56 protein-coding genes (1 of these 56 running past the window's edge) are annotated in these 57,671 nt (G+C 33.0%); 19 read left to right on the top strand and 37 right to left on the bottom strand.

From position 1 onward, the window contains the following. The 18 genes from HOG88_RS11545 to HOG88_RS11460 form a co-directional block, all read right to left on the bottom strand. A protein-coding gene (locus HOG88_RS11545) for a helix-turn-helix domain-containing protein (protein ID WP_367235201.1) crosses the window boundary here: on the bottom strand, window positions 1–483 show its 5' portion. 1,227 nt of this gene lie to the left of the window's left edge; only the first 483 of its 1,710 coding nucleotides appear in the window; its start codon is at window positions 481–483; the stop codon falls past the left edge of the window. A gap of 183 nt (window positions 484–666) precedes the next feature. Beyond that, window positions 667–798 carry a hypothetical protein gene (locus tag HOG88_RS11540; protein WP_295006308.1) on the bottom strand — a complete coding sequence of 44 codons (132 nt, stop codon included), beginning with the start codon at window positions 796–798 and terminating at the stop codon, window positions 667–669. A gap of 65 nt (window positions 799–863) precedes the next feature. Next, entirely contained in the window at window positions 864–2,114 is a 1,251-nt protein-coding gene (locus HOG88_RS11535) for a hypothetical protein (RefSeq protein ID WP_295006306.1), read from the bottom strand. Window positions 2,115–2,156: 42 nt separating this feature from the next. After that, on the bottom strand, window positions 2,157–2,789 hold the full coding sequence (locus HOG88_RS11530; protein ID WP_295006304.1) for an HAD family hydrolase: 633 nt from the start codon (window positions 2,787–2,789) through the stop codon (window positions 2,157–2,159). Continuing rightward, window positions 2,789–3,742, bottom strand: coding sequence for a ferrochelatase (gene hemH, locus HOG88_RS11525; protein ID WP_295006302.1), 954 nt, complete (start codon window positions 3,740–3,742; stop codon window positions 2,789–2,791). The genes HOG88_RS11530 and hemH overlap by 1 nt, the downstream gene beginning before the upstream one ends. A 3-nt stretch (window positions 3,743–3,745) precedes the next feature. Further along, on the bottom strand, window positions 3,746–4,450 hold the full coding sequence (locus HOG88_RS11520; protein WP_295006300.1) for a DUF2461 domain-containing protein: 705 nt from the start codon (window positions 4,448–4,450) through the stop codon (window positions 3,746–3,748). A gap of 8 nt (window positions 4,451–4,458) precedes the next feature. Further along, window positions 4,459–7,578, bottom strand: a complete 3,120-nt coding sequence (ccsA, locus tag HOG88_RS11515) for a cytochrome c biogenesis protein (RefSeq protein WP_295006298.1) — start codon at window positions 7,576–7,578, stop codon at window positions 4,459–4,461. A gap of 78 nt (window positions 7,579–7,656) precedes the next feature. Next, window positions 7,657–8,331 (bottom strand): toxin-antitoxin system YwqK family antitoxin, encoded by a 675-nt coding sequence (locus HOG88_RS11510; protein WP_295006296.1) that lies wholly within the window; start codon window positions 8,329–8,331, stop codon window positions 7,657–7,659. A 72-nt stretch (window positions 8,332–8,403) separates the two neighbouring features. Continuing rightward, window positions 8,404–10,785, bottom strand: a complete 2,382-nt coding sequence (locus tag HOG88_RS11505) for a hypothetical protein (RefSeq protein WP_295006294.1) — start codon at window positions 10,783–10,785, stop codon at window positions 8,404–8,406. A gap of 114 nt (window positions 10,786–10,899) precedes the next feature. Then, a complete protein-coding gene (locus tag HOG88_RS11500; RefSeq protein ID WP_295006292.1) occupies window positions 10,900–11,220 on the bottom strand; it encodes a hypothetical protein in 321 nt (106 codons plus the stop codon). A 30-nt stretch (window positions 11,221–11,250) separates the two neighbouring features. After that, window positions 11,251–13,584, bottom strand: a complete 2,334-nt coding sequence (locus tag HOG88_RS11495) for an EAL domain-containing protein (protein ID WP_295006290.1) — start codon at window positions 13,582–13,584, stop codon at window positions 11,251–11,253. 10 nt (window positions 13,585–13,594) lie between these two features. Then, a complete protein-coding gene (locus tag HOG88_RS11490) occupies window positions 13,595–14,875 on the bottom strand; it encodes a hypothetical protein (RefSeq protein WP_295006288.1) in 1,281 nt (426 codons plus the stop codon). 8 nt (window positions 14,876–14,883) lie between these two features. Next, a complete protein-coding gene (locus HOG88_RS11485; RefSeq protein ID WP_295006287.1) occupies window positions 14,884–15,867 on the bottom strand; it encodes a PAS domain-containing sensor histidine kinase in 984 nt (327 codons plus the stop codon). Further along, the gene (locus HOG88_RS11480; protein ID WP_295006285.1) at window positions 15,867–17,129 is read right to left on the bottom strand and encodes a M18 family aminopeptidase; all 1,263 of its coding nucleotides are present in this window, start codon (window positions 17,127–17,129) and stop codon (window positions 15,867–15,869) included. Before HOG88_RS11480 ends, HOG88_RS11485 begins: the two co-directional genes overlap by 1 nt. Continuing rightward, complete coding sequence (dnaE, locus tag HOG88_RS11475) at window positions 17,130–20,741, bottom strand: DNA polymerase III subunit alpha (protein ID WP_295006283.1); 3,612 nt, start codon at window positions 20,739–20,741, stop codon at window positions 17,130–17,132. A 114-nt stretch (window positions 20,742–20,855) separates the two neighbouring features. Continuing rightward, entirely contained in the window at window positions 20,856–22,277 is a 1,422-nt protein-coding gene (locus tag HOG88_RS11470; RefSeq protein ID WP_295006281.1) for a helix-hairpin-helix domain-containing protein, read from the bottom strand. A 131-nt stretch (window positions 22,278–22,408) separates the two neighbouring features. After that, window positions 22,409–22,975, bottom strand: coding sequence for an elongation factor P (efp, locus tag HOG88_RS11465; RefSeq protein ID WP_295006279.1), 567 nt, complete (start codon window positions 22,973–22,975; stop codon window positions 22,409–22,411). Window positions 22,976–23,084: 109 nt separating this feature from the next. Further along, window positions 23,085–24,488 (bottom strand): GGDEF domain-containing protein, encoded by a 1,404-nt coding sequence (locus HOG88_RS11460; protein WP_295006277.1) that lies wholly within the window; start codon window positions 24,486–24,488, stop codon window positions 23,085–23,087. Between the two features lie 173 nt (window positions 24,489–24,661). On the opposite strand from HOG88_RS11460, the gene tgt reads away from it, so the two are divergent. Continuing rightward, window positions 24,662–25,780 (top strand): tRNA guanosine(34) transglycosylase Tgt, encoded by a 1,119-nt coding sequence (gene tgt, locus HOG88_RS11455; protein WP_295006274.1) that lies wholly within the window; start codon window positions 24,662–24,664, stop codon window positions 25,778–25,780. Between the two features lie 35 nt (window positions 25,781–25,815). Here the strand turns inward: tgt and HOG88_RS11450 are convergent, their stop codons facing one another. Continuing rightward, window positions 25,816–27,006 carry an amidohydrolase family protein gene (locus HOG88_RS11450; protein WP_295006272.1) on the bottom strand — a complete coding sequence of 397 codons (1,191 nt, stop codon included), beginning with the start codon at window positions 27,004–27,006 and terminating at the stop codon, window positions 25,816–25,818. A gap of 53 nt (window positions 27,007–27,059) precedes the next feature. Between HOG88_RS11450 and HOG88_RS11445 the strand changes: the two genes are divergently transcribed. Further along, a complete protein-coding gene (locus HOG88_RS11445; RefSeq protein WP_295006271.1) occupies window positions 27,060–27,422 on the top strand; it encodes a c-type cytochrome in 363 nt (120 codons plus the stop codon). Beyond that, complete coding sequence (gene lpxB / locus HOG88_RS11440) at window positions 27,419–28,465, top strand: lipid-A-disaccharide synthase (protein ID WP_295006270.1); 1,047 nt, start codon at window positions 27,419–27,421, stop codon at window positions 28,463–28,465. The genes HOG88_RS11445 and lpxB overlap by 4 nt, the downstream gene beginning before the upstream one ends. On the opposite strand, the gene HOG88_RS11435 is transcribed toward lpxB, so the two are convergent. Beyond that, the gene (locus HOG88_RS11435; protein ID WP_295006269.1) at window positions 28,462–29,226 is read right to left on the bottom strand and encodes a hypothetical protein; all 765 of its coding nucleotides are present in this window, start codon (window positions 29,224–29,226) and stop codon (window positions 28,462–28,464) included. The two genes, lpxB and HOG88_RS11435, sit on opposite strands and share 4 nt — an antisense overlap. Window positions 29,227–29,322: 96 nt before the next feature. Between HOG88_RS11435 and HOG88_RS11430 the strand changes: the two genes are divergently transcribed. Beyond that, on the top strand, window positions 29,323–30,582 hold the full coding sequence (locus tag HOG88_RS11430) for a DEAD/DEAH box helicase (protein WP_295006267.1): 1,260 nt from the start codon (window positions 29,323–29,325) through the stop codon (window positions 30,580–30,582). 30 nt (window positions 30,583–30,612) lie between these two features. On the opposite strand, the gene dsbD is transcribed toward HOG88_RS11430, so the two are convergent. Further along, window positions 30,613–32,349 (bottom strand): protein-disulfide reductase DsbD, encoded by a 1,737-nt coding sequence (gene dsbD, locus HOG88_RS11425; protein ID WP_295006265.1) that lies wholly within the window; start codon window positions 32,347–32,349, stop codon window positions 30,613–30,615. A 161-nt stretch (window positions 32,350–32,510) separates the two neighbouring features. Between dsbD and HOG88_RS11420 the strand changes: the two genes are divergently transcribed. Beyond that, the gene (locus HOG88_RS11420) at window positions 32,511–32,732 is read left to right on the top strand and encodes a (2Fe-2S)-binding protein (RefSeq protein ID WP_295006263.1); all 222 of its coding nucleotides are present in this window, start codon (window positions 32,511–32,513) and stop codon (window positions 32,730–32,732) included. A 67-nt stretch (window positions 32,733–32,799) separates the two neighbouring features. Here HOG88_RS11420 and HOG88_RS11415 read toward each other — a convergent pair whose 3' ends face one another. Then, the gene (locus HOG88_RS11415) at window positions 32,800–32,922 is read right to left on the bottom strand and encodes a hypothetical protein (protein ID WP_295006261.1); all 123 of its coding nucleotides are present in this window, start codon (window positions 32,920–32,922) and stop codon (window positions 32,800–32,802) included. Window positions 32,923–32,983: 61 nt separating this feature from the next. Here HOG88_RS11415 and HOG88_RS11410 point away from each other — a divergent pair, with 61 nt between their 5' ends. Together HOG88_RS11410 and HOG88_RS11405 are read left to right on the top strand one after the other, a co-directional pair. Further along, a complete protein-coding gene (locus HOG88_RS11410) occupies window positions 32,984–33,217 on the top strand; it encodes a hypothetical protein (protein WP_295006260.1) in 234 nt (77 codons plus the stop codon). A 352-nt stretch (window positions 33,218–33,569) separates the two neighbouring features. Next, complete coding sequence (locus tag HOG88_RS11405; RefSeq protein WP_295006258.1) at window positions 33,570–34,073, top strand: peptidylprolyl isomerase; 504 nt, start codon at window positions 33,570–33,572, stop codon at window positions 34,071–34,073. A gap of 13 nt (window positions 34,074–34,086) precedes the next feature. Here HOG88_RS11405 and HOG88_RS11400 read toward each other — a convergent pair whose 3' ends face one another. Beyond that, window positions 34,087–34,857, bottom strand: a complete 771-nt coding sequence (locus HOG88_RS11400) for a hypothetical protein (RefSeq protein WP_295006256.1) — start codon at window positions 34,855–34,857, stop codon at window positions 34,087–34,089. A 109-nt stretch (window positions 34,858–34,966) separates the two neighbouring features. Here HOG88_RS11400 and HOG88_RS11395 point away from each other — a divergent pair, with 109 nt between their 5' ends. From HOG88_RS11395 to HOG88_RS11340, 12 genes are all read left to right on the top strand, one after another. Continuing rightward, window positions 34,967–36,049 carry an epoxyqueuosine reductase QueH gene (locus HOG88_RS11395; RefSeq protein WP_295006347.1) on the top strand — a complete coding sequence of 361 codons (1,083 nt, stop codon included), beginning with the start codon at window positions 34,967–34,969 and terminating at the stop codon, window positions 36,047–36,049. A gap of 49 nt (window positions 36,050–36,098) precedes the next feature. After that, window positions 36,099–36,545, top strand: a complete 447-nt coding sequence (gene fabZ, locus HOG88_RS11390) for a 3-hydroxyacyl-ACP dehydratase FabZ (protein WP_295006254.1) — start codon at window positions 36,099–36,101, stop codon at window positions 36,543–36,545. Window positions 36,546–36,554: 9 nt separating this feature from the next. Continuing rightward, the gene (lpxA, locus tag HOG88_RS11385; RefSeq protein WP_295006252.1) at window positions 36,555–37,352 is read left to right on the top strand and encodes an acyl-ACP--UDP-N-acetylglucosamine O-acyltransferase; all 798 of its coding nucleotides are present in this window, start codon (window positions 36,555–36,557) and stop codon (window positions 37,350–37,352) included. Beyond that, complete coding sequence (gene clpX / locus HOG88_RS11380; protein WP_295006250.1) at window positions 37,342–38,583, top strand: ATP-dependent Clp protease ATP-binding subunit ClpX; 1,242 nt, start codon at window positions 37,342–37,344, stop codon at window positions 38,581–38,583. Before lpxA ends, clpX begins: the two co-directional genes overlap by 11 nt. A 9-nt stretch (window positions 38,584–38,592) precedes the next feature. Beyond that, complete coding sequence (locus HOG88_RS11375; protein ID WP_295006248.1) at window positions 38,593–39,630, top strand: rod shape-determining protein; 1,038 nt, start codon at window positions 38,593–38,595, stop codon at window positions 39,628–39,630. After that, complete coding sequence (gene mreC / locus HOG88_RS11370; protein ID WP_295006247.1) at window positions 39,623–40,384, top strand: rod shape-determining protein MreC; 762 nt, start codon at window positions 39,623–39,625, stop codon at window positions 40,382–40,384. Before HOG88_RS11375 ends, mreC begins: the two co-directional genes overlap by 8 nt. Continuing rightward, window positions 40,381–41,127, top strand: a complete 747-nt coding sequence (locus HOG88_RS11365; protein ID WP_295006245.1) for a MipA/OmpV family protein — start codon at window positions 40,381–40,383, stop codon at window positions 41,125–41,127. Before mreC ends, HOG88_RS11365 begins: the two co-directional genes overlap by 4 nt. A gap of 85 nt (window positions 41,128–41,212) precedes the next feature. After that, window positions 41,213–44,470, top strand: a complete 3,258-nt coding sequence (carB, locus tag HOG88_RS11360; RefSeq protein ID WP_295006243.1) for a carbamoyl-phosphate synthase large subunit — start codon at window positions 41,213–41,215, stop codon at window positions 44,468–44,470. After that, window positions 44,431–44,904 (top strand): hypothetical protein, encoded by a 474-nt coding sequence (locus tag HOG88_RS11355; protein ID WP_295006241.1) that lies wholly within the window; start codon window positions 44,431–44,433, stop codon window positions 44,902–44,904. The genes carB and HOG88_RS11355 overlap by 40 nt, the downstream gene beginning before the upstream one ends. Beyond that, window positions 44,901–45,347 (top strand): hypothetical protein, encoded by a 447-nt coding sequence (locus HOG88_RS11350; protein ID WP_295006239.1) that lies wholly within the window; start codon window positions 44,901–44,903, stop codon window positions 45,345–45,347. Before HOG88_RS11355 ends, HOG88_RS11350 begins: the two co-directional genes overlap by 4 nt. Next, a complete protein-coding gene (locus HOG88_RS11345; RefSeq protein ID WP_295006237.1) occupies window positions 45,348–45,902 on the top strand; it encodes a hypothetical protein in 555 nt (184 codons plus the stop codon). It abuts the gene before it with no gap. Beyond that, on the top strand, window positions 45,883–46,860 hold the full coding sequence (locus HOG88_RS11340) for a glutathionylspermidine synthase family protein (RefSeq protein WP_295006235.1): 978 nt from the start codon (window positions 45,883–45,885) through the stop codon (window positions 46,858–46,860). The genes HOG88_RS11345 and HOG88_RS11340 overlap by 20 nt, the downstream gene beginning before the upstream one ends. Here the strand turns inward: HOG88_RS11340 and HOG88_RS11335 are convergent. The 14 genes from HOG88_RS11335 to HOG88_RS11270 all read right to left on the bottom strand — a co-directional run bounded on the left by HOG88_RS11335 (window position 46,857) and on the right by HOG88_RS11270 (window position 57,607). Continuing rightward, on the bottom strand, window positions 46,857–48,149 hold the full coding sequence (locus HOG88_RS11335) for a type II toxin-antitoxin system HipA family toxin (RefSeq protein WP_295006233.1): 1,293 nt from the start codon (window positions 48,147–48,149) through the stop codon (window positions 46,857–46,859). The genes HOG88_RS11340 and HOG88_RS11335 overlap by 4 nt on opposite strands. Beyond that, on the bottom strand, window positions 48,146–48,454 hold the full coding sequence (locus HOG88_RS11330) for a hypothetical protein (protein ID WP_295006231.1): 309 nt from the start codon (window positions 48,452–48,454) through the stop codon (window positions 48,146–48,148). Before HOG88_RS11330 ends, HOG88_RS11335 begins: the two co-directional genes overlap by 4 nt. 135 nt (window positions 48,455–48,589) lie before the next feature. Next, a complete protein-coding gene (locus HOG88_RS11325; protein ID WP_295006230.1) occupies window positions 48,590–49,405 on the bottom strand; it encodes a DNA ligase in 816 nt (271 codons plus the stop codon). Window positions 49,406–49,410: 5 nt separating this feature from the next. Next, window positions 49,411–49,602, bottom strand: a complete 192-nt coding sequence (locus HOG88_RS11320) for a hypothetical protein (RefSeq protein WP_295006228.1) — start codon at window positions 49,600–49,602, stop codon at window positions 49,411–49,413. A 48-nt stretch (window positions 49,603–49,650) separates the two neighbouring features. Beyond that, entirely contained in the window at window positions 49,651–51,171 is a 1,521-nt protein-coding gene (locus tag HOG88_RS11315) for a UDP-N-acetylglucosamine 4,6-dehydratase family protein (protein ID WP_295006226.1), read from the bottom strand. Window positions 51,172–51,401: 230 nt separating this feature from the next. Beyond that, entirely contained in the window at window positions 51,402–52,364 is a 963-nt protein-coding gene (locus HOG88_RS11310) for a glycosyltransferase family 4 protein (protein ID WP_295006224.1), read from the bottom strand. Beyond that, window positions 52,364–52,648 carry a type II toxin-antitoxin system RelE/ParE family toxin gene (locus HOG88_RS11305; RefSeq protein WP_295006222.1) on the bottom strand — a complete coding sequence of 95 codons (285 nt, stop codon included), beginning with the start codon at window positions 52,646–52,648 and terminating at the stop codon, window positions 52,364–52,366. The genes HOG88_RS11310 and HOG88_RS11305 overlap by 1 nt, the downstream gene beginning before the upstream one ends. Continuing rightward, window positions 52,632–52,889 (bottom strand): type II toxin-antitoxin system Phd/YefM family antitoxin, encoded by a 258-nt coding sequence (locus tag HOG88_RS11300; RefSeq protein WP_295006221.1) that lies wholly within the window; start codon window positions 52,887–52,889, stop codon window positions 52,632–52,634. The genes HOG88_RS11305 and HOG88_RS11300 overlap by 17 nt, the downstream gene beginning before the upstream one ends. A 95-nt stretch (window positions 52,890–52,984) precedes the next feature. Continuing rightward, window positions 52,985–53,236, bottom strand: a complete 252-nt coding sequence (locus HOG88_RS11295) for a type II toxin-antitoxin system Phd/YefM family antitoxin (RefSeq protein WP_295006219.1) — start codon at window positions 53,234–53,236, stop codon at window positions 52,985–52,987. 196 nt (window positions 53,237–53,432) lie between these two features. After that, entirely contained in the window at window positions 53,433–54,614 is a 1,182-nt protein-coding gene (locus HOG88_RS11290; protein ID WP_295006217.1) for an AAA family ATPase, read from the bottom strand. Between the two features lie 58 nt (window positions 54,615–54,672). Continuing rightward, window positions 54,673–55,119 carry a hypothetical protein gene (locus HOG88_RS11285; RefSeq protein ID WP_295006215.1) on the bottom strand — a complete coding sequence of 149 codons (447 nt, stop codon included), beginning with the start codon at window positions 55,117–55,119 and terminating at the stop codon, window positions 54,673–54,675. After that, complete coding sequence (locus HOG88_RS11280) at window positions 55,116–55,352, bottom strand: nucleotidyltransferase domain-containing protein (RefSeq protein ID WP_295006345.1); 237 nt, start codon at window positions 55,350–55,352, stop codon at window positions 55,116–55,118. Before HOG88_RS11280 ends, HOG88_RS11285 begins: the two co-directional genes overlap by 4 nt. Before the next feature lie 245 nt (window positions 55,353–55,597). Next, window positions 55,598–56,464: an NAD-dependent epimerase/dehydratase family protein gene (locus HOG88_RS11275; protein WP_295006213.1), complete on the bottom strand. Its 867-nt coding sequence runs from the start codon at window positions 56,462–56,464 to the stop codon at window positions 55,598–55,600. Next, entirely contained in the window at window positions 56,465–57,607 is a 1,143-nt protein-coding gene (locus HOG88_RS11270) for a glycosyltransferase family 4 protein (RefSeq protein ID WP_295006211.1), read from the bottom strand. Window positions 57,608–57,671 lie beyond the last annotated feature (64 nt).

The raw sequence follows: 57,671 nt of genomic DNA, 5'->3' as shown, positions 1-57,671 counted from the left end.
TTTCCACGAGGGAGACTGCCAAGCAAAGCGTTTGTCTTTTGGAATTCTCGAGATTGGTGGAAGCTGGAAGAAATCCCCAGAGACTATTGTTTGAACACCACCAAATGGGATATTATTTTCTTTAAAAGCTCTGAGTATTCTATCCATTGCGGTAAACATCTCTGGAGATACCATAGAAATTTCATCAACTATTAGAACCTTTAGTTTAGCAAACCTTGTCTGTAAGTATTTCTTTTCTAGTAAAGAATCTATATAATCATCATCAATTGTATCGCGGATACCAAGACTAAAAAAGGAGTGTATAGTTTGACCTTGTAGATGTGATGCGGCTATACCTGTAGGTGCAACTATTGTGGGAATTATTTTTCTTGATTTGAGATAAAATGTATACTTATTTAATAGGTATGTTTTTCCAGTTCCCGCAGAACCTGTAATGAAAACATTATTTCCAGTTTTGAGTATATTTAATGCTATAGTTTGCATTAGTGTCCTTATTTTAATTAATGTGATTATAACAAGTTTAAAAACCGTGCTACTTTTAAGTGTCAAGAATGTGGTAGAAAGTTTACTTACAACATTTACTCTATAAAAAACAAGAAACGCTGTAAGTGGTATAAGTTTCACGATAGAGTATTTAAAAAGACTCCTAGAGATGATTAAAGAAGTTTAAGCATATTTAATAATATATATAAAACAAGCTGCTAAACTTACAGCCATTACTGAAAAGACTATTGTTGTTGCTTTTTTGTCTTTTAAATCTCGTTCTTCTTCTGCTATTTTATGTTCTTTGTTAGGCATATTTTCTCCAGTTTTGTTATATAAACTTATTGCACTCTTTTTATATAAACACTTAAGTACGTTCTTTACTTTTTATCTAACTCAGTATAGCCATTTTTCAGTTGGGCACGTTTTGCTAGCATTTGGACACTTTGACTTATCTCACCATCTGTTATATGAAAGTGTTCATGAAGTTTTTCTAAAGATTCGTCTATCTTATTTGAGAGTATATCGCTTAGGTCATCTATTCGTACTTTCATTATTGCCACTTGATCATCACGACTCTCTTCAAACTCTCGTGCAATAGTGCTGAGTTGTGCTTGTGACTTTACATAGTCAGACTTTATAGACTCAACATCTTTAATAAGAGCTTCGAGTGAGCCATAAACATCACTAAAACCACTATGTTGTTTAGAAAGGTCATCCATCTTATTTGATGAAAGTATCATCTGTTTCATAATGATTTCACTTTTATTTCGTATATTATCGAGTGTTGTTTCACCTTCTCTTAGTGAAGTCTCAATACCCTCTGTATGTGTTTTAACTAATACCATCTGAGATTCAAATGCTTTTGTGACACCGGAGAGTTTATCCATAGTCTTATGTACTATAGAATTTGCTATATCCTCTGAAACATTTTTTATACTATTAATATTATCCTTAAGGGATTCAATGTCTTCAGACATGTCTCCTCTACTCTTTACGGCTCTATCAAGAATAGATGTAAGTTTGTTATAGTGATCTTGTTCTGACACTCTGAGTATATCAATATGCTTGTGTACAACACTGTTGAGTTCTGGCAATTGTTCTTGGGTAAATGTATTGAGCCCACTTATAACTTGAGTATTAAAAGACTCCATATCATTGAATTTATCAAAAAATTTCGTTTGATTACCTTGAATGGTATCAAGTGTATGAATATCATCTTTAATCTTTGAGCGAATCTCTTCTTGCACAAGTATGTCTTCTTTGTGAGTGATACTCATTCGTGTCTCTAAATCAAGTATGAACTCTTTTAGTTGCGAAATTTCACTCACTAACACTCTAGTAAATTCATTTTGAGTTTTTGAATTTTCCGACTCTTGTGTTTGATGTAAAATATTCATCACAATATATAGTAAAAGAGCAACAAGAAGAGGAAAAAGAGACTCACGAAAAAGTAGTACAGCATTACTAACATCGGGGTGAGTAATAAAATGTACAACACTGCTAATAGCACCTATGCCAAGCATTAAAGGAGCATAATTTAACTTGTTTGGTTGTCTCAGTATTACAACTTGTCTTATGAATAAAACGGCCATAAATAAAAATGCGACTAATACATCATTCTGAAACATCTGCTTCTCCATATTTAACTTATTTTATTTTATCATAAAAAGTTATAAAACTACCTCTAGTATTTTTGTAGGATGATCTATCTCTTGTTCAAACTCACTTAAAGGAGAAAAACCCCATGTAGCAAAAAGTGAGTTTATCTCTGCGTTTTGAGCACTTAAAATATCTTTTGAGTTGTCGCCTACCATCCATGCGATATCGCAACTTTTATCATACTTGTAATGATCAAGTATGTTATGTATCATTTCAGGATTTGGTTTTGAAGAGCTGACTTTATCTGCACCGATAATCACATCAAACATATCAGCTATTCCCAATGAACTAAGCATTAGTTTTGCAAAAGGTGTTGGAGCATTTGTCGCAACAGAGAGTTTTACACCTGCATCGATAAGAGAGTTAAGTGTATGAGCTATACCATCATATAGATAAGGATTTTTAGTACACTGAACTTTATAATGCTCTTCAAAATACAATCTATCTTTTTCCATGTACTCATCAGTGTCATAAAAAAGCTTTGGTAGATTCCTAACTTCCATATTTATAGCTTGGACAACAAACTCTTCACTTAAAGGAGCGAGGCTATAGTGAGTACTACGTATATGGTTTATAGAAATTGTGATATCTTTTTTTGAGTCAATTAAAGTCCCGTCCATGTCAAAGATAACTATTTTTTTCATTATTTTATCTTCTCATATATCTCACAAAGAGCATCAACAAACAGCTCACTATCATTTGGACACTTACAAACTCTATAGTCTCTAAAACCAAGTTCTTCTGCAATTTCTCTGTATTCTATGTCAAGTTCATAGACTGTCTCAGAGTTATCTATCGTAAATGCGATAGGAACTATAATAATTCCTCTATTTCTCACTACTTCTAGCTTTTCCCCAAGAGATGGTTTCAACCAAGCCAGAGGCCCTACTTTTGATTGGTAAGCTAAATGGGACTCATGAAAGTTCATGCCCTCTGTATCTAACATCTTTTTAAGTATGTTGACATGTTTGTTTATATGCTTTTCATATACATCGCCTGCATCTACTATCTTTTGAGGTAAACCATGTGCTGAAAAAATAATGTCGAAGTCTCTATAATCAGAATCTCCAACACTATCTTTAATATTTTGGATAATCGACTTGTTATAAGACTCATTTTCAAAATAATGTTTTATTTCGACAACAAGAGCACTTCCCCAAGTTTCATGATAATACTCTTCAAAATCTTCCAAAGAAGATTTAGTGGTAGTTGTTGAATACTGAGGATACATAGGAATAAGAACTATTTTTTCAAGATCTTCAATCTTATTAAGTCTATCTATCACTTCATTTGCAAAAGGAGGTGTATATCTCATAGCAAAATCCACAATAACATTCTCTCCAAATCTTTTTTGGAGTTTTTTCACTAAACTTTTCGTATGACCAACTATAGGTGACTTACCACCAATTGTTCTATAAATCTCTTGGGAAGATTCTGTTCGAGAAAATGTTATCATACCACCTATAAAGCTTCTTAGAAGGTTACTTTTCATAGTTAAAATATTTTTATCACTAAACATGTTTGTTAAAAACATCTCAACTTCATTGAGATTATTTGGTCCACCCATATTGAGTAGTATTACTGCTTCTTTAGCCAATTTTCAATCCTCTCTTATTCTCAAACTAACTTCATACATAAATTTCTGCAAGGGAAGCATATCTTCATATATCTTATAGAGTGTATTAACTAGTGTCTGTCCATCATAAATTAAGCTTGGCTCAAGCATTTTAAATGTTGCCATGCCTTTATACAGACTCAAATCTGAATGCGTCATCTCTTTACTGAAACCTCTAGGGTAGCGTTTATAGCCTTTTTCCAGATGAGTATAACCTTTGTCTTTTGATTTAATATTCTCAAGTATAGCATAGAGTTCCCTGCGTTTAGTATCATCTTTTATATACTCTCTATAAGCATCAAGCATAGCCTTCTCAAACCATCGTACACCGACTGCCACGTAAAGCTCGTCAGGTGAAAAATGCATATAAAAAGATGAGCTTTGCATTCTCTTTGTATTTCCCTGCCAAAAAATAACACCGATTCTATGTTTTATAGGCTCTTTGTTAGCTCCCATTCTACGAGTGTCTCTATAGATTCGATAAAGAGACTTGTTTATCTTTGGAATGGCGTTTATAGTGGGTTCTAAGGCTTGGAGGTGTTCACCCATTTCAACAACGAATGAACGAGATGGATTAAGAATGAGTTTTTCATACTCTAGCTTGTGAGCTTCAAACCATTCTTTATTGTTGTTATTTTTTATAGAAGTTAAAAATTCTAACGTGCCTTTGCCAAAACCTTCAAATTCCATACTATTTTCTAGACTATCTTTCTGTTTCTAAACGCGAGTGCTATAACAACAAAGATTACAGCATAAGTTACCGGAACAAAATCCGGTATAGGTACCGGGTCACCTTTAGCATATGAGTGCATACCAGCTAGGTAGTAGTTCACACCAAAGTATGTCATTAGTACTGAAGAAAAAGACATAAGTGAAATAACACTGAAGTTAAACTCACTATATAAAGACTTTATAAATCTTAAGTGTATAACAACAGCATAAACTAAAATAGTCACAAGAGCCCAAGTTTCTTTAGGGTCCCAACCCCAGTATCTACCCCAAGACTCATTTGCCCAAACGCCACCTAAAAAGTTTCCAACAGTTAGTAAAACTAGACCAACTATTAGACTCATTTCATTGATGGCGTTTAGCTCTTTTATAGAGAGTGAAATCTGCTTCTCATTTTTATCTGTTTTTACTATAAATAGTAAAATAGTTATAAAACCAAGAAGTGCTCCAAGTGCTAAGAAGCCGTAACTAGCTGTAATCATACTCACATGAATACTCAACCAGTAAGAGTTTAAAACAGGTACAAGGTTTGTTATTTGAGGGTCCATCCAACTAAGGTGTGCTACAAATAAAATAAGACCAGCTAAAATAGAAGTTGCAGCTAAGGTAATAGGAGAATGCTTAGAGAAAATAAATCCTGCTAAAACTGTTGCCCAAGCTATATAAGTCATAGATTCAAAACCATTACTCCAAGGAGCATGACCAGAGATATACCATCTAAGAGCCAATCCTCCGGTATGTGCTAAAAAGAAAGCTACAAGTAAAATAAGTGATGACTTTGTAATTAAATTCATACCCATTTTAGGATATATTATTTTTGTAAAACTAAGTATTAGAAGTAAAAAACCCACTACAAAGTAAAGTGGCCACAACTCTTCAAATACATTTATTTTATTATAAAATACTTCTGCATCTATTTTGTTTTGACTTGGAAACACTTCTGAGCCATAAGCACTTTGATAGTGTGCTATATCTTCAAGTGCTTTATCACTAGCAGACCAATCACCACTACTTAGAGCTGTATCAACCGAAGTAAAGTATGCAACAGCTACATTTCGTACTTGCATGCTATTTTCAGGTGAAAAAGTTTTTAAAGCTTCTATAGTTGCAAACCACTTGTTATTAAGGTCATGTGGTTTTGCCCACATTTTTAAAAGAGAGCCCGTAAAAACCATATAACAAACATTAAGCTTTTCATCTATTTTAAGAACTGACTTATCAAGCTTATCTCTGTACTTTGGTTCTTTTCTTGTCGCGTTTTCAACAAGTTCAGAGAGTTTATATCCACTCATACCAACAGGATCCATAAAAAACTGAGAAAATGAAACATACTTTGCATCTGTAGATGCACCTAATGCCTTATTTATTGCCTCGTCTTTGGTACGTATCATTTTTACATCTCTATAAATATCTGGACGTATCATCATTCCAAGAACGACCTGTGTTGGGGTAAGAGTCTTATCTCCAACTTTGAGTGATGAGCCTCTATAAACCTTTGCAAGAATCTCTGTTGCAAGTGTATCCATAGGTTTCATTCTTCCTTGCGTATCTTGAATGATAAGCTGTCCAAAATCATGGGCATGTTCTTTATCAAACGCGAGGATTGTTTTTATAGAAGGGTCTATATCTGCATGAACTGCATTAGGATTTAAAAGTAAGCCTAATGCTAAAAGAGCTGGAACAACCTTCGCTGCACTAGATTTTTTAGCTTTTTCTGATAGTTTAGAAAATCTCCCTCTTCCACTAATTAGCGTCCAAAACATTCCAAGAGCTAAGAGAGCATAACCGATGTATGATGGAAGTGTTCCTGGGTCATTGTTTACAGAAAGAATAGTTCCACCCTCATCTCTATCATAAGAGGCTTGGAAGAATCTAAAATTCTGATAATCTAAAATATTATTCATATATATTCTAAATGGCATGTTTACTCCATTTTTTTTGTCTATAAGTTCTACTTCACTCGCATAAGAAGCAGGACTCATTGAACCAGGATAACGGTCGAGTTGAAAATCAAGTAGTTTTATACGAAATGGAATCTCTATATTTTTTGCTCCATAAGAAAGGTGAACATCTACACCATTGAGCATCAAGTGTTTTTCTTGTCCTATAACTTTGCTTCTACCAAAGACTAGACTCTCTGCACTCTCTCCATCAACACTCACGTTAAAACGCAGAGCATCAACACCCATAGAATTCATTTTTGATTCTGGGTTTGTAATGATTTTTTTGCTTGCAAGAGGCATGAATTCACGCAGAACAAAGCTTCCTAAATCAGTACTATAAAGAATTCTTGGATTAAATATTTCTTTGGTATTTGCAAGAAGTTCTCCTTTTTCACGGTCAGCCATTCTAAAGTACTCTAACTTCATTTCATGGTTCATGTAAAGTTTCTCATCTTCCATATACATTGAAATCACAGGCTTCTCAAATGTAAGACCAGATTTAAAATCTAAAATGAAATTTCCAGCATCAAAGTAGTTACCCATATCTAAAGCAACAGGTTTCCCTTTGCCACTTGTAGTAATCATAAGTTTTGCAATGGGATGTCCATTTGCATCTGCTTCTAAACTCTCAATAGCATCAGGAATATACTCTAGTAATTCTACATCTATCTTTTTTCCTTCTAGTTCTAATGAAGTACTAACATCATTTTTACTGCGTTTAGAAAGATAAATTACTTTATCATAGTTTACTGTTTTATCATTTATACTCGCATTGACACTATAGTATGCATCAGCAGAGACAATAGTTGAAGACGAAGAACCTTCACGGATATGCATAGAACCTTCATACCCAACATAACGGGTAACAGTTGCACCAAAAAGAATAACTAAAAAACCAATGTGAAAAATAAAAACAGGAGCTTTTTTAAGAGTATACATCTTGTAATGTACTATATTTAAAGATAAGTTGAAAGCTAAAAATCCAAGTAATGCTTCAAACCATAGTGCATTATATATCTCAGATTTGGCTGTCATTGTTCCATAGTCATTTTCAACTATAGTTGCATAACCAACTGAAAATGCAAAGATTAGTAGTAGCATTGCCATTGTTTTCATTGAACGAAGAATAGAAATAATTTGTTTCATAGAATATACCCTTTTTAATAAAGAGCAATTGTAGTTAATTTTAGATAATAAAGAGCATCAAATAGTGATTTTAATGTACTATTCGACGTTTTGTGGAGAGAAGTCTATGCTATCAACATAAATATTATATTCTTTTTGTTTTACTTGTACTTGTTTCATCACATTTATAGGTCTATCATTCTTATAAAGAAGTGTTTTTATTACTTTTCCATCTTTAGAAAACCACTTTTGCTCACCTTCTTTATAATTGTTTTTATAATTAACACTGCTAAAGAGTGTTCCATCTTCATTGTACTCTTTTTGAAATCCCTCTTTCTTGTTATTTTTGTATGTAACGACTAAAGCTACTATACCGTTGTTAAAATACTCTTTTTGAGCACCTTCTTTCTTATCGTTCACATAATTAACACTGTGTTTTAGCGAACCATCTATAAAATAAGAACTTTCCATTCCTTCGAGTTTTCCATTTTTATAAAAGACATCTGAGAGTTTATGCCCTTTTTTATCATGCCAAGTGAGTTTTCCATCGCGTTTATCATTTATATAGTTTACAGAATAAGCAATCCTACCCATCTCATAATAAACTGTTTGTAAACCATGCTTTGTACCCTCTAGAGAGTCTGTGTTTGTTCCATCAATATAATGTGTCTTGGCTTTAATCTCACCATGATCAAAGTATGTTATATAAAGCTCGGCTGACAATGATATACTCATAGCACAAACAAAAAAAGTAGATTTAATATATAGGTTCATAAAAATTCCTTGGAAATTTTAAATTATTGAAGAAGAATTATCCCTCATAAGAGGGATAAAAAGAAGGAAGTACTACTTCCAACCTTTTGTAACGATGTTTGCAGATTTAGAATATGGATACTTTTTAACTAGTTCTTTCGTACCAATTTTTTGATCTCCACTTCTCATAAAGTGTGCTAATGTTACTGAAGCCCAGTAATCATTTTCATACTCTGTACCTTCAAGTTGTAAAGGAACACCTTTATCATTTACTGTGTGACAAGCTGAACATGTTACAGGACCTGCATATTCACCATCTGGAGAATATTGAAGTGCTTGTTCATGTGTTGTTACATCAACTGAACGCTCTTTACCATCATACCTAGTAGAGTATAATCCGTGAGTAGACTCATGACAAGATTGACAAGCAATGTCTCCGTGAGCTTTTGAGTATCTGTATAGAGAGTACTTGTTTGGTAAATCTATAGGGAAATACTTTCCACCAGCTTCACTCTCAACAAATGGAGCTAAGTGACAATCCGCACAGTGAGGCTCAGAAGCTGATAACCACCAGTCATTACCACCAGATGCCGCTGCATATGGAACATCTCCACCAGTTGGGTGATTCCATGGCTTAAGATCTAACGCTCCATCTTTACCAGCATTTTTAACTAATGTTGCTGATTTGTGATCTGCATAGTAGCTAAGTACTTCATTATTTCCAGTAGTTTTAGGGTCTGCAATAGCTGCAAATGCCGCAGCATCTCCACCAGAGATTTCTTTTATCATCTCTTTAAGAGTTTTGTTTCTTAAAGTTTTACCCGTCTGTGTACTATCATGAGTAATATTGTCAAAGTTTTGCATAGCTTGAGCTACTTTAGTGTGACAGTTAGTACAGTATAAACCTCTTAACTCGCCAGCATCTTTTCCATGTTCATCTTTAAGTGCTACTTCATTAAGTTGCCATTTACCATAATCATTTAAGAAAAATGGTGGTTTAGCATCTGGGTTTGAGTGAGCATCACGTCTTACATAACAACCACCACCAGATTTTCTGATATCGCTTTTGCTAAATCTTCCTTCACCGTATCTATCTGTAACACGGAATGGATTTGAATCATCATTCATGTTAGAGTTTTGGAAGTGTGTTGGGTGACAAGACTGACAAGCTTGTGAACGTCCAGCACCATCAGGCATTGGAACCATTGCAAGGTGAAAGTTATGTATAGCTTCACTTAAAGGTTTTGCTTTAACAGCCTTATAACCAGTTGCGGTTGGACGAGGTGTCTGTAAGTTACCAGAAACATTATCACCATGACAATCAGAACAGTTAACTAAACCAGTTTTACCAAGTCTACCACCAGAAGCATTATCTTGATAATCACTTAAAAATGTAGTTCCATGGTGAGCATCATGAAGTGAAAGAATATTTATAGAAGACTCAGCAAGTCTAGCCATATACTCACTCTCATCAGGATAACCTTTCCAATACTTATACTCTCTATCAGAAAAATCAAGACCTTCCTCTCTAGCCATTTGTGCTGCTTTACCATTTCTCGAGTGACAAGAAAAACAGTTAGGAATATCTACAGGATTTGTACCAAAGTAAGATACTGCATGTCCCTTCTCATTTTTTATAGCCTTACCTGAACCATCATGCATCTCAACTGTAGAGTACTGAAAAGGTTGGAAGTCTTTTTCTGTTACGGAACGGATAGTACCTTTTCTTGTAGAATCATTAAATGCAGTTAAAGGAAGACCAAGTGCATCCCAAAGATGTGAGGCAGTTAAAACGAGTTTAACATTTTTAACAGGAGGAACGAGTGTGTCTGTCATAACTATGTTACCACCATGCTTTCCAGCATATTCTAGGTAACCACCAGAAAGAGGCATTCCAGAAGGACCACTATCTACACGAATAGGAAGATCTCTACCAATACGTAAACGATCTTTATCAGTAGCTCCTGCAGGTATAGTACCTTCTAAATCTTTATATATAAAAAGGTGATTCCATACATAGTTTGCAACATTGTCATTTGGAGAATCAAAGTGACCATCACCATCTGTATCTTTAGGTACAGACCAGTACTTCATTTTATTACCTTCACTATAAGAGTTATCTTTAGTGTAGTAGTAAAGCTTGATGTTATCATTTGGAGTTAAAAGTTTTGGTAACTTACCACTTTTTCCTCCAGAAATTGCTTGTGCTTGGATAGAATTATATGGTGGAATAACACAACAATAATCCATTGAAAAACCAACACAGTGCATACCTAGTTCGTAATTTATAAATACATTATAATCACTATTTGGTTCATACCCTGTTCTTTTCTTTCCATTCGCACTAACCTCAGTATACTTTTTCAGCTTATTGAGTTTAAACGGTGGGTTCTTGTCATATGCTAAAGCAGTAGTAGCAGTTACTGACATAAATGCAACTGATGCAGCTAATGTAACTAATAAATTCTTTTTCATAGTTAATCTCTCCCTATATTTAATATAAGTAGAGAGTATTACATCTTATTGATAAAATAAAGGTTAAACGAATAGTAAATAGATAACAAATGAATAGTAAATGAGAATAAATTACTAATTGTGAATAAGTATCTCTTTTTTTGCATCCCATACGAAATGTCGAGAAATCTTTTTAAAAGCTTTTAAAATAATAGTTTCCTGTGTACTACTACCATATATAGTAATAGGTGTATGGTAATATTTATTATAAGATTTTATTGGATGTAGCAAGACTTCTTTGTATGTAAACTCTAATTTACCTTCAAATGGTTCAAAGGGAACAGCTGAGACAACACTTTTATTTGTTTCATTACATTTAAAATGGCAGATGACACTATAACTATCTATTTTTACATAATCTAATAATAGTATTACATTTTCGTGTGTTATTAACATATTAATCCATAAAATCTATTTATTTTACTTTTATATCGACTGTTTTAAAAAAGATTCAAGTTTATCAAAAGGGATAGGCTTTGAATAATAATAACCTTGATGATTTGGACATCCCGCCTTCACTAGAAAATCTGCCTGTTCCTTTGTTTCAATTCCTTCTGCAATCAAGTCCATCTTAAGACTTTGTGCTAAAGCGATAATGGCTTTAATTATTGCCACATCATTTTTATCATCAGGTAAATCATCTACGAAACTACGATCAATCTTTAGTTTATCTATTGGTAATAACTTTAAGTATGATAAAGACGAGTATCCTGTTCCAAAATCATCAATAGATATAACAATTTTAAGCTCTCTAAACTTGTTTAAAACACTTATTACTTTTTCTTGGTTACCTATTAGAACAGTTTCTGGAATCTCAACCTCAATATCTTTAGGGTTTACTTGAAACTTTTTTAATAATAGTTGTAAATTTTCAAAGCAGTTTAAATCCTCTAAAAGTTGCATAGAAAAATTTAGTGATAGAACTCCTATCTCAAATCCATTCTTTTGCAATTTTGACATATCTGAAATTGTTTTTTTCATCATCCATAAATCTATTTTATTTATTAAACCTATCTCTTCTGCGACTGGAATGAATTTATCCGGTGTTATAAATCCGTATTCAGGATGCTCCCATCGTATTAGTGCTTCCATTCCAATGATTTTTGAAGTATTTGCATTTACTTTTGGTTGGTAATATGGTATAAATTCATCGTTTTCTAATGCTCTTTTTATCTCTAATGCCAGCTTTGACTTTTCTACAATTAATTCAGTCATTTTAAAGTTGTAAAACTGATATGTGTTTTTCCCTCTCTCTTTTGCTCTATACATAGCCGTATCTGCATTCCTCAACAATATATCATATGTTTCCCCATCCTCTGGAAACTTACTTATTCCAATACTAAAAGTAGTATAGATTTCTATCTCATTTATTAAAAATACCTTTGCCATCAAAGATACTATTTTATCCACTACTAACATTGTTTGTTTACTGCTTGAATCTACAAGTGATATAGTAAACTCATCCCCGCCAAGTCTAGAAATTGTATCAACTTCTCTCACTTGTGTACGTAACCTCGTTGCAACAGCTTGAAGAAGTTTGTCCCCAATATCATGTCCATATGTGTCGTTAACCTCTTTGAATCTATCTAAATCCAAAAATAGAACACACAGGCAGCCACCAGTTCGTTCAGCACTCTTAATACTTTGTTTCAATCTATCTATAAACAACATACGGTTAGGAAGTTTAGTTAAGGGATCATGGCTAGCAACATATTCAAGTTCGTCATTTTGTGATTGTATCTCTTTTGTTTTGTCTACAACCATATTCTCTAGTTCATCATTAAGTTTGTTTATAAAAGTCTCATAGTTTTTTAAATAAAAATAATAAAACAGAGCCAAAGAAATCATAAATGAAGCAATGAACAACAGGAAGAGTCTGAATTCATCTTTATTAACACTTTGCATCTCTGTATTGTTTAAATCATAAAACATTGTGAAATATCCCATTTTTTCACCATTAATATCCATTACAGGATACATACTAATAAGTTTCGAGAAATTATTATCGACGAGATAAGTATTTATATTTATAAATGCTTTAACTCCTTTTTTTTCAATATACTCCACTAACTCAGGCTTAGCATTTAAAGTCGCTACATAATAATCTTCAATAAAAGTTTTTGTAAATGCTTTTGTAAGCTGTCTTTTGTATTTTTTATCTACTAGTAATATAGAATCATAATCTTTATTAGACATCTTTGTCGCAATAGAGTTAAACTTTGCTATTACTTCTACAAATCCTATAAATTTTCCACTTTCATACAGTGGCACCATGGATTTAAAGGTCAAGTCAAATTTTCCAACACTTATAGTCGACCTAATTGTAGGATTTTGAATCATCTGTGTTACATCTATTCTAAATTTCTTTAGATCATCACCATTTTTTTTAGTCCAACTTCTATATAAACTAGTACCATCTTTATTTACAACTTGAATCCATATATCACTTAGGGATGTATTCTCTTGTAAAGATAAAGAAAATGCATTCAAATCTAGCTTCATTTTTTGTTTTTTAAGAATAGCTTCTTTTATTTGATTATTGTTTGATATTGACATAGCAATTATTAAAACAGTTTCAGCTTTCTCTTTTACTAAAGTTCTAATCTCTTTATGCATATTTTTCGTTATTTCAGTATATTTTTCTGTGGTTAATTGGCCAACTCTATATTTAGTAAAAAAGTATCCAATACTCATCCACATAATAAAAGCCAAGCTTATGTATAGTATTAAGGTTCTGTTTTTAATTACTTTTTTTATCAACTTTCTGCCTTTATTTTATAACCATTGTATATTGAATGCCAATTAAATCACCCATTGATTTTAATATGGAGTTTGCCGTAGAATTATACGGAGCTTTTCCTTCATTAAGTGCATAATTAACATCTAGTCTATCATAACCATTAAATATATAGGACAAACCCATAGTTAGTGTTTTAAATTCTCGATAATCAATATCTGAATTTTTCATACGTTTATATTCATCATATCTAGCTATTACTTCGAAATGGTTATAAAGCTCATATGAACTTAACAAGTAGTAACCATTTGCTACATTTTCAACTGGAGCCTTCATATTATATTGCCAAGTTTCTTCATTTTCATTAGTATTCACATCTTTGACTCCAGTCATTATCATTCCCTCACCTTTCATATACTCAGCTTCTAATCGTAACTTATCATGAAAGTATGTAACACCCATACCATATCTTATTCTATCGTATAGATGAGATTCTCCATCTGAATAAAGTTGTCGCTTACCAGTTTGATACCAAGAATACAGTTTAAGCGATTCCGTTCGATAGCCTTTACCTTCACCAAATAGATTTTCATAAGATGCAAATCCGTAATGAGTAAAGTGATTATTGTTCAAGTTTTCATTAGCGAGACCCGAACCGTTTCCAATCATATAAGATAAAGTTAGAGAAGACTTTTCGTTAATTTCTATTGCTTTAAAAAACTGAATTCCACTATCTCTGTATGCTCCGACTCCATGACTTGGCTCTGATGTGTAAGAGTCTCCAACCACGATGTCACTTTTTGATGTTTTGATAAAACGCTCCAACATCAAGTTATTTCCAACAGTGGAAAACATAATCAAAGGTGAAGCAAACCTTGCCATGTTTCCTTCTTCACTTCCAGAATATTTAAACCTACCTACTCTTATATAAATTGGTAGATACTTAAAAGTTAAAGAAGCATCCATAAGGTAGTTGTGAGTTTGATATCCCAAAGGGTTGTTTACTCCGTTTGGAGCGACTTCTCCAAGAGTGAAGTAGTTAATCTTGTTGTCATCAGTTAAAGAGCCTCGTATTCCTATTCTAGCTCTAGCAACTTGAAGTTCAGACTGATTTTCTAAAGTAGGTTTTATGTAGGCAAAAGGAGTTTTATTAAAGCCATTTTTTTTAATTATCTGGCTATCGTTATGTTGTGCACGAACTTGAAAGAATCCCCAGGGAATATGAGAAACTTTAGATTCTGTACCCTGAAGAGTCACCCAATCTGCAGCATTTAAACTAAAAATAAAAAAAATAAATAAACATACTAGTCTCATTCAGATACCTACCGTTCTATTTTAATCTCAAAACATTTTTTACTTCCATCCATTATATCAGAACTTCCGCCATGAACTTCAGCTATTTGACGTGAAAGTATCAAGCCCAATCCATTTCCCTTGACTTTCGTACTCTTAAAAGCTTCAAACAAAGACTTTTTATCTTCTATAGGAACTCCGGTATCGTAGATATAGAACTTATGATATTTTTTATCAGATTCATATGTGATTTCAATGAGGCCTGATTCTTCTTCATCTGCTTCTATTGCATCTATTGCATTTATAATAAAGTTTGAAAAAAGCATATCCAGTAAATCTATATCTGCGTTTAATTTAAAGTTATGCTCAGGAAATATAAACTTTATTTCTTTGGAGTAATCATAGTAGCCTATAGACATATCAATAAGCTCTTTTAACTTGTCCCACATAAATTCTGTTTTATTTGCTTCAACACCCTTACTAAACATAAGTGTAGCTTTTATAATTCTTTCTATCCTGGATACAGATTTTTGAATCTCTTCGACTATAGGAATGTTCTCATTGAGGACTCTTTTTTTTAGAGTTGAACTGAGTAATGATATAGCACCTATAGGATTTCTTATCTCATGAGAAAGATGTGCGGCCATTTGTCCCATAGTCGCAAGATTTTCCTTGCGTTTTTGCTCTGTTATATCTGTAGCACTGAGCATTGTTTTGTCTTTATAAGAGGAACTTTTTATCAGATATGATTTTAAGTTAAAATTTATCTCATAATCGTCATTTTTAAATTCTACAAGTTTTAAGAGTTCCCATAGTTCTCTTGCATGAGAGTTTTGTAAAAAGACACTGTTATCGCTATTTACTATCCAGATGGCGTTTGGTAAGAATTCAACAACTTTTTCGACCGTATCTTGCAGATGAGCATAAGATGACTTGAGCTCATTAAACTCATCCTCAACCTTGTAAGTTTGCTCTATAAGTAGATTAAGTTCTTCGGGTGTTACACTAGACATTAGTTTTTAAACGCGACCAAGATTTTATAAAGCGAGTGAGCATCATCACTTCCACACAGCTCACGAATAGAGTGCATTCCCAAAGTTGGAAGTCCTACATCGATAGTCTCTATTCCAAGTCTTGTCGCTGTTATCGGTCCTATTGTCGAACCACAACCCATATCACTACGAGTTACAAAGTTTTGTAAGGGTTCCTTTATGCTAGCTGCACTATCCATAAAACGCGAGATGGTTGTGGAGTTTGAAGCATACCTTTGGTTCGTGTTTACTTTTATAACTACACCCTTATTCATATGTGGTGCATGTTCTTTGTCGTGTTTAGATGGAAAGTTTGGATGAATGGCATGTGCGTTATCAGCACTAATCATCAATGAAGTTCGAGTCATATTCATGTACTCATCATAATCACTAAACATACGTTTGAGTGTGTTTTCTAAAAAACTTCCACTTGCTCCAGATGTAGACTCACTTCCAACCTCTTCATGGTCACTTGCACAGAAGAGCATAGGTTTTTCATTTGAAACGCTACATATACTCAACATTCCAATATAACACGAGAGAAGATTATCTAACCTTGCACTCGCTATAAAATCATCATGAAGACCTATAAATGCAGCCTTTTGAGTGTCATAAAAGCTAAGTTCGCTTGCATAAACTTCTTTAATATCTAAAATCTCATTTTTATTTAACTGCCATCTTAAAAAATCATCAAAATTAAAGTCATCATTAGTAGTTAACACAGGGCAAACGTCACTCTGTTTATTTACCGTTTTATCTTTGTTCGCTGTATCATCTAAATGAATGGCAAGAGAAGGTATCGTCGCTATACTTTTTTGCACATCTATCAGTGTACTTTGTATTTTTTCTTTCCCATCTAGGTAAGATACACGTCCAGCTATTGAAAGAGCTCTATCAAACCAAGGAGTGAGTAACAGACCACCATAAGACTCAACACCGAACTTTACAACTCCATGTTCTTTTATAACTGGATTTGGCTTTAACTTTAAGTTAGGCGAATCTGTATGAGCCCCAATCATTACATAGTTTTTTTCATGCTTAGGATAAGTAAACGCGATGATAGAAGAGTCATTACGAGTGACATAGTATTTACTACCTGCGTTTAACTCCCATTTATCAACTTCATCAAGTTTAATAAACCCTGCGTTTTCGAACATTGCAGACATATTTTGTGTCGCATGAAAAGGTGTCGGTGAAGCATCTAGGAAACCTAAAAGCCCTTCGTTAAAATCTTGTTTTTCCATTTAAAGTCCTAAAATATCAACGGCTTCGTTACCGTCAAGTGCTGAAATAATTTTTGTGTCCACACGTATTGCAGAGTCTATCACTACATTATGAAGTTTTGAGACGATGGTTATCGTTAATGGACGGTTTCCTGGGTTTTGACGGATGAGTGCATATAGTTTATCTAGAACTTCACTATCAGCATCCAGTTTTACCGCTAAACTTATAGGTTCAGGTGGTTTGTCTTGCACCTCTTTTTTGACTTTTTTTGTCTCTTTTTTCGCTTCTTTAAGAGTCATAATTTTACTAATGTTCATTCTGGGACCAAAATCGGTATGAGTTATTCGTCCTTTAAACGCGATAGGTTCTTCTTTGTTCATCTCTGCGAGTTTCTCTAACTTATCTGAGAAAAGCATTATTTCCATATTTCCATGAAAGTCCATCAAGTCTACTATTCCAAACTGGTGCCCTTTTTTAGATATTTTTTTAACTATCCCTTCAACTTTACCGATAAATATAGCCTGAGAACCATCTTTAACATTTTCTAACTCAGAAGACAGTGTATAGTTCAACTCACTCATTTCGGCGCGGTACTCATCCATTGGATGACCCGAGACATAAAAACCTAAGGTATCTTTTTCAAACTCTAAAATTTCTTTGAGTTCGTACTCTTCAGAATTTTTAAGTTCTAGTTTAACCGTTGTTATCTCAGCATCATCTCCAAAAAGTGAACCGATAGCATTTTTCTTAGCATCACTCGCTTTTTTTGCAGTTTCGACTATAAGTTCTATCTGATTTAAAAGTGCTTTACGGCTGTATCCAAACCTATCAAATCCACCTGACTTGATACTTGAATCAACAAAGCGTTTATTTACTTTTGATGGATCTATGCGGTTTACAAAATCTTCTATAGAAGTAAAATCACCATCTTCTTCTCGCGTTTGAATAATCGACTCAACAGCCGCACCACCAACACCTTTAATAGCCCCTAGACCAAAAAGAATAATATCTTTTCCATCTTTTGTTATTGCAGAAAACTCTAAATAGGAATCGTTAACATCAGGAGGAGAAAGTTCTATCCCCATACGTCTTACTTCATCAATGTAACGAACAACTTTTTCAGTGTTGTCCTTATCTGATGTGAGAAGTGCCGCCATAAATTCATTTGGATAGTAAGTCTTTAACCATGCAGTTTGAAATGTAACCATTGCATAAGCTGCTGAGTGAGATTTATTAAAACCGTACCCCGCAAACTTTTCAATTAGATCAAAAAGTTTTGAAGCTTCAGCCCTAGGATGACCTTGTTTAACTGCACCATCTGAGAATTCTGCATTAAAAGTTGCCATATCTTTTTTCTTACCCATAGCACGACGAATAATGTCTGAGTACCCAAGAGAGAATCCACCAACATTTTGAACAATTTGCATAACCTGTTCTTGATAAACAATGACCCCATAAGTGTTCTCTAAAATAGGTTTCATAATATCAAATGTGTACTCTATTTTTTCGCGACCATGCTTACGTTCAACAAAACTGTCAAGCATTCCAGACTCCATAGGTCCAGGGCGATAAAGTGCAAGAACGGCGATTAGATCCTCAAAACTATCTGGTTTTAAACGACGATTCAAGTCTTGCATACCAGAGGATTCTATCTGGAACATTCCTACAGTTTCACCTGTTCTTATAACCTCATATACTTTAGGATCGTTCTCATCTATCTTGTGCCATATTATATCTTCATCATAACGACGTTTAATGAGTTTAATAGCATTATGTATAACATCTAATGTTTTAAGACCAAGGAAGTCAAACTTGATAAGGTCTACATCTTCGAGGTAGTTAAGTGAGTACTGTGTTACAAATGTCGTCTCACTAGAAGGCTTATATATAGGTGTTTTATGCCAAAGTTCTTCATTACTTATAACGATACCGGCTGCGTGGATTCCGGAGTTACGTTTAAGGCCTTCTAACTTTTTAGCAAACTCCCAAACCCTGTTCGCGTTTGCATCTCCATCAATGAGTTCTGATATTTTTGGCTCTTTTTGAAAAGCTCCATCAATAAACTCACCTTTTTTCGTCTTACCATTAAGTGTGATTCCTAATTCATCAGGAATAAGTTTTGCCAGTTTATCCGCTTGACTTAGTGGCATTTCTAAAACACGTGCAACATCACGGATAACTCCCTTTGCGAGAAGGGAACCAAAAGTAATAATTTGGGCTACTTGGTTACGACCATATTTTTGGACTACATAATCAATAACCTCTCCACGACGAGCTTGCATAAAGTCCATATCGATATCGGGCATACTTACACGTTCAGGGTTTAAGAAACGCTCAAAGAGTAAGTCATACTTCATTGGATCAATGTCTGTTATGTCAAGCGAGTAAGCCACGAGACTTCCAGCAGCAGAACCACGCCCTGGTCCAACAGCAATGTCCATCTCTTTTGCAACTTTCACAAAGTCCCAAACGATGAGCATATAACCAGGAAACTTCATTGAGTTAATTATGTCTATCTCAAAGTCTAAACGGTCTCTATACTCTTGGTGTCTATCCTCTGGAACAATTTTTAAGCGATTTTCTAAACCAATTTTACATCTATATGTAAAATATTCAGCATCATTTTTATCTATGGCTGAAAACCATGTTTTTTTGTCTGCTTCACTCGCATTCTCTGCTAAAGGTGCATCATCTTGATGGTCTATTTCTAGTCCATCATTTTTTGAATACTCTGGAGTGAACTTAAAGTTAGGTGGAATTGGTTCTTTTACAGTCAGTGCAAAGTCTTCGACCTTGTTCACTATCTCTTGAGTATGTGCAATCGCTTCAGGAATGTCTGCAAAAATCTTTGCCATCTCTTCGGGAGATTTAAGATAGAACTCATGCACTGAGTGACGCATACGATTTGGATCATCATAAAGTTTATTCATCCCTATACACATAAAAGCTTCATGGTACTGAGCATCATTAGGAAAAGTGTAATGAGTGTCGTTTGTAGCAACAACTTTTATACCTGTCTCACGACTAATTTTTAGTATCTGTTCATCAATGAAGAGTTGATCGCCTATCCCGTGACGCATTAACTCTAAGTAAAAATCATCACCAAAAATATCTTGATATTCCCTAGCTACATCTAAAGCTCCCCCGTAACCTAGTGCTCCATTTTTAACATTTCTCTCATTTGCAAGATTAAGATGCCAGTTTACTTCTCCTTGAAGACAAGCAGAGGTACAGATAAGCCCTTCACTATGCTCTCTTAGCTCTTTTTTATTTATACGAGGAAAGTAATAAAAACCATCTATAAATGCCTTAGAAGAGAGGTACATAAGGTTTTGATACCCTTTTTTGTTTTTAGCATAAAGGCAGATGTGAAAACGTTGTTTTGTACTTTTATCGCCAAGAGTATCGCCATTATGAATATAGCCTTCCATACCTATGATAGGCTTGATTCCAGCAGCACTCATTTGCTGATAAAAATCAATAGCTCCAAACATATTTCCATGGTCTGTCATAGCAACAGAATTCATGCCTAACTCTTTTAAACGCGGAACAAGATTGACGAGTTTATTAGCTCCATCAAGAAGAGAATATTCAGTATGAAGATGTAAATGTGTAAAAGGTTGTGCACTCAAAATAATTACCTTATAGTTCTAATATTATTAGAAAGATTATAGTAAGTTTTTCTTAATATGAAATAATGATTTTACAGGAATTTTTATACACCATAAATGGGTGTATAAAGGAGACTATTTAAGTAATTTTTTCCAAGCTTTTTCTATCTTAGCAACAAGCTTTTTAGTAATACCTTTAACTTCTACAAGAATTGTTGGGTTCTGGTGCAAAACACCAATAACATCGTCAGCACTACCAATATGATCAATGATATTTTTAACTTTCTTCTTGCCGATTCCATTTATCGTTATTAAAAAATCATTTAACTCCTCTGTAGTGATTTGAGCTTCTTGGGCTGATTCACTGGATTCATCTTTTGTAGGATGAGGAGCTTTTGCTTTTGAAGCTTTTTTCTTCTTGTTGGAACTTGTATTTAAGTGTGCTAGGTTATCTTGAAAGTTCCATTTCTCACTTGGCCACTCTTCACTCCAACGGCGTTTAACGTCAAGAACTGGGTACTGCTCATCAAGTTTATGTAAGTAAACTTTTTTACCACCGTAAGATTTCTTCTTCTTACCAAAGTACTCACCATCAAATGAAGGAGAAAATTTACCAAAGTGAATATGTCTTAGAGTTCTAAGAATAGAAGGCTCTATCTTACTTAACTCTTCCCAGTTAAACATTGGCATATGAGGTTTTCTAAAAGTCCCATCAGAAAGACTCCACATGATGTACTGACCAATCCAATCTCTTATGTATGGAAATGCAGCAAATGCAGTAGCACACTCTAAAATGCGAGGAACACCATCTATACCATAAGCAACATCACAAGCCCAGTACTCAGCCTTTGCATCTTTACTTACTTGTACAGCAAGGTCAAGAACATTCTCAGGAACATCCATATAGTCCATACTTCCACCCTGGGAAGTGTTAGTTAACCACTCGCCTTTCGGAGCACGACGCCAAAACGCACAAACAGGTTTATGACCGATAAGCATTACACGAATATCAGCTTCCATAGGAACAAAATCTTGAAAGTACTGTGGGTGATATTTTTTATCATCATAAAGATTGCGAGCTTCTTTATAGGAGTCAACTTTATGTACAAAGTATCCACCATAGTTAGATGGACCATAAGATTTTTTAATGATTTTTGGGTATTCACATTTTTGCAAAAACTTATCTGCATTATCATGTTTGTAATAAATATAAGTTTTAGGAATTGGAAGATCGTATTTCCAAGCAAATCTAGTTACGTTTTCTTTAGATTTGTTAGAGAACTGAGTATCCATAGATGGGATAAAACGAACGTTAGGAAGCTCGCAAGCTATCTCACGAAAAGTCTCATAAGCAGTAGAGGGAATATTACCAATTAAAACGTCAATCTTTTTACGTTTAACTTCTCTAATAAATCTTGCTTTATCATTTTTCCAATGATATGTAACAGTCTCTATCTTGTTTGGCCATCCTTTAAAGTTAGAATGATCAAAAAATCTCATTACATAATCCATGTATACAAAACCTAATTTTGGTAGTTGCTTTTTCTTTAAACTCATGATTTTCCTATTTTTAGTTATTTTATTTTTAAGCATTATATCAATCATATTGTTTATTGTAAACAATATGATTGATATAATGCTTAAAAGCCTATTGTCAAATTTAGTATTTTTAATGGATAGTGGTGGTGTTACTTAACTTTTCCTAAAAATTCACAGTCAACAGTATTTACTTTTACTATGTCATCTACTAAAACATGGTAAGGTACTTGTACGACTGCACCAGTCTCAAGAGTAGCAGGTTTTTTACTGCCACTTGAAGTGTCACCTTTAAAGTTTGGAGGAGTGTCTGTTACTACAAGTTCCATAAATTCAGGAGCTTGTACTGAAATAGCCTTGTTTTTAAAGAAAATAATTTCAACATTAATACCATCTTTAAACCACTTAGAAGCATCATCACACTGTGCATATTCAAGGCCAAGTTGATCGTATGTTTCGTTATCCATAAATTGGTACATTTCGCCATCATCATAAAGGTACTGCATTGTTTTGTAATCAATAACTGGAACTTCAAACTTATCACCAGCATGAATAGTTCTCTCAACTACTCTTCCGTTTAAAAAACTTTTCATTTTCAAACGTACAAATGCAGCACCTTTACCAGGTTTAACATGTTGAAATTCAACTATTTTGTATGGTACTTCACCTACAATTAAACGAACACCTTTTTTTATATCACTCATTCCTACATTTGCCATTAACACACCTTTTTATAACTTAAAATTAATAATTTAAACTTTTTGAGTTTTGAAATTTTATAATACAACAAGTTTACATACAACTAGATAAAACTGAACAATCAGATGTTTAGTCTATTCTACTTACCTTATTTCTTCCATTTGACTTAGAACGGTATAAAGCTGTATCTGCTTCTTCAAAGTACTCATCTACATAGCTTAATGTAGAAAATTCAGAACTACTATAACCTGCACTCACCGTAACATAATCACATATGCTAGATTTAGCATGTTCTATTTTAGTGTCTTCCACAGTTTGAATAAGCTTGTTTAAACGCCTAGAAAACTCTTTACCACTATGCCCAATGCTAACTATCACAAACTCTTCCCCACCATATCTAGCACAAAATTCATTCGCTCTTCTAAAACTATCTTTCATTATTTTTGTTATAGACTGTATACATACATCACCTTTTTTATGTCCATAGTGGTCGTTATATTGTTTAAAAAAATCAATATCTATTACAGCTATATGGTAATTCACTTCTAGTCTTTTTGATTCGTTAAAATATTTTAAAGAGTTTTCTTCATAATATCTATAATTATACATACTTGTTAACAAATCTGTAATAGCCAACTTGTGAAGTTTATCATTCAAGGCTTCAATTGTTTCATTTTGAGTTAGAAGTTCATGTTGAAGATTCTCTTTTTTTCTGAAAGTCAGAATAATAAATATACCAACGAACAAATTTAAAAGTAAATATACAATAAGTTCAAAAACCTCTTCACTCAATAAATTATTTTTATATTCAGTCAATAAATTTTCATCAACAACATCAACAATAGACCAAAATGTTCCCTTTATCAACTGCTCAGACAATATATTTTTTATTTCACCCTTGTTTAAATGTATCCCTTCTCTTTTACCTAAGATATCTCTACTACCATTTGCCGTAACAGCTATTAGATAGTCTTTACTCTTGTTTATCATTACTAGTTCATGGTTTTCTCGAGTACTTATTTTAAGTAAGCTTGCAATTTCATCGACTTTAAATGCAACTATAAATACATATGTCTTAGATTTATACTTAAAGTCTATAAGAATATCATAATGGTATGAAACGGCATTTGGATGAATACGAATTTTTTGATTTGAATTTTTCAAAAATATTGCGACATCATTTCTACATATCCAACCCATTTTACCTTCAAATTCATCCACCACAAATTCTGTTTCGTCGTTTGTAATATTTAAAGAAAAGTAGTCTGTAAAGTACTTACCTAGCTTTTCATCTAGTCTCTCATATTCACTATAGTCGTTAGAATTTTCAATGAGATGGTTAACCATTTTTCTATTATCTTCAAAGAATGACTTAACTAATTGTTTTTTATCTCTTAAAATATTTTCTAATTCAAAACTAATATTTTTAGTTGAATTGGCTGCTATCGATACTTGCTCATTGTAAAAATCTTTTTCACGATCATCTAAGAATTTTACAAATACAAATATAAAGACGAATAATAAAGATATCATCAAGCATATTATCTTTATTTCTAATGTAAAAATTTTCTTAAAATGAATTTTATTCATCAATATCAAAGCCTTATATTTATGTAAATGAAATTTTATCTATATTCACTATACCTATAAGTTCCTTTTGTTATAATTAGGTGATTAAACAAATTACATACTGGACATAATTAAATATGAAATTCACTTTAGAAACGAAGTCAAAAAATGCTCGGGCAGCAACTATTACAACTGCTCATTCAACTATTAAAACACCTGTATTTATGCCTGTGGGGACTATTGGAAGTGTTAAAAGTCTTGATGCTAGTGATTTAGTTGACCTGCTTGGTGCTGAAATAATTTTAGCAAATACTTATCATATGTATCTTCGTCCTGGAGATAAAGTAGTAGCAAAAATGGGTAAACTACATAACTTTACAAAATTCCCAAAGAGTTTTTTAACAGACAGTGGTGGATTTCAAGCATTTTCACTCTCTGATATTTCTAAACCTATGACTAATGGTATAGAGTTTCGCTCACACATAGACGGTTCAAAACACTTTTTTACTCCAAAGGGTGTTATAGACATTCAAACTAACCTTGGTTCTGACATCATGATGGTACTTGATGATTTAGTAGCACTTCCCGCGACACAAGAACGTATAAAAGTCAGTATTGAGAGAACTACTTCTTGGGCTGGGGAGTCTATTGACTACTTTCGTTCTCAACAGAAAAAAGGAATATGTGTAGATCAAAATATATTTGCCATTATTCAAGGTGGAACAGATAGGGAATTTCGTACAAAAAGTGCCACAGAACTCTGTGCTATGGACTTTGATGGTTTTGCCATTGGTGGACTATCGGTTGGAGAGTTAAACAACGAGATGTATGACACAGTTGAGCATACGGTACAGTATATGCCAGAAGATAAGCCACGTTATTTGATGGGTGTAGGAACTCCTGAGGACCTCATCGAAAACATAGAGAGAGGCATAGACATGTTTGACTGTGTTATGCCTACAAGAAACGCGAGGAATGGAACTCTTTTTACTTCTTTTGGAAAGATCAATATCAAGGGTGCAAAGTTTAAAGAAGATCCAGCTCCCATAGACCCTGAATGTGAGTGTTTAACTTGTAAAACTTATTCTCGTGCTTATCTTTGTCATCTTTATCGCGCAAGAGAAATAACATACTTTAGACTTGCAACTATTCACAACTTACATTATTATTTAAATCTTATGAGAGAAGTTAGAGCGGCTATTTTAGAAGATAAATTTTCTGAGTATAAAGAGGAATTTTATAAGAAAAGAAGTTAGTTTCTAGCTTCTTTTCTTTTACACAATTTTTCTGTTCACAGAAACTTTACACTTCCATAAAGCTTTTCCCCATTATACAAAGAAGAAATATTTGAAACTGTTATATTATCTTTAGTATCTACTATTATAAATTCTATCGGCTTACCGACTTCTATAGCAGATGACTCTTTATTAATTACATTTAATGGATTAGTAGATGTCATTCGTACTAAGTCAGGCATTGATATAAGTCCACTTCGAACAAGTTTTGTATAATAAAGGGGAAATGCATCCGCTATAGCTTCACAACCATAAGAAGCATCAAAAAATGCCACTTCTTTGTTTACGGGGGATGAGGGTTGATGAAGTGTTGTTAAAAGATCAATATCTCCATTTTTTAAAGCCTTCTGTAGAAGGAGCATATCTTCACGAGAAGCCAAAGGTGGATTGAGTTTAGCTATGGTGTTAAAATCTTCACAAGCCTCATCACAGTTTACTAAATGATGTATAGATACCTCACAAGTAACTTCTACTCCATCTTTCTTTGCTTTTGCTATAAGTTCAACTGAACGCGGAGACGCTATAGCCTTAAACAGTATTTTTATTTTAAAGTGTTTTGCTATCTCTATCATACGAGAAACATGGAGTACTTCACTAAGGTTTGGTATGCCTGCTAACCCTAGTTTAGAACTTATGTCTCCATCTAGCATAACACCTGCATTCATTAGCGAGTTATCCTCTGCCTTACAAAAGAGTGTAACCTTATACATCTGAATGTACTCAGCTATCTTAATTGCAATGTCATTTTTTGCAATGGTACTCATGTATGGAGCAACAATACCTTTTTTCAAAAGTATAGCTATGTTTGAAAGAGACATATCTTCTTTTAGGGTATTTAGCATTAGGTCTACTTTGACATCTTCTATAGCATCAAGCCCATATTGTGCAAATTCTAATACTACTTCGTTATCTATAGCAGGGTTAGAGTCCGCGTTTAATACTATATGCCCTACTCCACCTTTTTTTGCTTGCTCAGTTACATGCTTTATGTTTTTTGCATTTAACGCGGAGTCAAGTAGTCTTACATTTGTATCTACTATAGATGGAATCAGGTAAGCTCCAGCAGCATCTAAAGATTCTTCACCATTAAGCTTACTTCCTATCTCTGTAATAATTCCATCTTCAATACGAACATCAGCTTCTCTCTCACCATTAACATCACAAATAATCACATTTGTTATAAGCATTTAGACCAACCTTAGATATAATACATGCATTATATAATAAATAAGGCTTAGAGTTGCGCTTACTATTACTTTTTTTACTAACATTTTCAAATATCTTTGCTACTTCTTCATATGAGAAAGGCAAAGACCTCTATATACAAAAAGCTTGTTACTCTTGTCATGGACATAAGATAGAAGGAATTAGTACCTTTCCTGCTCTTGCAAATCGTTCTAAAGGCTATATGACATACAAGCTAAAGCACTTTAGAGAGAGAAAAGCAGACACACAACGCCAAGAGATGATGATAGACTTTGCTGTAAACCTTAGTGATGAAGACATAGATAACTTGACTACATTCTTTGCCGACTATGTAGATGTTGAGAAGCAAGAAAAATATGATGACTCTTATGATAACTATGGGGATGGTGGCTCATGAAACTTCTAGTGAGCGCACTTGAACATTCCGCAAATGTTCACCTAAAATCTCTTCAAAAAGAACTCTCAGATGATGTAGAATTTATAGGGATATTTTCGAGCGAACTGGGTTCTCCAATTATTGATCTTAAAAGCTTAGCCATTATGGGTTTTGTGGATGCACTTAAAAAGTTACGATTCTTTTTTAAGCTCAATTCACAAATGGTTGAATTAGCTGCGGAAGCTGATAAAGTTCTTCTTATAGACTCTTCAGGCTTTAACCTTCCACTCGCAAAAAAGATAAAAAAAAAATACCCAGAGAAAGAAATCATCTATTATATATTACCTCAAGCATGGGCATGGAAGAAAAAGCGCATCCCTGTTTTAGCTCGTACTATTGACCATTTAGCTTCTATACTGCCATTTGAACCTAGTTACTATCCAGAGAATGCTCCAATAGAATACGTAGGACATCCCCTACTTGACCAAATAACAGAATTTAAGAAAGAACTTAGAACTGAGATAAAAGATGTTGCCTTTATGCCAGGAAGTAGAAAGGGTGAGATACAAAAACTTATGCCCATATTTCTCCAACTGACTAAGGAACTAAAGGTAAACACGACCATTATTATTCCTAAACACTTTACTAATGTTGAAATAAAAGAACTTTATGGAGACCTTACAAATATCCAAATATCCAATGAACCACATAAAACTCTTTTAAACTCAGACTTCGCATTTATATGCAGTGGAACGGCTACACTTGAAGCTGCACTTATTGGTGTGCCTTTTATACTTAGTTATATAGCAAAACCTCTAGACTACTTTATAGCCTCGTGTTTAGTAAAGATAGAGTACATAGGTCTAAGTAATATTATGTTTAAAAAATTCAAAGGAAAAACTTTACATCCAGAGTTTATTCAAGAAGAAGTAAGTGTCACTAATTTAAAAGAATCATTTAAAAGTTATAATAGAGAAGATTTTTTTGAGAACTCTCAAGAATTGAGAGCTTATTTAAAACATGGAAGTTCTAGAAGGGTTGCAGAAATTATAGAAGAGATTTAACTCTCTTCTTCTTTAGGTTTACGAGCTTTAATACTTATAGTCTTTCCTACTTTTTTAGGAGCATCAAATTTTTCTCGCTGTGATCCATCATGATGATGATTTCTATCTCCTGATTTTCCTGAAAATATTGCTTTTCCATTCTCATCTTTTCCAAGAAATTTATTTTCTGCTTTTTTCTTTTTATCCCACTTGTCTCCACCCTCGCGTTTAGGCTTATCAAACTTTGGTTTTTTGTATCCCTCATAGACAGGTTTTATCTCTGTCGCACTTTCATGACGTTGTTTAGCTATCTCTGTAATTTCATCTTTAGTGAGTTTTTTTCTTGCTTTTGGGTCAACTTCTTTCTTTTCTTTGACTGCATATTCAAAACCCTCAACTATTTCTTGTTTGATTGCACGGCCTAAAAGCATCTCTATTGGATAAAGTTCTTTTTGTTCGCTCTCATCTACTAAAATGATGGCTTGTTGCGTAGTCTTACTAACTCTTGCCATATAAACAATAGCTTTTATTGGAAGATCGTAACTTATAAGATATTGGCAAGTAAGTTCTTTATCTTTTACTAAATCTCTATCTTCCATTACCCTCGTACTTTTATCTTCTAGTTTTTCTAATAGTTCTTTAGCATCTCCAGCTGTCACTACTAGGATATCAAGCTTTTTATCTTGAGCAATAATGTCATTTAACAGTTCTATTTTTTTTTCATTTGGACATTTGAACACACGGTGATTGGTTGGTTTTATAGTGATTAAGTTAGAAGACATACTTATCCTAAAATATTAATTTTGTAATTATATCCTTAATTGTCATAATTTATGCTATTATGAATAAATATATATATTATAAAAATTAGGAATATTATGACATTTAATGATTTAGGACTTAATAAGTTACTACTAAAAGCGATTGCCGAGCAAGGTTATGAAAAACCAACTCCAATTCAAGAGCAAGCTATACCGGTTATCCTTCAACGTAAGGATGTATTAGCGGGAGCACAAACAGGAACAGGAAAAACAGCTGGATTTACTCTTCCAATGTTAGAGCTTCTTTTACGTTCAAAACAACAGGATAGTAAACATCATGTAAAAGCACTTGTACTTACACCTACACGTGAGCTTGCATCTCAAGTTCAAGACAACATTTATAATTATGCAAAACATACACCATATAAGTCAACAGTGATTTTTGGAGGAGTTAAAATAAACCCTCAAATAGTAGCACTTAGAAAAGGTATAGATATAGTTGTTGCGACACCTGGTCGTTTACTTGACCATATCTCTCAAAAAACAATTAACCTTTCAAAAGTAGACTTCCTTATTCTTGATGAGGCAGATAGAATGCTTGACATGGGATTTGTTAATGACATTAAGAAGATTATGGAAGTTCTTCCAAAAGAACGTCAAACACTTCTTTTTTCTGCTACTTATTCTGAAGATATTAAAAAACTTTCAAACAAGTTTTTAAAATCTCCTACCCTTATAGAGGTTGCTCGTGCAAACACTTCTAGTGAAACAGTAGCACAAGCAATTTACCATGTAGACAAGACTCGTAAACGCGAGCTTTTAACTCAACTTATAAATGAAGGTGAGTGGAAGATGGTTCTAGTCTTTACTCGTACTAAGCATGGAGCAAATCGTTTAAGTGAACAACTTGCTACTGATGGGATTACATCTGCTGCTATCCATGGAAACAAAAGCCAAAATGCAAGAACAAAAGCACTTGAAGATTTTAAGAAGGGAAAAGTTAGAGTACTTGTCGCTACAGACATTGCAGCACGTGGTATAGATATAGACCATCTTCCTCATGTTGTCAACTATGAGCTTCCTAATGTAAGTGAAGACTATGTTCATCGTATTGGACGGACTGGTCGTGCTGGAAATAAAGGTGAAGCTATAAGTCTTGTCTGTGTAGATGAAGATGATTTTTTAGCAAGCATAGAGAAACTTATCAAAAAAGACATACCAAAAGTATGGCTCAAAGGTTTTAAACCAGACCCAAGCATAAAAGCCGAACCTATTAATATGGGTGGAAACAGGGGTGCTAGAAATAAGCCTCGTGGTGGTCAAAGTCGTAATGGCGGTGGAGGAGCAAGAAGCTCTGCAGGAAGAGGAAGAAGATAGATTTTAATCTATCTTCCTTAAGTTTTTCATTTAAATACTGTTTAAATGTTCCAAGAACTCTTTAGGTTCTATAAATCCAATAACAGTTTTATCTTTCATAACCGCTGAGTTTTCATCAAAAAAGATGAGAGCTGGTGGACCAAAAACACCATACTTTTTACTCAGTTCTTTTTCATCACTACTATTTTCTGTTATGTCCGCACGCACTAAAATAAACTCCTTCATTTTAGCCATTACATCTGGATCTGTAAATGTCATCTCTTCTAGCTCTTTACATGAAGTACACCAAGCAGCTGAAAAGTCTAATAAGACTTTTTTACCATCGCTTGCTTTTAACACTTTGTCAAGCTCCGTGATTGAGTGTATAACTTCAAAACTAAGTTTTTCTTCTTTACTTAAAACACCACTTGAGTGTCCCATAGTATTTAAGAAACCAAGTGGTTTTGTCATGCTCGATGAACCAGCTAAAAAACCGATAAATAAAGAAACGGAATATATAAAAATAATCATCGCTACACTATGTTTAAAAAAATGCCCACCACTACGGAAAACACCAAGAAAAAGTGCAAAACCTATACCTAGTATACTATAAAGTATCATAACAATATCTGCACTTAGAATCTTCTCTAGCATCCAAATAGCAACAGCTAACATCAAAACACCAAAGACAGCATTGACCATTGTCATCCAAGCACCTGGTTTTGGCATAAACTTACCAGCACTTACTCCAACAACAATAAGAGGTATTCCCATACCTAGACTCATAAAGAACAGTGCCATTCCACCAAGAACTGCATCTCCAGTTTGACCTATATAAACTAATGCACCAGCTAAAGGAGCGGCTACACATGGCCCAACAATAAGAGCTGATAAAAAGCCCATAATCGCCACACCGATATAACCTGAATGATTACTTGATTTACTTACTCTGTTCACAATAGCATCAGGAAGTTTTAATTCATAAAAGCCAAACATACTAAAGGCAAGTGCAACAAAAATAAATGAAAAAGAATACACAACCCATGGCACCTGCAAAGCGGCTTGTAGATTAGCACCAAAGAGACCTGCTAAAACACCAGCTATAGTGTATGCTATAGCCATAGAAAGAACATAAACAAGCGAGAGTGCAAATGCTTTTTTCGTTGTTATCCCATCACCTTGAGATATAATAAGCCCTGAAATAATAGGAATCATAGGAAAAACACAAGGAGTCATTGCTAAAAGAAGACCAAAACCAAAAAATGTTGCTAGAACTATCATAACATCACCTGATCTAATTGTATCTGCAATCATATCAGTTGTAGATTTTTTCTCTTTTTTCACTGTGAGAGCTTTTGTGGAAGTAAGTTCTGAGTTTTGGATATTTACAGTGAATTCTTTTCTAAAAGGTTCATAACATAATCCCATTTCAGAACATCCTTGATAGGATAAAAGAAGAACTACCTCTTTTTGAGGAAGGACATCTTCTTTTTTTGAAAGAGTTAATATAAACTTAGGTGATCCTACATAAACAGTCTCTTCATTATGAACAGTAGCTTCTGGGTACTCTATATTTTCTATAGAGTATTTTTCTTTACTCTTCAAACTAAACTTCATTTCTTTTGAATAAATATAAATATTTTTACCGAGTACTACACCCGTCTCTATCTTTCCAGCTTCGTTCATTTTAGCATATGGTTTAAATGCTTCATCGGGCATTAAAAAGTCACCTGCGTTTAAACTATTTATAAATAGTAAAATCATTAAAATGTTTGCGATATATTTCATTTGTACATGTACCTCATATTTTTAAGTCTCTGATTATAACATTAAATTGTGTATACTGTGTGTATTAATCTACAGCATAATCAAAACAAATTTTATATTTTTAAAAAATATTAAAATTTATTCTGCTAAAATCGTGTTATATATATAATAAGGAGAATCGTTTGATAAGTAATGATATGGAAATATGTTCTTGTAACTCATTAAGTGTAGGAGAAATTGCACAATGTATCAAATCAAACCATATAACTACTCTTGATGAACTACTCGAAAATCAAGAGTGTCCAGTAGGAGATAAGTGTGAATCTTGTAGGGATGAGGGAATTAATAATGACGGAATAAACCTTCCTCTAGTCCTTGCTCTTGTTAAACGCAAAGAGCTTTAAAAAAGAATGCTTTATCTATGCGAACTTTCCATATATCATACTTTTGAACAACTTCCATCACGGGAAATTAATTTGCTTGACCCGTTCGTACAACTAAACGAATCAAGTCATTGTGTAAATCATTTCGAATATAATTAACTAAGTCAAGTGCTGCTTCTAGTGTTTCCGTAACAACATCGATAAGTGCCATTACTATAAGTAATAAGACAAAAATAACTTCAATATGGATTAATAATTGCTAGTAAATTTCCATGGAAATAAAAAAAGATATTTTAGAGAAACTAAAAGAGTTAAAAAACAGTCAATGTAAAAAAGAGCGAGTTCATTCTCATGCATTATTACTTTTAAATAGTGGAAGGGAAATAAAAGAAGTAGCAGAAATTTTTGATGTGACTGAGCGTTGGAAATCTACCAAAAACATGGAAAACTACGTTGAAAAAGTGATTAAGGGATATGGGATAGATTATGAAATTAATTTTGGGTAGTTACTTACCACTGTTGTTTTAATAAAAGTATTTTTGCATCTTTAGCACTTTATGCAGAAAGTATCTCAAGATCAAAATTAGAAAATTTCATTGAACCCAGATACATATTAGTAATTTCTTGAATAGAAGTTTTATCATAAACAGTAAGAATTTTATATTTTTCTATTTCTACCTTAGTAGTAGGAATAGTCTCTTTCGAAAACTTTAATTTTAGCCACAGTTTTACCGCCTCTAAATTTTATATATTTAAGATGAATTTTGACATAAAAAATTTAAGCAGATATGAATTAGTATGCAATATTTAAACAAATTTAACTATAATGCCACCAATTAAAAAATACAAAGGTATAAAATGTTTGGAAAAGAATTAAAAGATTATAAAATAAGTGCTGAAGAGTCTCTAAAGCAACAGTATGCAAAAGTATCAACGAGTAAAGGTGATATCTGGTTAAAAATATTTCCCGATGAAGCTCCAAATACAGTTGCAAACTTTGCATATTTATCAAACACTGGTTACTATGATAATTTAAATTTTCACCGTGTTATTCCAGGTTTTATGGCACAAGGTGGATGTCCTACTGGAACTGGTACTGGTGGACCAGGTTGGGCTATAGCATGTGAAACTGCAACTAACACTACTGTTCATAAACCAGGAACTCTTTCAATGGCTCATGCTGGACCAAATACTGGTGGAAGTCAATTCTTCATTACATTTGCAGACACACCACACCTTGATGGTGTTCATACTGTTTTTGGTGCGATTGATAGCGAAGACCGTGAGAGTTTTGATGTACTTGCACAAGTTCAAGGGCAAGATGCTATTCATTCAATAACTGTTGTTGAGAAAAGAGACTAAATAAAAAGAGGCTTTAATCTAGCCTCTTCAACAGTTTGTTAATACTTTCATCTTTCTTTTTAATTGCAAAATTCAGTTCAGGTTTATTTATATTATCTATAGAACCTAACTTCTTTAAAATCACATTTTGATTTGCTTCATTCTCAAGAAAGTGGACAAGTAAAAAAGAGTTTTCACCCCATCTAATAATCATATCATCTTCACGAATAATTTTCTTAATGCTACTTACAAAAGATTCTAAACTTTGACTTTTATCATCTTGAACAATTTTTATGATACCAATCATTTTTTCATTAAATCGTGCTGATTCCTCATAAAGTTCTGAAATATGAAGAAAATACTTTTTATCATATGCACCACTTTTTTTATCTAAACTTGCATCATTTTCTATTAAAATACTTTTTATAAGGGTTTTCGTAACATCTGTAAATTTAGCAACTGAATACTCATCATCAACATTACTTACTGAGACTGAAAATGCAAAAGGCTCATAACTTGGATTCATCATACTTACAACTCTAGATCTGACATCAAGTTTTACTATCGCACTTAACCAAGTTTCACCATCAGGAATTTTTTCTGTATTAAAATAAGATGGATGTGGCATAAAACACTCAGAAAATTTTCTAAATCCACCATTGAATTCTTCAATATTTTTGAATTTAAAAAACTGTAATAACTTATTATTTACCATAAAAAGTTTTGAATCTTTAAAAATTCCATACATCTCCTCTTGAGTGTCTATAATATTTTGAGTTAACTTAATCTCAAGTGTTTCTTGCATGATTTCTCACTTATAATTTATAATATCTGAAGTTATTCTATTTAATATAAACTTAATAAATACTTATAAATATTTTGCTATACTTCATAAAAAAATTAAAGGCTCTCTTATCTTAGTTCATATCTGTTGTAGTGTCGACTCACACTTTTTTTTACAAAAGTTACAAAAAGATTATCCAGAGGAGAAGCTTACTGGCTTCTTTTATGATCCTAACATTCATCCCTATTCAGAATATCAACTGCGTTTACTAGATGTACAACGTTCATGTAATAAACTTGGTATTGATCTTTTAGAGGGTGAGTATGATTATGAAAACTGGTTACAAGCAGTTAGAGGTTTAGAAAAAGAACCTGAAAAAGGGGCTCGTTGTGAAGTCTGTTTTGACAAGCGTTTTTCTACAAGTGCTGAGAAAGCCCTTTCTCTTGGTGAGAAAAAGATAACAACTACACTCCTTGTGAGCCCACTTAAATCCCAAGAACAACTCAAACGTGTTGGTGATGCTTTTTATGAAAAAAATGGTGTTGAATTTATTGCTGTTGATTATCGTTCTGATGGTGGAAGCCAAGACCAATCAAGAGTAACAAAAGAAGAACAACTTTATCGTCAAGACTATTGTGGTTGTATTTTTGGTTTAACTATGCAACGTGACAGCCAAGACAAACTGATGGATGAAATGTTTTCACCCATTACAGGTGCAATTTTACCGGCTTCTATAGAAGAACGCATAGAAATGTATACGTATCGAAATGAACTAGAAGATAAAGATATAGACTATAAAATCATCAAACAAAAGTTTTTAAACTACCGTCAATTTAACTTTAAAGTTACACTTGGGAAAAAAGATGTTATAGATGCTCACGCTCTAAGCTATTCTACCCTCCCAAGAAACAAAGCGCAAGGTCGTGTAGAATTTAGTAATGAAAATATTCACTACTTTAACCGTGAAGAGATAAAGTTTATAACATTAGACTACTATAACGAGATAAACTCTTCAAACTATAAAGATATGAAAGAGCTAATTTTCAATCCCCCTTCAATGAAAGATGAACTTCAACTTAGACGAATTATTAACATGACAGACTATGATTTAAGCCCTATAATAGTAATGCAAGAGATCCCAGATAACAAACTAACAATAACACTCGATGCAAAAACTTACGAAGATGTAAATGAGAAACTAATAAATATATAATAGTAATTTAGATAGAATTAGAAAAATTAATTCTATTTGAGGCTTTATTATGGTTATGGACGTTGTTGAAATACAAGAGGTTTTACCTCACAGATACCCCTTTTTACTTGTAGACCGTGTAACAGAAATTGTAAAAAATGAAACTTTACATGCATTTAAAAATGTATCTATTAGTGAAAATATTTTTCAAGGACATTTTCCGGGTCACCCTATTTACCCTGGTGTAATGATACTTGAAGGTATGGCACAAGCTGGTGGTCTTCTTGCATTCCAAAGTATGGAAATGACAAAAGAAGAAGCAGCAGGAAAAGTTGTTTATTTTATGAGCATTGATAAAGCAAAATTTCGTTCCCCTGTTAAACCAGGTGATAAATTAGAATACAAAATCTCTGTTCTAAAGAACAAAGGTACTATTTGGGTTCTTAAAGGTGAAGCTTATGTTGATGCAAAGTTAGTATCAGAAGCTGAACTCAAAGCTATGATTGTTGATAAGTAGTAGTATACGATGAGTCAAAAAATATCTGAATTTGCTGTTATTGAAGATGGTGCCATTATTGGTGAAAATGTAGCAATTGGAGCTTTTTGCTTTATTTCATCACAAACAACAATAGGTGAAGGAACTACTGTAGCACAGAATTCATGCATCTATGGAAAAACAACTATTGGAAAAAATAACAAAATATTTTCTCATTCTGTTTTAGGTTCTATTCCTCAAGATTTAAAATTTGATGGTGAAGACGTAGAGCTTATAATTGGTGATAATAACACTATCCGTGAATTCACTCTTTTTAATCCCGGGACTAAAGGTGGCGGTGGTAAAACTATTGTTGGTAATCACAACCTTTTCATGGGGTATGTTCACTTAGGACATGATGTAATTATCGGAAACCATTGTATACTAGCAAACGCAGCAACTTTAGCTGGACATGTTGAACTTGGTGATTATGTTGTAATTGGTGGGATGACACCAATTCACCAATTTATCCATATTGGTGACTATGCTATGGTTGGTGGTGCATCAGCATTAGCACAAGATGTCCCTCCATTTTGTATGGCAGAGGGAAATAGAGCTCTTCTTAGAGGTCTGAACCTTACAGGGCTTAGGCGCCATCTTGAGAGAGATGACATTAATGCACTAAAAAGTGCTTATCGAGACCTATTTGAGTCTGGCCAACCACTTAAAGATACGGCAAATAGATTACTTGAAGAAATAAAAAACTATTATGTAAAGGATCTCTGTGATTTTGTTTTAAAAACAAAACGTGGAATTCCATTTGAAAGGAAAAAACAAGATGACAAATAGAAACTGTAGTTTTTGTGATGCTCAAGAGAGTGAACGAAATCCACTAATCGCAGGAAATGGTGTTTATATCTGTAAGAACTGTGTTGTTTCAGCATATAAAATTATGTTTGGAGACTCTACTGAAACAGTAAGTGAACAAGATGAAGAACTACTAAGTGCTGTAAATATACTAATGAGTCCTAAAGAATTAAATAGCTTTCTCGGTGACTATGTAATAGGTCAAGAAAGAGCTAGAAAACTAGTGAGTGTAGCTGTTTATAACCATTACAAACGTATTTTTAAAAATATAAAAACAGATGATGACACAGAAATAGCAAAATCAAATGTACTTCTTATAGGTCCAACAGGATCAGGAAAAACACTTATGGCACAAACAATTGCTCGTGTTTTAAATGTTCCTATTGCTATTGCAGATGCAACAAGTTTAACTGAAGCTGGCTATGTTGGTGAAGATGTTGAAAACATACTTACTAAGCTTATTCAAGCAGCGGATGGGGATGTTGAACGTGCACAAAAAGGAATTATTTTCCTTGATGAAGTAGATAAAGTTTCTCGTATGAGTGAAAACCGTTCTATAACTCGTGATGTAAGTGGTGAGGGTGTACAACAAGCACTTCTTAAAATAATTGAAGGTTCATCTGTAAACATTCCACCAAAAGGTGGACGTAAACATCCAAACCAAGACTTTACTGTAATAGACACTACAAATATACTTTTTATATGTGGTGGAGCTTTTGATGGTCTTCAAGAAATACTAAAACGTAAACAAGGTCAAAATATTTTAGGTTTTGGTCATGATAAAAAATCAAAAGATGAACAACAACCTACATATGATATGGTTGAGCCAGATGACTTAGTTTCTTATGGATTAATTCCAGAGCTAGTTGGTCGTTTACCTATCATCGCTTCACTGAGTGACATTAATGAAGAAGATATGGTTCGAATACTAACAGAACCAAAGAATTCACTTATTAAACAGTACCAAAAACTTTTTTTAATTGATGATGTTGAGTTAAACTTTGAAGATGATGCACTCAAAGCTATTGCCGCTAAATCTATCAAACGTAAAACTGGAGCTCGTGGACTTCGTGCAATTTTAGAAGAAAATATGATAGATATTATGTATGAACTTCCAGAGTATGCAGGCTATGAAGTGCTTATTACTAAAGAAGTTATAGAAGATGGTGAAAAACCCGTTTACATAAAAAAATCTACAAAAAAAACAGCCTAAGGAAACCCGATGATATTTAACAAAATAGTAGGACTCTTTTCAAATGATCTTTCTATAGATTTAGGAACAGCTAATACAATTGTAATAGCAAAGGGCCGTGGAATTATTATTAATGAGCCATCTGTTGTTGCTGTAAAAACTGAAAAATATGGACAACAGAGAGTTTTGGCTGTTGGACATGAAGCTAAAGAAATGGTTGGTAAAACACCAGGAAATATTAGAGCTATTCGTCCTATGCGTGATGGGGTAATAGCCGACTTTGATATGACAGAAAAAATGATTAGAAAGTTTATTGAAAAAGCTCATGGTCGTAGCTCATTAATCTCTCCTCGTATCATCATCTGTGTTCCTTATGGTCTTACTCAAGTTGAGCGTAAGGCTGTTCGAGAATCAGCACTATCAGCCGGAGCACGTGAAGTTTTTCTTATTGAAGAGCCTATGGCAGCTGCAATTGGTGCTGGTGTAGACATTAGAGAACCACAAGGAAACTTAGTAGTTGATATTGGTGGTGGTACTACTGAAATTGGTGTTGTTTCACTTGGTGGACTTGTACTTTCAAAAAGTATTCGTACAGCTGGAGACAAAATAGACCAAGGTATTATCAACTATGTTAGAAAAAAATACAACCTTCTTATAGGCGAAAGAGTAGCCGAAGATATTAAAATAAATATCGGAACTGCCGTTGCACTTGAAGAAAACTTAACTATGATAGTAAATGGTCGTGACCAAGTTGAAGGACTTCTTAGTTCCGTAGAACTTACAAGTGAAGATGCTAGAGATGCGATGAAAGAACCACTAGTAGAAATAGCAGAAGCACTACGTGATGTGTTAGAGAGAATGCCGCCTGACTTGGCTGGAGACATTGTAAACAACGGAATTATTTTGACTGGTGGTGGAGCACTTATTCGCCAACTTGACAAATATCTATCAGCAATTGTGCGTATTCCTGTTTTTGTTGCAGACGAACCTCTTCTTGCTGTTGCAAGAGGAACTGGCCGTGCCCTTGAGGAGATAGACTTATTACAAGAACTTTTTGACAATGAATAAAGAGTTCTTTTCCTACTTTCTCGTAATTGTTGCACTCTTTGTGGGTGCAATATACTATAACAGTACATTACAATCACCCATAGTTTCATCTTTAAATTACATAAAAACTTCTTATCATAATATAACAACTTTAATAGACAATAATATTCAAAAACACACTTTTCAAGCAGATAGAATAGAAGCATTAAATTATCAACTCCAAAAATTTGAAAATAACCACCTTGTAATGCAGCAACTAGCCTCTGAAATACATGATTTGTACTCAGAGAATAAATCAGATTTTACAACAAATCCAGAAGTAGTCCTTGTAAGAACAATTTCTTATGAAAAGTTTGGCAATTTTAATCGCCTTTGGTTAGATGTTCCTGAGTATAATTCTTCTAAAATTTATGGACTAGTCTATAAAGAGTTAGTGGCCGGAATAGTCATCCCTTATAATGACAAACCACTTGCTCTTTTAAGTAGAGATATAAAAAGTGCTTATTCTGTTCATGTTGGAAGCTTTAATGCACCGGGAATAGCACATGGTAATAACCAAGAAAACATTGTTGTAAACTTTATACCTGCATGGTTTGACATAAAGGTTGGAGATGAAGTTTCTACATCAGGACTTGACAATATCTTTATTAAAGGTCTAAAAGTCGGGAAGATTCTATCAATCACATCTTCTCAAGGTTACCAAAATGCTATAGTAGAACTCTATTATAAAGCAGAGGAACCAAATTATTTTCATATGATAAGGAGTATTAAGTGAAATATTTATTAATTGCGACTCTACTGTTTTTTACTTTAAACGCAGAAGAAGAAAAACAAGATGTCACCATGGGTTTGGGATTATATGTTCAAACACAACCATATATAGATGTATCAACTATGATTCTTCCAACTCCGGTTATCTTTTTTGACAACTCTCTCCTCTATATTCGTTGGACACGTTATGGTGTTTATTTTCTTGGTAACAAGGGAAAAGATATCTCTTGGGGATTTTCTTTAACTGCACAGCCTAGAACATATGGATATGCTGCAGAAGGTTCAAAAACTTTAACAGGAATGGATAAACGAGAGAGCTCTATAGAAGGTGGTCTTGCGTTTAGTGCTTCTTATAAAACTACTTATATGGAGATAACAGCACTTACAGATGTACTCTCACGAAATGATTCTTTGGTTGTAGAGGCTACTTTGGGTGATGAGTATAAAGTCAATAAATTTTCTTTTTATCCAAGTGTTGGTATTTCATACTTATCAAAAAGTTTTGTAAATTACTACTATGGAGTTAAAAATAGTGAAGAAACTCCAACAAGATTAGCTTACAATCCAACAGCGGGAATACAACTCACTGCACAAAGTTATATCAACTATGAAATCACAGATTCCCTTGACACATTAGTAAATATAAATGCAAGAATGCTGCCAAAGAGTGCTTACGATAGTCCCATTGTAAATGAGCAGTTTATCTACTCAGGATTAGTCTCACTTATATATACTTTCCAATATTAAATAAAAGAGTGAAAACTCATCAAATATTAAGTGCCCTTTAGCTATAATTTCTAAATTTTTTAAACATTATTTCTAAAGGTCAAGAATGCCAAAACGTACCGACATTAACACTATTTTACTTATAGGTTCTGGTCCGATTGTAATCGGTCAAGCTTGTGAATTTGACTACTCTGGTACTCAAGCAGTTAAAACACTTAAAGAACAAGGCTATCGTGTTGTTCTTATAAACTCAAATCCTGCAACTATTATGACTGACCCCGAATTTGCAGATAGAACTTACATCGAACCAATCAAAGAAGAGATTATTGCTAAAATCATTAAAGATGAAAATGTAGATGCAATACTTCCAACTATGGGTGGACAGACTGCACTTAATGTTGCAACGAGTATGTATGAAAAAGGTATGCTTGAGGGTATACAATTTCTAGGTGCGTCTCCGGAAGCTATCCATAAAGGTGAAGATCGTTCAGCGTTTAATGCAGCTATGGAAAAAATCGGGATGGATTTACCAAAAAGTAAAAATGCATATAGTGTTGAAGAAGCTATATCTATAGTTAAAGAGATTGGTTTCCCTGTAATATCTAGAGCTTCTTTTACACTTGCTGGTGGTGGTTCAGGTGTAGCATACAATATGGAAGAGTTTAAAAAACTCGCAGAAGAAGGCATATCTGCTTCTCCTGTAAATGAAATCGAAATCATGGAATCTATGCTTGGTTGGAAAGAGTATGAGATGGAAGTTATCCGTGATAAAGCAGATAACTGTATCATCGTTTGTACAATTGAAAACTTTGATCCAATGGGTGTACATACAGGTGATTCTATAACTGTAGCCCCTGCCCTTACACTTACAGATAAAGAGTACCAAAGAATGCGTAATGCTTCTTTTGATATTTTAAGAGAAATCGGTGTTGATACAGGTGGTTCAAATGTTCAGTTTTCTATCTGTCCAGATACAGGAAGAATGATTGTCATTGAGATGAATCCTCGTGTTTCACGTTCATCTGCCTTAGCATCAAAAGCGACTGGTTATCCAATCGCAAAAGTTGCTACTCTTCTTGCAGTTGGTTACACACTTGATGAAGTTACAAATGACATAACGGGAACTCCTGCGTCTTTTGAGCCAGTAATAGATTATGTTGTTACAAAAATCCCACGTTTTACATTTGAAAAATTTCCTGAAGCTGTAAGCACTTTAAGTACTTCTATGAAGTCAGTTGGTGAAGTTATGGCAATAGGTCGTACATTTAAAGAGTCTATGCAAAAAGCATTATGTTCTTTAGAAACTGATTTATGTGGTTTTAATGAGATGGATGGAGACATGGACTTTATCAAACATGAAATCCGTCGTCCCAATGCAGATAGAATGCTTTATGTTGCTGAAGGTTTTCGTCGTGGTATGAGTATAGATGAGATGTATGCTACTTGTAAAATAGACAAATGGTTCCTTTACCAACTCAGTGAACTTATAGAAACTGAAGCTACTATAACAGATAAAATTCTTTTAGACGAGAACTTTATGAGAACTGTAAAAGTTGATGGTTTTTCAGACAAACGCATCGCAGAGCTTATCGCTAAAAACTCAGCATGTCAAACAGATGAAAATAAAGTTTATACTGCAAGAAAAAAACTCGGTGTTTCTCTTGAATACAATGAAGTAGACACTTGTTCTGCTGAGTTTGAAGCTCTTACTCCATATCTTTACTCAACAACAAACATCACTAAACTTCCAAATGTAAAAAATCGTGTAAGTGATAAAAGAAAAGTTCTAATTCTTGGTGGTGGACCTAACCGTATTGGTCAAGGTATTGAGTTTGATTACTGTTGTGTTCATGCTGCGTATGCACTTAAAGAGATGGATATAGAGACTATTATGTATAACTGTAATCCTGAGACAGTTTCTACTGACTACGACACTTCTGATGTTCTTTATTTTGAACCTATTGACTTTGAGCATGTTCGTGAAGTTATAGAAAATGAACAACCAGATGGAATTATTGTTCACTTTGGTGGACAAACACCACTCAAGCTAGCAGATGCCCTTACAAAAATAGGTGCAAAAATTTCTGGAACGACTTCAGCGGTTATTGATTTAGCAGAGGACAGAGAGCAATTTTCTAACTTCGTAATCAAACATGGACTTAAACAACCAGAAAACGGTCTTGCTCGTAAAAAAGAAGAAGCAGCACCAATAGCTGCGAGGCTCGGTTATCCTGTTCTTGTTCGTCCTTCTTTCGTTCTTGGTGGACGTGGAATGAAAATCGTTTACTCTGAAGATGAGTTAAATGAATATATGACACTTGCAATTAGCGTTTCAAATGAAGCACCTGTTCTTGTTGACAAATTCCTTGACCAAGCAATAGAGCTTGATGTTGATTGTATTAGTGATGGTAAAGAAGTTTATATCGGTTCAGTTATGCAACACATTGAAGAGGCTGGAATTCATTCTGGTGACTCAGCATGTTCTCTTCCTCCTATGAACCTAAGTCAGGAGATGATAGAAAAAGTCGAACAACAAACTAAAACCATCGCTCTTGGTCTTGGCGTAGTTGGACTTATGAATGTTCAGTATGCAATTTATAAAGATGAGGTTTATCTTATAGAGGTAAATCCTCGTGCTTCAAGAACTGTTCCATTTGTGTCTAAGGCTACTGGTATGCCACTTGCGAAAGTTGCAACTCGGGTTATGATGGGAGAGACTCTTGTGAGTTCACTCGAGTACTACGATAAGTATGACATAGTAGAAGAAGTGAATGGTCTTCGTCGTCCAAAACTCAAAGGTCATGTTTCAGTAAAAGAAGCTGTTTTTCCTTTCCATAAACTCTATGGTGCAGACTTAGTACTAAGCCCTGAGATGAAATCAACTGGTGAAGTTATGGGTATAAGTAAAAACTTCGGTGTATCTTTTGCAAAAGCACAACTTAGTGCTGGAAATAAAATCCCAACTGGAGGAACTTGTTTCTTATCTTTTGTAGATACAGATAAAGAACATGCTGCTGAGATTGGTTCTGGTTTAGTAAAGCATGGTTTTAAGCTAGTTGCAACTAAAGGCACTCAAGAAATATTAGCAAACGCAGGTATTGCATGCGAGAGAGTTCTTAAGATATCTGAAGGCCGTCCTAATATAGAAGATAGTATGAAAAATGATGAAATTGTAATGGCTATTAATACTTCTGATAACAACACATCTAAAAAGGATGCTGTAGTTATCCGTCAAGAGGTTCTTCGTCGTTCAATCCCATACTTTACAACACTTAGTGCAGCAAGAGCTTTAATACTTGCTCTTGATGAGATGAAAGATGAATCATGGTCAAAATCAACAGCACTTCAAGACTTTTTAGTATAGACACACAAGTTATACTAGCTCAAACCGACACTACTGTCGGTTTTTTATCACAAGATGCACAAAAACTTTATGAAGTAAAGTCACGTGATACATCTAAGCCTTTCATAAAAGTATATCAAAGGTTTAAAGATTTACAGTCTCATAAGTTAAGAATCCCCTCCTCTTTTAAGTCTCGAGTTCGTCGTTCTACTAAAACAACATTTATTGTCAAAGATTCTGCGTTTAGAGTTGTAGCTGGTCATTTAAATTCTTCTATATTAAGAAACCTCAGGTGGAATCACTCAACATCCGCAAATGAAAGTGGCAAATCATTTCAAAGAGATTTTTGTGAACAAAAAGCTGATATAATAATAGAAGATAAGAATTCCTTTAAAGAGAGTTCCTCATCATCACTTTTTAAAATTAACAAAAAAAAGATAAAGAGGTTACGATGACCAAAATAGTTCAAGCCTTACTCACTGGTATGTTTTTTACATTTTTTATGGATTTTTTTATTTTTCTAGGGTTAAAAACTAATTATATAGATGCTTTAAATATAGACGAATACTACAATGTTTTATTTGCTGATAATCAAAATGCATTTCTCTTTTTTTCTCTTAGTATATTTTTAGGTTACTTAGTAATATATAGAAGTAATAAACTAAGTTTAATTGTAATGATACCACTATTTCTACTCTCTTTTACAACACTTATACCTCCTGTTGGTAAAGCTCTTGGTGAGGGTATGTTCAAAACAAGTAATGTCTCTTTACAAACAAAAAAGTACACTTATACGGGAGACATCATTTACACTTCACGAACAGAAGTACTCTTTTACGACAAAAACATAAAAAAAGTACTCCATATAGATAAAAATAAAATAATAGGAAAATACTAAATGAAAAATATATTTAAAACTACAAGTGCTATAACACTGGGGACTACTAGTGCTTTAATGATGAGTGCACTTACTGGTTGTGAAGCACCACAAGAAGAACAAAAAAACCGTTTTTTAGTCATAGAACAACAAACAAGTGGAAAATACATAGTAGTTGAAGAGATGCCTACAGATGGTCCATCTCGTGCCATTATCCGTGAAAAAGATGTCAATGGAAACACAGTAGAGCGTTTCATGAATGAAGCAGAAATGAAAGCTCTTGCCGAGCAAGAGTACCAGAAAGTACAAAATGGAAGTTCTGAAACAACGAGAGAAAATAGTGGTAGCGCAGGAATGGGTTTAGGGGGAACCATACTAGCGGTAGCTGCTGGTTCACTCCTTGGAAATATGATAGGAAACTCTCTTATGAATAACAAGAGTTTTAGAAGAAACTCCGCTGCTTCAAATAAAAGTCCATATAGCCGTTCTGCTGCTTCAAAATCTTCTAGAAAAAGCTTTTTCGGTGGAAGTTCAAAAACATCAGCTAAAAGATCAGGTGGATTTTTCGGTGGTTAAGCTCTCTCAAAAAGAGGCTGATACTTACTACCACTCAGTCAATGAACTTTATGACATGTATGTAGAAGCTGCTGAGCATGTCATAGAAAATGAGCTTTTTTTCGACCTGGGTATACCTTTTAATCTTGTCGATGCCATTAAAAAAAGTTGGGAAAATGATGTTCACTGGCATGTTTATGGTGCATTTCTTCTTAGTGGCGGTATAGATAAGCAACCCATAAAACTTCTTGGATTTGAAGCTGACACGCCTAGTGGTCTCTATGATGCATCACAAGAACAGCTTGAAGACTCACAGTTTAATGACATATATGCAAGTATCAGCAAAAATTTTAAAAGACTTCTAACCCTTGATGATGGAGTTGAGAACTTTGATGAAAGATATGATGGCTGGAAGATTCTTTTTTCATCTCCTAGCGATGATGAAACTAAAGAAAGAGACTCAAGACTACTGCAACAGATGGCTGAAGACGCTGGGTTTAGCTGTAGTTTTTCTTATCTGCATGAAGTGGAATTTAATGAAGATGGTATACATGATGAAAATGGTGAAAGTTATGAGTACTGGTGTAAAAACTACTCTTGGTTAGATATGGCAACTGATGAGGGTGAACTTCTAACTGACATAACTAATATCATCAATAATCAACAAGCCATCATAATCAATCCTGCATACACAGCACTCTTTGAATCTCGTGGAATGATGAAAGTACTTCAAGATTTATATCCAGACTCACCATATCTTCTTAAGACATCATTTGAAGAGTTTGAGGGAAGTATAGAAAAAACAGTTTTTGGAGAAGGTCCAGAGTACTCAAACTTCAAAAAGATATATCAAGAAACGCAAGAGTCTAAAAGAAAAGCAAAAGTGTTTTTCGCTTATGAGGCTTGTGGACTTAGTTTTAGTAATGAGTCAGAGACTATGGATAACATAAGTAAATTTGAAGCTCATGTTATAAGCTAGGGTTTCAGAAGACTTCTTTGTTGTTTTATATTTTCTTCACACTCGTGAATTGTATTTTCATCAATATTAAGTTTTCTTGCTCTTTGTCCAAACTCAAGAAGTTTGTTAGATACGGTGTCTATAATTTTCAATGCTTCTTTTTCACTTATTAGATTTTTTTTAGCAATACTCAAAAAGTCATCAATTACAAAGTCTTCATTTTTTCCATTTATACTTGTTATGTGTGCTCTTACTACACCCTTGGAATATGTAATATCAAAAGCAGGAGAAAGGCTCCAGTCTCCATATTTATTCATCATAAATTCAAAGTTTTTAGCATGATCATCAACATTAAAAGATAGTGCATTAAAAATCATTCTTTTATATAATTCTTTCACATCTGCTTGCTTGCTGCATATTTTATTCGTAAATGCAAAAAGTTCTTCATATGACATAACATTTGCTACACTAATATCTTTATGCATAAGGCCAGAAGCACTACAAATATGAATTTTATTATCTTGATTATCTCTATCGAATCGTTCTATTACTAAATGATTCTGAGTATCTTCTACATGCAAGTGTATAATTGATGTATCTATGGCACACTCTTTAGCCATGCACATATAGATATACTCTAATTTTGTGAGATCAATACTTCTATCTATTAAATCTTCATCTGGGTAAACTTCATCAAATTTTATTATAGCTCTTACGTAACCATTGTTGAGTGTTTTATTATTATATTTAATCTGTTTTGTGTCTTTATTATATGATATCAGCATTTTTGGTCTTGCTCCACCTACAGGTGATGCACTATCTATAATGTTCATAAGCATGTCTATAGAATAATTATGTTGATCTTTTTCTAAGATTTTTCTCATATCTTCATGTAGGCTTTTCACAGAAATAACATCTTCTATTTGTCTGATTTTTTGCTTTTGTTTTGGTTTATATTCTATTGCTCCAAGTCCACGATCTGCAATAAATGTTAATTTATGTAGTAGTGTTACATCTCCTACTGAAAAACCTTTTTGTTCAAAGTATCTGTATATAAAAGGCATACCATGCTTATCTGGTAAGGAGTCAAAAAATACACCTGGCATTCCCTGATATATTTCAAAGCTCTCTTTATTAGTATACGGTATATCAATATATTTTGTATTTAATTTTAAAGGAGATATCTCAATATCTTTTGTAATAAATACTTTATCATACTCAAAATAAATTCGATTATGATGCATAATCATGGTTCCAATTTTCATTCCATATATAAAAGCTTCAACTTCGAGTAAATCTTGCTGTTTCACTTTTTATCCTTCACTCTTTTTGGAAGTCTCTTGTTTTTATGCATAAGTTTCATCTCTTCAATGCTCGTTACTTCTTCATATTTAGTTAAGCCTTCAAGGTTATCCCACATTCTCAGAGTATACATAATCTTAATCAGATTGATTATATTTACCTTCTTTTCATATATAAAATTTTGGTATGTGGAAAGTGGAACTTCTGCATTTTTACATAATTCTGATTGCTTCATCCTTTTTTTAATTCTTTGCTTTTCTATATTTTCAGCTAATCTATCTATTATTTCGGATGGTGTCTGCAATTCAATCATAAAACTTCCTATAATAAGTTTTATAAGCTTTAAAATTATCTAAAACTTAATATAAGAAGTATTATATCTAGTTTAAATTTGTCAGTCAAGTATGGATAATATGAGTAAATTTGTGGCTCATGTTATAAGCTAGTCTTAAAAACTTTTTCTCTCTCGTAAATATACTGGAAACCTAGGGTTTCCTTTTGATGTGAGACCATAGTACTTAAATGTAATCACACTTCCTATTTTAGGAGGATTTTTTCTCTCTTCATTAGTTAATCCCGTTCCAATTTTTATAAGTTTTTTATCTTGCATTTTACAAACTAAAGAGCCTATCATTCCTAGGTTTTTTCCTTCTCCATCAGTATAAGACATAATTTTACACTCTTCATCCTGATAACTTTTTACTTTTAAAGCACTGTTGTTTCTAGAAGCATAATAATCTAAACTTCCATCACGAACGACAATCCCCTCTCCACCAAGCTGCTCTACACTTTTTAAAAATTCATCTAAGTGGTTTTTATCTTTTACATTTATTTGCTTAATGAGTTTTATATATTTTGATTCTTTTACAGTAGTTAGTCTTTGCATTAAGTTCCCACTTGAGTTAGGGACTTCAAAGATGTTGTAAGTTAGCTTTTTCCAGTTAGTTGTAGGTTTATGTGTGTTTACTATTGAAGATATATGGGAGAAGTCACTGCGTTTACTCCAAAGTTCCCCATCTAGTTTTGTTTTAGGAAAATCCTTTATAAAAAACTGAGGTGGAGTAAAAACAACTCCATTTCTGGAGATGAGTTGTTTTCCATCCCAATAAGCTCGAACCCCATCAAGCTTCTCACTCATATACCAGCCACTTACATTTTTATCTGTATTATATTTGTTTAAAAGTAAAAGTTCTGGCTCTTTTACACGAGTTCTTTCTTGTGAAAAAAGTGATGTAAAAAGGAAAAGAAGTAAGAAATATTTCATATCAACTAATAAACTTCATCATGAGTTCCAATATCTATAGGTATAATCTCATTATTTTTTATGATAAAGTCTATTAGTACTCGATACTGCATAATTATTTTACCACGTACATTGATAATCAGTTCATCAAATTTTTTTAACATATCATCAAATATTGTAACACCATGTTTTTTTATCTCATTTGCCGATATAGTCATTAGAGTATCCTTAATAGTTCTTTTAAGAGTATTATAATATATTTACAATTATTTATTCTCTTGATGATTAAACTCTGGAACAATCTTTTTAAGTACTCCAAGTTGATTAGAAGAAGCTAATAACTCTTCTATATCAAGATTTAACTGTTTTATATCATAAGGAGTAGGATGTGCTACAGTAATAGACTCATAGTCGGTTGAAGCATCACTGTCATCTATAAGTAACTCTTCATATAACTTTTCACCGGGTCTTAGACCTGAAAATTCTATTTGTATATTTGGTTTACCACTAAGCTCTATCATTTTTTGTGCTAAATCAACTATTTTTATAGGCTCTCCCATATCTAAAATAAATATCTCTCCGCCACTTCCAATGGCACCCGCTTGAAGAACAAGAGCACAGGCCTCTGGAATAAGCATAAAGTAACGTGTAATATCTGGATGAGTAACGGTTATGTTCTTTCCAGCTTGTATCTGAGCTTTAAACTTAGGTATAACACTACCACTAGAACCGAGTACATTGCCAAAACGAACGGCGACAATGTCTGTACCCCTTCCATTAGAGTTTTGAGCATAGAGTTCACAGATGCGCTTTGTAGTACCCATGACATTTGTAGGGCGTACCGCTTTGTCTGTTGAAATCATAACAAATTTCTCTACACCATGTTTTATTGAAAGGTCAATGATATTTTTAGTTCCAACTATATTGTTTATGATACCTTCGGTAATATTTGCTTCAACAAGTGGAACATGTTTATATGCCGCTGCATGAATAACAATCTCCGGCTTATACTTTTGAAATGTAGTATCAATCAACTTCTTATTAACAACACTTTGCATAATTGGGATGGTTTGAATAAGTTTAATCTCTTCTTCAATCGCATATAAATTATACTCGCTATTATCAAGAAGTATTAATATTTTTGCGCCAAAGAGTTCACACTGACGACATATTTCACTCCCTATACTCCCACCTGCTCCAGTTACAAGTACGACTTTATCTTTTATGAAATCTTTAACTTTATCTTTATCTAAATCTTTTGGATGGCGAGCGAGTAGATCTTCTACTGATACATCTTTAATCTCTGCTCCATAATCTCCATAATCGCTGGCGACTTTAATGTTTATGATGCCTATGGCATTTAACTCTTCATAAACACTACCAAGATTTATGGACTCATCAACAATAGCTACATCACAGTCAATATCTAATGATATAAACTTCTCTAAAGTATACACTTCAATACCATTAACTTTTATATTTTTATTTTTATCATTTATAATCGCTACTGGGTAGTAGTCACTGTCCTTGTTGTTTATAGTTCTAAGAATATCATTTGCTTTATCTAAGTCAGCTATCACTATTGTACTTTTTCCATCAACATTAACTTTGTAACTTTGTAAGTACAAACGCTTTGAAACTCTCAATGCTAAAATCATAAATAATGAAATAAAAAACTCTATAGGAATGATAGATCGCGGAACTATATACTCAGTAGTTCTTAGTAAATAAGAGACTAAAAGCAAGAAAACAGTAGAAAATACTGTCACATATACAAGGGTAGTCATATCTTTAAAACCGAAGTGTCTCCAACTAATGTTATAAATTCTAAAATAGTAAAAAAGAGAAATGCGTGCTAATATGAGAGTTGCTATAGTAATAAGAATAGAACTATTATACATTTGAGGAATAAAAAAATCAAATCTAAGCTCAAAAGAAATCAATGTTGAAATAATTATAATAATTATATCAAACAGTATAAAAAAGGTCTTTCTTTTAAGTTCTGAGGGATGTAGTATCAAGAGAATCCTTTTTTAGTGTCAATAAACTTCACACATCCATACATCACTATAAGACTTAGAGGTAATGCTATAAATACAGAAGGAGCAAAGTACACCATTATAAATAACATAGCATTAACACCTAAAGAAAAGAGGACAACTTTATCATGTGATAAGCCACTTTGTACTAGCCGCTGATAAGCATGTTTCTTATGGGCCTGTGAAAGTTTTTCTTTATTTTTATATCTTCTAAATAGTGTTAAAGTTGCATCAAACCAAAAGAGGCCAAAAAGAATTATCCATATCCAAAAATTTGTACTCACTTGATTTGCATAGTAAATCGTAAATATAGCGACATTATACCCAAGAAGAGTACTCCCTACATCACCCATAAAGATTTTTGCTCTGTGCCAGTTCCATACTAAAAAGCCAAGAACAGCTACGGCCAAGACCAAAAAATGTGCTCCACCAAAGAGGATAAACGCAGCAATGGACAAAAATAGTGCTTCACTTCCTGCATAGCCGTCTATACCATCTAAAAAGTTATAAAGATTTATAAACCATATAATCATAAAAAATGCAAAAATATTTGTAAGAATTTGATTTTCTAGAGTAAAAAAGAAAAGGTTGAGTTGCTCAAAACCACCAAGAAAATAAAGTCCGCCAAATGCCACAATAGCTTGAGCAATAAGCCTAAGCTTCGGACTTAACTCATACAAGTCATCAAAAAAACTTACAACTGAGATAATTATACCTACGAGAAGTGCATAAAAGAGTGAAGAGTCTATCTCATTTGTAAAATGAAGATAAAAAAGACCACTGAACCATACAAGGATAATGGCAATCCCTCCACCATGAGGAGTAGGAACAGTATGTGAACTTCTTTCATTTATCTCTTCAAGAAGTGCATGTTTAATATAGTAGTTTTTTATGAAGTATGTAAGAGAAAAAGAGATTATTAAAAGTATTATATAAATCATTATATTCTATCTTTTAAATCATCATATACTTTGTTGTTTTCTCTCTTTCCGATACTTACAACATAAACAATAATATTTTCATCTTTTATTTCATAAGTCAAACGATAACCTATATTTCGTAGCTTGATTTTATACACATTTTTATAGCCACTAAGTTTATCTTTTATAACTCGTGGATTTTCTAGTTGTTCTTTTAGTTTCTTTTGGAAGTGTATTTTTATTGTATGGTTTAGTTTACTCCACTCCTTTAAAGCTTTTGGATGGAACTCAAGAAAGTAAGTCATCTATATCTACCCTAACAGGCTCTTCACAATCATTTAATCTCTCATCAACAATCTTAGATATGTAATAATCATCTATGATATCAGTCATTTTCTCATAAAGACTACTAGGAACAAGATAAGCACTAGCTACATTATGATTCAGTATCGCAACAGCTTCATCCCCTGCATCTTTTAAAAGTTGTGTTGGTGATTTTTTAAGTTCTGTGATACTCGCCGTATAGTTTGCTAAGATAGGCTGCATAAATATCCTTTTATTTAGTATCTAATATTATACTTTTTTTCATACTTTTTGTCAATTTAAATATTCTTCCCAAGATTTATCAGTCCAGGAGATATTCATTCTACTAAATCTTTTTCAAAAGTTTTACCTGATCTTGCATCAGCTAACGAACTCAGAAGTTGCTTTTTATTTGCTGGCGAATTCAAAAGATAGTTTGTTTCTTTCATAGAGTTATACTCATCCATCGAAATCATTACAACATTTTCATGACCTTTTCTATGTATGATTACTTCTTCATGATCTATATAAACACTATCAAATACTGATTTTAAATTATTTCTAGCTTCTGTTAAACTTACTACTTGCATATTATTTCCTTACAGTTTATTGTACGGTATTGTATCATAAAATAAAAATAGACCATCAAAAATACCTTTAGGTACAACATCAACCGTATCCCATCCTCAACTCTATACGGAAGTGTGGCTTTAGGCTCACCAAACTTCTAAACTCGCATGTTGTCTTGACTAATTAGGGTGCTATAGATAGTACAGATTTAGATTTTTAATAAATAAACCCAAATAACCAAAGAGGTATCTTATTGCCATTGCCTATTCCTATATCATCTGATACTACATAGGAATTTGGTAAATTTTTTATTTGCTTATAATTTTTATTTTTACCACCAATTTCAAAGATGTATTTATCATCTATTAAAAAATCACCTTTTTTAGCGACTACTAAAGAATGTTCAAATAGCATTGATTTAAAAAACACTTCCCTAATAGTTCCTATATTTGGATTATCACAATAGGCATAATGTAAATTTGAATTATTAAAGTATATCTTTTGAGGTTTGCTAAAGAGATTATCTCCCTTTGTTTTTGGTCTAAGCAGTGTAATTATCTTTGACTTATGAAGATAATCCAAATACCTATATAAACTTCTATAGTCACTTCCCATACCCATTTTGCCTAGCAATTCATTTACATTTGGAGTATATGGCACACTTTGGCATAGTATTAAAAGTAGTTTTTTTAAGTTTTGAATATTTTGATATTCTATTTTAAAAATAGATGGTATATCTACTTCTAATACAGTATTTATAGTTTCATTTAGTTTGATTTTGTAGCTTGATTGCTTATCGAAATAAAATGGATAGTAACCGAATTCTAAGTATTCTTTAAATTGATTTAATTCAAACTTTTCTAAAAGTTCATAAGCTATATCGATGTGATTGTCTAAAATATCATTTAATGTAAAGTTCGGCAATATTATATCATTTTTCAATTCTAAAAATTCTCTAAAACTAAGCCCCTCAACTTCAAATACAATTGTTCTTCTACTTAAATCAGCTTTGGAGTTATCTATTTGCAAAGCACTACTACCACTAAAGATAATTTGTAATTCTAAAAAATCGTAAATCTTTTTTAGCTCATTTTCAAAACCATTGTATTTGTGTATCTCATCTATAATCAAAAGTTTTCCACCACTATTTTGAAACTCTTTTGCTAAATCAAATAATGAATCTATCTTAATAGAGTCAGCACTAATATAAAGCTTTTTTGAAAATGGCAAGTTATGTTCTTTTAAATATTGAAGCAAAAAAGTTGTTTTACCAACACCTCTCGCACCAATAATTCCACTCAATCTATCAAAATCAAATTTATTAAAAAAATATCTTTTATATTTAATCTTTTGTTTTTTTAAAAGTAGATTTTGTAACTCTCTAGCTTCTTGAATCATTTAGCTTCCTTTTTTGATATATAAGTCAAATAAAGTATACCAAATATTGATATTTATATCAAGTAAATATATTCATAATCCAACATATAACTTTATCTACAATGAAAACAGTTTGATTTAACAATTGTGTAAACTGAGTTTGTGCTTCAATAACATCATCTTCATTATTTGGATATTCATGAGTTAATTTATTTCTTAATTTTCTATACTCCATCCAACGCATAGAGTCTTTTAATATCTCAAACTTTTCCAATTTATCTAAAATATCTAATAAAGACATATTATCTTTATACTCTCCAATTTCATCTAAAAATACTTTAAATAATTTTTCACCCATCATATCTTGAAGTTTTATAAATCTATAGATAAAAGTATCAATCGTTTTAATCTTTTCAAAATTTTCAAATATTTCAGAATCTAAGCTTTCCCACTCTTTTATCTCTTCTAATGCCGCTTTTGCTCTTTTTTTATGTAAATTTATTTTTTCTAAAATATCATTAATCATAGCAGTATGCCTTCTTTCATAGCCGTTTTAAATATGGCTTGATCTTGTGTAAAAGGTGTTTGAAAAAGCATATCTATTTTTCTACTTATTCCTTTTATTTCACACTCTGCTAATATTTTAATCTGTTTTCTTAGGTCAACATTTTCATCCGTTTGAACCAATATATCTATGTCTCCACCTTTTTTGTTGTCATCGGTACGACTTCCAAAAAGAATGATTTTAGGGTTATTAATATATTTAAAAATAGTCTCTTTTAAAATTAAAATAGTTTCTTTGATAATCGCATTTTCTCTCCCAAACTAAACATCTAAACTTATTGTACCCAATTCAACATTCACATTTTTATACGACTAAAGTCGAATCCCCAAATATCAGGTAAATATTACTAAACACAAAAATAAAATCATAATCCAACAGTAGCAAATGAAAAATGAGCTATCATTCTAATCTTAGATTTAGATTCATTTGCACTTATATATTATTTAATACCCTGTATCATCAACCGTATCCCATCCTCAACACTATACGGAAGTGTGGCTTTAGCCTCACCAAAAAGCCTTTTCATTGTAAGAGTATTGTCAACTTCTAAACTCCCATAAAGTCTCTTATGAAAAGACGGCTTAACAACCTTCAGTAAAGTTTCAAAAAATGGAATTTTAACCAAATATATTTTTTTATCTAACTCTTTTGCTATAAGCTCTATAAGTCTTGTAGTAGAAATAGCCTCATCATCAGATGCTAAAAATATACCACTCTCTTTTTTTTCAATTATCATATCCACTAAATGACATAAGTTTCCAATATAGACCATACTGCGTTTATTTTCAATATCAGCAAATGGTAGTATTGAAACTTTATTGACAAGAGACACAAGGTTCTTTATGTTTGCTTTAACACCATGCCCATATACTATTGGTGTTCTGATAATAGAGACTCTAAAACTATCATCTTCTAGCTTAGTAAGTTCAAGTTCGGCATTTAACTTACTCACTCCATATTCATCTTGCGGATGACACTCAGTTTGTTCATTGTAAACACCATCACTTTCCTCACCAAAGACTTTAACACTACTCATAAAGATAAAATGCTCTACCCCACTCTCCTTAGCTTTTTTTGCTAAGTCTAGTGTCTGTGTAACATTTACTTTTTCATACTCTTCTTTACTAGCTCCACCCATCTGGTGAACAAGAGCTGAGAGATGAATAATGGTGTCTACTAAAGTTAAGTCCAGACCGGCTAAGTCATCATTCCTAAATGAAAAGCGTATTATCTTATATTTTCTACTGTATTTCTTTAAAAAATAACCAGCAACAAAACCATTTGCACCTGTTATGAGCAAGCTCATCTACTTTGTACTCTCTATATTTTGAAACTCTTTTAATAATTCACTAAAAAAGTATTTTTGATCATACCGACTGACTATACTTGAACGAATATTTGTCTTAATCTTTTGATAAAACTCTTTATCTGTAATAAACTTTTCTATAACATTTGACAAATCTTTTTCATCTTTTTTCCTAACTAAAACTCCATTTTGATTATGAGTGATAATTTCATTACATCCATTAATATTTGTAGCGACAAGTGGTATGCCATAACTCCCTGCTTCAATTAAAACATTTGGTAAACCTTCTCTGTAGGAAGGTAAAACAAAAAGATTTGAAATAGACATGAATATGCCAACATCTTCTTGAAACACTAAGTATTTTATAGATAAGTTCTCATCAATTATCTTCATACTTTTTTCTGAAATTGGATCAGACTCATTTTTATAATCGCCAATTAGTAATAGTTTTATATTTGCATACTTTAAACTCAAGTCATTAAAAACATTGAGTAACTCATTGATTCCCTTATCTTTAACAATTCGTCCAACAAAAGTTATAATAAAATCATCTGTTTTAAACCCTAGATTTTTTAAGACTTGAGTTTTTTCTTCACTTGTCAGGCTAACTTTAAAGTACTCAGTATCTACACCATTTACAGAACCATTACCAATAACATCTACACTTTTACTTGTCATGCTAGCGACAATCTCTTTTAAGTTTATACTATTACAGTATATTTTTGAGGAGAAAAAATACGTTATTTTCTCAGTTATAGTCAAGATTTTCTTTCTATTCCCCGCTGCTTCAAGGTGAGGCAGTCCTACAACGCAGTGAACTCTATGTTTAACTCCACTTAGCCAAGAAGCCATCATACCAAGTAAACCAGCCTTAGGAGTAAGAGTATAGACAATTGAAGGTTTCTCTTTTAAAAGATAAAGCCAAAGTTGCATTAAAACCTTTATATCTTTAAAAAAATTAATCTGTCTGTTAAAGTCCATAGTTTTTATAGATACATTTTCATAACTTGCTATACTAGGGATTGTGTGCGAAGGTGCCGTAATTATCTCAACAGCATAGTAGTTTGACAAAAACTTTGCTTGTCCCTTCAACCATGTTTCTAAAACAACCGGAACGGTAACAATTATGACTAGTTTTTTCATATATTTAGCTCAGTTGAGAGATAATCTTCAAGCTTATTAAAAGACTCCTTACCGACTTTATCTT

The sequence above is a fragment of the Sulfurimonas sp. genome, assembly GCF_018698455.1.
Taxonomy (GTDB): Bacteria; Campylobacterota; Campylobacteria; order Campylobacterales; family Sulfurimonadaceae; genus Sulfurimonas.
This window is presented reverse-complemented; position numbering and strand designations above follow the sequence as displayed.

Coding starts and splice junctions, on each gene's coding strand:
- HOG88_RS11405 (WP_295006258.1), top strand. CDS start 33,570: ATGTTTGGAAAAGAATTAAAAGATTATAAAATAAGTGCTGAAGAGTCT.
- HOG88_RS11325 (WP_295006230.1), bottom strand. CDS start 49,405: ATGAAATATTTCTTACTTCTTTTCCTTTTTACATCACTTTTTTCACAA.
- HOG88_RS11540 (WP_295006308.1), bottom strand. CDS start 798: ATGCCTAACAAAGAACATAAAATAGCAGAAGAAGAACGAGATTTAAAA.
- HOG88_RS11400 (WP_295006256.1), bottom strand. CDS start 34,857: ATGCAAGAAACACTTGAGATTAAGTTAACTCAAAATATTATAGACACT.
- HOG88_RS11530 (WP_295006304.1), bottom strand. CDS start 2,789: ATGAAAAAAATAGTTATCTTTGACATGGACGGGACTTTAATTGACTCA.
- HOG88_RS11275 (WP_295006213.1), bottom strand. CDS start 56,464: ATGAGCTTGCTCATAACAGGTGCAAATGGTTTTGTTGCTGGTTATTTT.
- carB (WP_295006243.1), top strand. CDS start 41,213: ATGCCAAAACGTACCGACATTAACACTATTTTACTTATAGGTTCTGGT.
- HOG88_RS11355 (WP_295006241.1), top strand. CDS start 44,431: ATGGTCAAAATCAACAGCACTTCAAGACTTTTTAGTATAGACACACAA.
- HOG88_RS11430 (WP_295006267.1), top strand. CDS start 29,323: ATGACATTTAATGATTTAGGACTTAATAAGTTACTACTAAAAGCGATT.
- HOG88_RS11415 (WP_295006261.1), bottom strand. CDS start 32,922: ATGGCACTTATCGATGTTGTTACGGAAACACTAGAAGCAGCACTTGAC.
- HOG88_RS11345 (WP_295006237.1), top strand. CDS start 45,348: ATGAAAAATATATTTAAAACTACAAGTGCTATAACACTGGGGACTACT.
- HOG88_RS11375 (WP_295006248.1), top strand. CDS start 38,593: ATGATATTTAACAAAATAGTAGGACTCTTTTCAAATGATCTTTCTATA.
- clpX (WP_295006250.1), top strand. CDS start 37,342: ATGACAAATAGAAACTGTAGTTTTTGTGATGCTCAAGAGAGTGAACGA.
- HOG88_RS11350 (WP_295006239.1), top strand. CDS start 44,901: ATGACCAAAATAGTTCAAGCCTTACTCACTGGTATGTTTTTTACATTT.
- HOG88_RS11410 (WP_295006260.1), top strand. CDS start 32,984: ATGGAAATAAAAAAAGATATTTTAGAGAAACTAAAAGAGTTAAAAAAC.
- mreC (WP_295006247.1), top strand. CDS start 39,623: ATGAATAAAGAGTTCTTTTCCTACTTTCTCGTAATTGTTGCACTCTTT.
- HOG88_RS11320 (WP_295006228.1), bottom strand. CDS start 49,602: ATGACTATATCGGCAAATGAGATAAAAAAACATGGTGTTACAATATTT.
- HOG88_RS11485 (WP_295006287.1), bottom strand. CDS start 15,867: ATGTCTAGTGTAACACCCGAAGAACTTAATCTACTTATAGAGCAAACT.
- tgt (WP_295006274.1), top strand. CDS start 24,662: ATGAAATTCACTTTAGAAACGAAGTCAAAAAATGCTCGGGCAGCAACT.
- HOG88_RS11535 (WP_295006306.1), bottom strand. CDS start 2,114: ATGTTTCAGAATGATGTATTAGTCGCATTTTTATTTATGGCCGTTTTA.
- HOG88_RS11470 (WP_295006281.1), bottom strand. CDS start 22,277: ATGAGTTTAAAGAAAAAGCAACTACCAAAATTAGGTTTTGTATACATG.
- efp (WP_295006279.1), bottom strand. CDS start 22,975: ATGGCAAATGTAGGAATGAGTGATATAAAAAAAGGTGTTCGTTTAATT.
- HOG88_RS11450 (WP_295006272.1), bottom strand. CDS start 27,006: ATGCTTATAACAAATGTGATTATTTGTGATGTTAATGGTGAGAGAGAA.
- lpxA (WP_295006252.1), top strand. CDS start 36,555: ATGAGTCAAAAAATATCTGAATTTGCTGTTATTGAAGATGGTGCCATT.
- HOG88_RS11510 (WP_295006296.1), bottom strand. CDS start 8,331: ATGAACCTATATATTAAATCTACTTTTTTTGTTTGTGCTATGAGTATA.
- HOG88_RS11520 (WP_295006300.1), bottom strand. CDS start 4,450: ATGGAATTTGAAGGTTTTGGCAAAGGCACGTTAGAATTTTTAACTTCT.
- HOG88_RS11480 (WP_295006285.1), bottom strand. CDS start 17,129: ATGGAAAAACAAGATTTTAACGAAGGGCTTTTAGGTTTCCTAGATGCT.
- HOG88_RS11290 (WP_295006217.1), bottom strand. CDS start 54,614: ATGATTCAAGAAGCTAGAGAGTTACAAAATCTACTTTTAAAAAAACAA.
- dsbD (WP_295006265.1), bottom strand. CDS start 32,349: ATGAAATATATCGCAAACATTTTAATGATTTTACTATTTATAAATAGT.
- ccsA (WP_295006298.1), bottom strand. CDS start 7,578: ATGAAACAAATTATTTCTATTCTTCGTTCAATGAAAACAATGGCAATG.
- fabZ (WP_295006254.1), top strand. CDS start 36,099: ATGGTTATGGACGTTGTTGAAATACAAGAGGTTTTACCTCACAGATAC.
- HOG88_RS11295 (WP_295006219.1), bottom strand. CDS start 53,236: ATGCAAGTAGTAAGTTTAACAGAAGCTAGAAATAATTTAAAATCAGTA.
- HOG88_RS11285 (WP_295006215.1), bottom strand. CDS start 55,119: ATGATTAATGATATTTTAGAAAAAATAAATTTACATAAAAAAAGAGCA.
- HOG88_RS11315 (WP_295006226.1), bottom strand. CDS start 51,171: ATGACTACCCTTGTATATGTGACAGTATTTTCTACTGTTTTCTTGCTT.
- HOG88_RS11500 (WP_295006292.1), bottom strand. CDS start 11,220: ATGTTAATAACACACGAAAATGTAATACTATTATTAGATTATGTAAAA.
- HOG88_RS11305 (WP_295006222.1), bottom strand. CDS start 52,648: ATGACTTACTTTCTTGAGTTCCATCCAAAAGCTTTAAAGGAGTGGAGT.
- HOG88_RS11330 (WP_295006231.1), bottom strand. CDS start 48,454: ATGATTGAATTGCAGACACCATCCGAAATAATAGATAGATTAGCTGAA.
- HOG88_RS11505 (WP_295006294.1), bottom strand. CDS start 10,785: ATGAAAAAGAATTTATTAGTTACATTAGCTGCATCAGTTGCATTTATG.
- HOG88_RS11300 (WP_295006221.1), bottom strand. CDS start 52,889: ATGCAGCCTATCTTAGCAAACTATACGGCGAGTATCACAGAACTTAAA.
- HOG88_RS11460 (WP_295006277.1), bottom strand. CDS start 24,488: ATGATATCTTTATTATTCGTCTTTATATTTGTATTTGTAAAATTCTTA.
- HOG88_RS11270 (WP_295006211.1), bottom strand. CDS start 57,607: ATGAAAAAACTAGTCATAATTGTTACCGTTCCGGTTGTTTTAGAAACA.
- HOG88_RS11490 (WP_295006288.1), bottom strand. CDS start 14,875: ATGAGACTAGTATGTTTATTTATTTTTTTTATTTTTAGTTTAAATGCT.
- lpxB (WP_295006270.1), top strand. CDS start 27,419: ATGAAACTTCTAGTGAGCGCACTTGAACATTCCGCAAATGTTCACCTA.
- HOG88_RS11435 (WP_295006269.1), bottom strand. CDS start 29,226: ATGTCTTCTAACTTAATCACTATAAAACCAACCAATCACCGTGTGTTC.
- HOG88_RS11310 (WP_295006224.1), bottom strand. CDS start 52,364: ATGATTTATATAATACTTTTAATAATCTCTTTTTCTCTTACATACTTC.